Below are 48,202 nucleotides of genomic sequence, written 5' to 3'. Positions count from 1 at the left end.
TGTGGGAGAGTATGTCGTCGCCTTTCTTTTGAAAAACCCTATCCGGATCGGATAGGGTTTTTCTGTTTATATTGGTTTTGGAAAAGATGCCGGCCGGCCGAGGGCAATAGCCGCTCATAGGCCTTATGCCGCGTTAGCGATGGAAGCGGCATCCTTTTGCGGGACACCTAAAAGCCTCTTTCACCATTATCCTTCCCCCGCAAAAGATACAGCGGACAGCGCGGCCCGCAGGGAAACGCCATAAGCATTTGAATTATAAAGGCCATAAGCGTTAAATTATAGTCAATTGCTGGCGCTTATAGTTGGCTATTGGAAAACAGTTTTTTTAATGGTATCAGAAAAGCACTATGATTTGTGTGACGAACTGAACTTATTTTTTTCGTCTCTAATTATTGTATCAAAGTTTGGCCTTAATGAATAATGGAGAGTTCATTTATAAATCTTGAAGTAAATAGTAAGGATGTATGGAATAAAAGAAAAGGGCAAAAATGTTAATCAATAACATTTTTGCCCTTTTTCATTGGGTGCTTTTAGATTTGTTTTACTATTAAAAGTTCAGAGTCATTCTCTTTGATTCTTTTCGATAGTAAATAAAAATCAAAAAGATTAAATTTTGCTTTCGTCAGCAACAGCATCTTGCCATTTATCCCAAACTTTTACTCCTGCATCATATCCGTCATAACCAAAATTTTGACTTAATTGACCTTTGATATTAGGTTCTATTGCAAGTTTGTAGGGAATTGGCCAATAATTATTTCGCTTATCCATAGAATAAAATTTTACTCCTGGTTTAATAGCAATACCTGCTGGATATTTATTGTAAAGAGTATAATGAACAATACGCTGCCACCAGTAGCTTCCACCAGTTGCATCTTTTCCTGATTGTTTATCCCAAGTGTCTTTATTGTAAGTATTTCCCCATTCATCTGCTTTTCCACTTAGAGCCAGACAGTGCGAAATACGTTTTAACTCTACATTTCTCCATTCTTCCATATAAAGTTCTCTTCCTCTTTCAGCGCAAATATCACCAATAGTTACTGTTGTGTACATTTGAGAAGCTTTAGCTCTTGTTCTCACTACATTTACATCTTGAGCAGCTCCAGAAACATTGCCTTGATAAAAACGTGCTTCGGCGCGCAATAAATACGTTTCGGCTAAGCGATAAATATACATATGAGCACTTGCACCTGCAGTAGCTCCCTGGAAATCATTTGCTGCTGGATTTGCTTCGGCTACAACATCGTGATAGAAGATTTTGTAATGAGGGAAATCATACCAATCACGAATTGAATCTTGTGCTAATAATTTACCTGTAGCATCCTTCATTCTGAAGTTTTGCCCAGCCCATGTTGCACTTCCGCCAGCCCCAGGAGCATATTTAAGGTCTTCCATATTTACCCAGTTACCAACTGTACTATTATGTCTAAGATCTACTTTGTCTTCAACACCATTAACAACCCACATTGGATGCTGTGAATAATACGAGCCACTGATGGTACCAATACCGCGTCCGATTGCTCTTTGGTAATCATATTTTACATTATAGTTTGTTTTATCATTCGATGGAAAACGAGGCGCTGCTGTTTTACCATCTGGAGTAATTAAGTTGGCATCATTCCAGTTTGGCCCAAAAATTCTCATTGAAGAAAATGCTAAAAATGATTGTGCTCCTCCATTTGGAGCTATTAAAATAGCTTCAGTGTTTGCAGCAATTACTTTATTCTCCGGTCTGTGCAAGTCCCAGATTACATTTCTTGTAATAGGCCATGCAGTAGGATTTCCTCCTGGATCAAAAAATCCTAAATTGCCTTGTACCAAAGTATAACCAGATTGATTAATCAAAATATTAGCTTGTGCTTCAGCATCAGCAAATCTTCCAGATGCCAAATAGCATTTAATTAATAACTGACGGCAAGCACCTTTGCTAATCATTCCAACATATCCAATTTTTGCCTGTTCTGGAACCCATTCCACAGCTTTTTCCATATCTGCCGTAATCATTTCGATAATAGCTTCTTTTTTAGTAGAATAATAGCTCTGTTTTGGAACTTCTAAAATTTTAGTAATCAAAGGAATGTCTCCAAATTGGTATACTAAGTTAAGATAACGGTATGCTCTATGAAAATAAGCTTGCCCGATATATTTACGTTTAACATCTTCTGTTAAAGTTGTCACTTTGTCAATATAGGTTAATACAGTATTTGCATTTTTAATACCCGTATAAGCTTCAGTCCAAAGGAACCCAAGATAAATATGTTCTCCACCTGCATCTCTTCTATAATCTCCTGTAGGAACAATAGTATTAGCATAATCAGCAATATTACTTCCTGTATCTGTTTTTCCATATTGTGCCATGTCAGAGAAAAGATACTCTGTACCAATTGGCACACTAACACCAGAATAGCCAAAGTGAATATAGTTATTGCGCAATTGTTTATCGCACAATGCTAAAGTTGCCTGTAACCCCGCTTCTGTAGAAAATGTAGTTTCTGGTTCGTAGAATGAAAGCGGATCTGCTTCGAGAAAATCTTTTGAACAAGAACTAGAAAGCGCTGCCAATAATACAAAAGGCACTAGTCTTGAAATGCTATTTTTTATATATTTTTTCATTGTTGAATAATTTTAAAGTTGGAAATTAAAACCTAAATTAAACTGTCTCGTAGCTAATCCTCCTGTTTCTGGATCTCCATAATATTTCCATTCTTTAGATGCAGCCCAAGTTGCTACGTTTTGAACTGAAGCATATATTTTTATACTTTTAATATGCACTTTGTCCATAAGATCTCTTGGAAGAGTATAGGCTAAAGAAATATTGTCTAGACGAATAAAACTACGGTCGTATAGTCTTCCTGGTGCAGCTGGAGTTCCAGCAGGTCCTTTGGCATCAAGACGTGCCCACTCATTTGTTGGGTTATCAAGTGTCCAATATGGATTTAAATATGGATTGAAGTTGAATTTATACAAACTTGAATCATTGAAAGTGTTCATGTAATTTGAATCAAGTGATTTGCCACCCATATTAGAATACATGCTGATACCCAAATCCCAATTTTTATAAATTTTAAAATCATTACGTAGCATCCATTGTACTGGAGGGTTTGAATTTCCTAAAAATTGTTTGTCTTTTTCATTATAAACTGCTTTTTTATATGGCTGTCCATCTGCATCAACCGCATCTACATCATCTGCTGTATAGCTGTTTGCTACTTTTGGATCTCCAGGACGCTGTCCGTACTTTTGAGCTTCTTTCCATTCATCTTTCTGCCAGATTCCAGTTACTCTGTAATCCCAAATTAGAGTGATTGGCTTACCTATAAACCATCCATTAGCAGAATCATCTCCCTCTTTTTTCCCGATGACATTGCCGTTAGCATCTTTAGTATCTACCATGTTACCATACAATGACACAATTTTATTCTCGTTATAAGAAATTCCAAATGTAGTACGCCACTCAAAGTTTGGCTTTTTCATGTTAAGAGTGTTAAGGCTCAACTCAACACCGCGGTTTTGTACCTCTCCAAGATTAGTAGCAATCGATGAAAAACCGGTAAAGCCTGGTAAAGATTGGTTCATAATCATATCACGAGTAGATGACCTGTACACGTCTAAAGTAGCAGTAATACGATCCTGTAAGAAGCCTATGTCAAGACCAATATTTGTTGCGGCTGTTTTTTCCCATTCAAGATGTGGATTCGCCATACGATCAAGAGATAAATACTTAATTTCTAGCGCTTTTCCTGAAGCATCTAGATATCCCATTGTTCCCGTATTTACCAAGTTTGCCAATGATATGTATGGATTCTCAAGCGCTCTGTTTCCATTCTTTCCCCAAGATATACGCAATTTACCAGTACTCATTGCATCCCAGTTAAACCATTTTTCATTTTTAAAACTCCATGAAACTCCAAAAGATGGGAAAACTGCATAAGGTTTTGCAGCACCAAATGCCGAATACCCATCACGACGTATGGTAGCTGTAAGCATATAACGGTTATCAAACGAATAGAAAAGTCTAGCCATCAAAGCATCTGCTGTTTCATGTGTGTCATTTGATCTAATAGCACTATTGGCCATTGTTGCCGTATTCACGTAGTGAAATCCTAAAGCATCTGAAGGCTGAATATTATATGCATCTGTCTCATCTGACCAATAACGTCGTTCTTCAGCTTCCTGAACAAAAGTGGCGATAAAGTGATGTTTTTCAGCAATTGTATAATCCCATGTTATGGTATTATTCAGGTTATAATCAAATCTTGTCGCATTGTTTCTGTTTACCCCATTGGTAGCTGCAGGAAAGTTTGGATTTTGTGTTGATTTGAAATAACGGTCATGAAAAAATTGATAACGAGGAGCAATATTAAATGAATATGTAATACCTAATGGTAAAGTTACCTTTGCATTAAAAATGGTATTCAAGGTTACGTATCCTGTCTCTTTATCAATAAATTGGCGCTCGTAGTAATAGTTATAATTTTGTCCAGAAACATTTTTCCCCATTGGCTGTCTCTCGTATTTGCCATTTGCATCTATAAAGGTCCCAAACGGACTGGTTCTCATCATATTATTGAATCCAGAACGAGTGTCCAGAGAAGGCGTAACATCTCCATCTGATCGATCTTGGAAATTTACGTTTAATCCAAGGTCAAGCCAATCTGTAACTTTGGCATCCACTTTCATGTTAGAACGAGCAGATTTATAGTCATTTCCAACAATCGCTCCCTCCGAAGTTAAGTAGCCAAAAGACATATAATAATTTACTCTATCGCTTGCTCCAGAAATGCTCAAATTGTTATCATGATTAATTCCTGTTCTAAAAGAACTATCTCTCCAATCGTGTGTTTTGTCTGCTAAGAAATTTGCCATCAATGAAGGATCAAAATTTAATCCTAAACGATTTCCCCATACTTCTTTGCTGCTTTTTCCATTTGTTTGAGAAGCCGGCTGATACGCTAACCATTGTGCTTCTGTAATGCCCCATTTGGCTAAATCATTTGGATTTGAAAAATACCCAGGTCTGCCATTTGCAACTGTTCCGGCTATAAAAGCCTCATATTGTCCTGTAGCAGGATTAACGCCGTAGGTTTGAGCAGTTTCCCAATCTTCGCGGTATTTTAAGTAACCTTCTGGAGAATATACGGTACGATAAGCGCTCTTGTTACTAATGGTTGTATTCGTAGTAAAATTAACCATAGGTTTACCTGTTTTACCTTTTTTGGTTGAAATAAGAATAACCCCTGCTGCCGCTCTCGATCCGTAAACAGATGATGCCGAAGCATCTTTTAGAATGTCTAGCTGTGCAATATCGTCAGGATTAATTTCTGATAATTCACCATAAAACTGCATTCCGTCAAGAATAATTAATGGAGCGTTGTGAGGACCACTTTTATCATCCTTATTCGTACTGGCTGTATATATAGAAGTCTGCCCGCGAATTTGTATTTTTCCGCCTCCTTTTGCCGAAGGATCATAAGCTACTCGCACACCTGGAGTTCCTCTTAAGATATCCTGAACGGTCTGTGGATTTTGGTTGACTAATCTATCAGGAGAAACCTGAGTAATTGCTCCAGTTAAATCCTTTTTCTTCATTTTACCGTATCCTACAACCACAACTTCTTCTAGTGAAGCTGTTGCTCTTTGCATTTTTATATTTACGGTAGTTTTTCCTTTTACGGAAACTTCAATATTCGTATAACCCATGAAAGAGAATACTAATACGGCATTTTCATTTTCTACTTTTAAAGAAAATTTCCCGTCAAAATCTGTTAAGACAGCATTTTTACTTCCTTTTTCTAAAATAGTCACACCTGGTAGCGGCATACCAGTTTCATCATTGACCTGTCCAGTAATGTTTTTTTGTTGTTGTACATTTTGCGTTTTCGCCACGCCTTTGGAACTAAGAGCATATCCATGGATTTGGGATAAAGAAAACAAGACACAGAATAGTATCAATTTTGTTTTCGAACTAAATCCAGATACACCGTTAGAACCCATTTTAATCCTGTTAAAATTTGTCATTTCGGTTGGTAATTTGGTTAATTGAATAGTTAGTTTTGGAAATTACCTATAACATGGTTTTATATGGAGGTCTTCAGTAATTTCGTGTGCAAAATTGACTAATAATGATTTTTGGAAGGAGAAATAAAATACATTTTTAGGTGTAATAATGTCCTGAAAATATATTTTAGTGGCTTTTTAAGAAGTAAAAAATATTTTATGTAAAAAAAGTATGAAAAAAATAAGAATAAATTGTTTTGATAAAAATAGCTCCTAATAATATTTTTTGATTGACAGTAAATTAATCACATAAAGAATAAAAGAAAAAGTTTTAAATGCTTAAAAGACATTGGTGTCAATTTGAAGAAATGACAATAATATTTTTTATTATTACTTTGTAATTAAATAACACTATATAATTTAACAGTAATGGAAGATAAAAGAAACATAAAATTGTTTTTAAGACAAGCAGAATTGAATGATGCTAAATTGATTGACGAATTATCTAGTCAATTAGGTTATAAATCTGCAATTGAGAAAACAGAGCATCGTCTTAGCCAAATTTTAAAGAATGATGATAATTGTGTTTTAGTAATTCTCGATAATGAAAATATTATTGGTTGGATTCATGGTTTTTACTCTCTTAGAGTTGAGTCTGATCCTTTTGTAGAAATTGGAGGACTTATAGTAGATGAAAAATATCGTAGAAACGGAATTGGCGAAATTTTGGTTAAAAAACTAATAGAATGGGCTCATTTGAAAAGAAGCCATAAAATACGAGTAAGATGCAATGCTCTTCGCAGAGAAGCCCATTTATTTTATGATAAAATTGGTTTTGTAGAAACGAAAGAGCAAAAAATATTTGATATGGAATTAGATTGATTGTAATAATTTTTCATATCTAAGTTTTGTAACGCAAGATTAAACGTCAATTTCTGCTAATTTGTAAACCCAATAAAAGAGTGTTAAATTTCTGTTATTTGTAAATTTGGAACAGAAAAGTCAAGATTTGTGCTACTCAATTGTGTTTCAACTCCACTAATTTTGCGTGTATAAGGAACAATTCTCTAATAATTGAAATCTTCTCGATGAAGTTAGCTTACATTTTATTCTTACAAATTTGCCTCTTAACTATTTCCAATAGTTATAGCAATTGTATTGTAAAGAAAATATACAATGATACAGCAACTGAATCAGTAAAAATAGTAACTCCAAATAAGATTATTGTAAATAAAGCACTTTCAGATTCTGATGAGCTAAAATTTGTTGTACTGGAGAATACTTCTGAAACGGAAAAATGCAGCAGTTCTTTGCCTGCTTCTCCGTTTAATTTAAATTTCAAGAATTTAAAGGATGACTGTTTTGTTTATATAGAAAATATAAAATTGAACAGTCAGGGATTATGGGAACGAAACATAATTCCTTTTAGAAACATGTCACGAAATATCCTATTTCACAGCCTGAAAATCCACATTTAACTTTTTCTTACTAGCTGCCTAATTAAAATTTAGCGCGTTATATTCATGGTAAAGCACAGATTTTTATCATGAGAGGAAAAACGTGCCTATATTTTAACACAAGAATGAAAAGACACTTAATCCCACAAGTAGTCATTACATTTTGCAGCAAATAAGACAGGCGCAGATCCTCCTAAAAAAAGATACCACTAGATTTGTCCAAGTAGAATCCTATTTGGAGTGGCAGTTATTGCCATGACTTTAATCCATTTTTATCCATCTAAAGAAATCATTATTGATCTAAAAAAAAGAGATCAGTTATGCGGATCTCTATATTCATAACCCAAAATATTTTATTATGCATTTAACACCAAGAGAAGTTGAGAAGCTAATGCTACATGCAGCTGGCGAATTAGCTCAAAAAAGAAAAGCCCGTGGCTTAAAATTAAATTATCCTGAAACTATTGCTCTTATCAGCAGTGAATTGATGGAACGTGCACGAGATGGAAAGACCGTAGCCGAATTAATGCAATATGGCGCGACACTGCTTCGTAAAGAAGATGTGATGGAAGGAGTCGCGGAAATGATTCATGATATACAGATTGAAGCTACATTTCCAGATGGAACCAAATTAGTAACAGTGCACAATCCTGTGCGATAACCCTAAAAAAAAACAGCAATGATTCCAGGAGAGATTATACTAAAAGACAGTCCTATTATTTGTAATGATAGCCGTGAAACGTTAAAAATAAAAGTTACAAATACTGGAGACAGACCGATCCAAGTAGGTTCACATTTTCATTTTTTTGAAGTGAACAGAATGATGTCTTTTGACAGAGAAAAAGCATTCGGAATGCGATTAAATATTATTGCCAGTACAGCAGTAAGATTTGAGCCAGGAGAAGAGAAAGAAGTTGAATTAACTCAATTTGGCGGAAACCAGCGACTTTTTGGACACAACAACTTAGTAGACGGAGACTTATCTCCACATAACAAAGCTGTTGCATTAGAACGTTTAAAAGAAGGCGAATTTAAAAATGTGAAATCATGAGTTTAGAAGTAACTAGAAAAAATTATACAAGTATTTTTGGTCCAACTGTAGGTGATCAAATACGTTTAGGAGATACAAATCTTATTATCGAAATTGAAAAAGATTTCTCTTCTTATGGAGATGAAGCAAAATTTGGAGGAGGAAAAACCGTGAGAGACGGAATGTGCCAATCTTCGACTGCTTTACGTGATGAAGGTGTTCTTGATTTTGTAATTACTGGTGCTACAGTTATTGACCACTGGGGAATTGTAAAAGGAGATATTGGTATTAAAGATGGGAAAATTGTTGGCGTTGGTAGAGCTGGAAATCCAGATACTATGGACAATATTACTCCTGGTATGATTATCGGAGCTTCAACAGAAGTTCATGGTGGACATGGTTATATCGTTACTGCCGGAGGAATTGATACGCACATTCACTTTATCAGCCCTACTCAAATCGAAACCGCTTTGTATAGTGGTATTACAACCATGATAGGCGGTGGAACTGGCCCTGCTGACGGAACAAATGCAACAACTGTAACACCTGGAAAACACAACATTAAAAGAATGTTGCAAGCTGCAGAAGCATTTCCTGTAAATGTTGGTTTCTTCGGAAAAGGAAATGTGGCGACAGAAGCTCCAATTGAAGAACAAATTGAAGCTGGAGCATTAGGAGTAAAAATCCACGAAGATTGGGGAGCAACTCCTGCTGTGATCGATGCTTCTCTAAAGGCAGCAGACAAATATGATGTGCAAGTAGCAATTCACACCGATACGCTTAACGAAGCTGGGTTTCTTGAAGATACCATGAATGCTATCGCAGGACGTGTTATTCATACATTCCATACCGAGGGAGCAGGTGGAGGACACGCACCAGATATTATTAAGGCCGCAATGTATCCAAATGTATTGCCAGCATCTACAAATCCAACAAGACCTTACACAACAAATACGATTGATGAACACTTAGATATGCTAATGGTTTGTCATCACTTAAGCCCAAAAATTCCTGAAGATGTGGCTTTTGCTGATTCACGTATTCGACCAGAAACTATTGCGGCAGAAGATGTGCTTCAAGATATGGGAGTATTCAGTATCATGAGTTCAGATTCGCAGGCTATGGGACGTGTAGGAGAGGTAATTACGCGTACTTGGCAAACGGCAGATAAAATGAAAATACAAAAAGGGTATTTGGCTGAAGATGAAGCAAACAAAAACGATAACTATCGTGCAAAAAGATATGTTTCTAAATACACAATCAACCCTGCAATTGCCCATGGAATTTCTAATTACGTTGGATCTATAGAAGCAGGTAAAATTGCTGACTTGGTAATTTGGAAACCTGCATTATTTGGAGTTAAGCCAGAAATTATCGTAAAAGGAGGTTTTATTGCCGCAAGCAAAATGGGGGATGCTAATGCTTCTATTCCAACACCACAACCTATTATTATGCGTAATATGTTTGGAGCTTATGGTAAAGCATTAACTAAAACAGTTTTCACCTTTGTTTCTCAAGCTGGTATCGATAATAATATTGCCGAAGAATATGGTTTGGAAAAGAAGTTACTAGCAGTTTCAAATTGCCGAAACATTGGCAAGGCTGATATGATTCACAATAATGCAACTCCAGAGATTATGGTAAATGCTGAAAACTATACCGTGACAATCAATGGAGAAAAAATCACTTGCGAACCAGTGGATAAACTTCCGTTAGCACAACTATACTATTTGTTTTAATCAATAAAAATTCTACTTCTTACTGTGACAATTTATTTTGTCGCAGTAAGATTAGAAACAAAAATCAAAAGAATTTTATGAAAAATTGGAAAATAAATTTGGGTTTAATTCTTCTCTTAGTATGTGCCAGTCTTACAACGGTTCATGCACAGAAGGGATCTTTAATGCTTTATGGTTCTTTAACTTATAAAGACAATAATAATACAGGAAGTAGTTTTGGTGCAAACCCAATTGGAGTAGGATATTTTTTTAATGATCACGTTGTTGCAGGGATGAATTTTGCTTTTGATCAAGAGAAAAACGCAGCAGGAAATCTTACCGACTCTAAACATGAAATTGGTCCTTTTTATAGTGATTCTTGGAATATTGGAGATCACTTTGCCATCATTGCTCAGGCTGACGCACATTATGTATGGGGAAATACACTTATGAATACTCCAGGTTCTTATAGCTATAATGGTTATCTAGGAAGAATCTATCCAATTGTTGCCGTATTTCTTGGTCATGGCTGGGCGCTAAAAGCCAAATTCTGTGAATTATCATATGAAAACACAACAGGAAATGACGCAAATAAAACCAGTAATCGAACATTTGTTGCAGGAATAAATGGCTCAACATTAGGGCTTGGCGTTTCAAAGAATATCTCTTTTAAAAGAATGAAATAATGATTATACAACAGATAATAGGTAATTTAAAAACACATTCAATAGAAGGCCTTGAGATTGATCTGCTGGAAATTGAATGGTTTGAAACTACTAAGAGAATTCAGCGCAAGCGAACAAATTCAGGGATTGAAATTGCGATTAAGTTTATTCAGGAAGGACAGCGATTGAATCAAGATGATATTCTTTATCAAGATGATAAAAAAGCAATTGTTGTAAACATTAAACCTTGCGAAGCGATTGTAATGACACCTTCGTCTTTATTAGAAATGGGGACAATTTGCTATGAAATTGGAAATAAACATCTTCCATTATTTATTCAGAATGATCAGATTATGATGCCTTTTGAGATGCCAATGTTTAGATGGTTGGAAGCGAGTGGTTATGCACCAGAAAAACAAGAGATAAAGCTCTTGCATCTGCTAAAATCAAATGTAGCGCCTCATGGTCACGGAAATTCATCTCTTTTTACAAAAATCCTAAACATGGCTTCTTCAAATGACTAATATAGAAAACACCTATTTAGGAAGTCTTCTGCATTTAGCAGATCCGACTTTGCCAATTGGAGGATACACACACTCCAACGGATTGGAGACTTATGTTCAAGATGAAGAGGTAAATTCTGTGGCTTCGGCAAAAGAGTTTGTATCAAACATGTTAATGTATAACATTAAATACAATGATGCATCTTTCTTGAAATTAGCTTATGTAGCGGCTGCAAATAATGATTTGGAAACGATCATAAAACTAGATCAAGAATGCAGCGCTTTAAAGAGTCCGCGTGAAATACGTGAGGCAAGTCAGAAGTTGGGAATTCGATTAATTAAGATTTTCAGAAGACAGAAAGCTTTTGACCTTATTGATGGTTATGAACGTGCAATAGCAAATAAAGAAGCGACTGCCCACTATTGCATCGCTTTTGGATTGTATGCTCAGTTATTGGAAATTCCGCTTGACGAAGCTTTATTCGCATTCTATTACAATGCCGCTATCGGAATGATTACCAATTCGGTAAAGCTTGTACCTCTGGGACAATTAGATGGACAAGATGTTTTATTCGAATTACAACCGCTGATTAAAAAATTAGCAAAAGAAACACTAACAATCGACAGAGAACTTGTTGGTCTTTGCAGCATTGCGTTTGATATTCGCTGCATGCAGCACGAAAGACTTTATTCAAGATTGTACATGTCGTAACAAAGAGAAAAGAATAAAGAGAAAAGACTTAAAAAATAAAGAAATAAAGAAAATGGAAACTAGAAAATATGTAAAAGTAGGAGTGGCAGGACCTGTAGGATCAGGAAAAACTGCATTGTTAGAACGTTTAAGCCGAAAAATGCTAAACGATTATAATTTAGGCGTAATCACCAATGACATCTATACTAAAGAAGATGCCGAATTTATGGTAAAAAATAGTCTTTTACCAAAAGAAAAAATCATTGGAGTAGAAACGGGAGGTTGTCCTCACACAGCAATTCGTGAAGATGCAAGTATGAATTTGGAAGCGGTAGATGAATTGGTTTCTCGTTTTCCGGACATCGAATTAATTCTAATTGAAAGCGGTGGAGATAACCTTTCCGCAACCTTTTCACCAGACTTGGCCGATGTTACGATTTTCGTAATTGATGTGGCAGAAGGAGAAAAAATTCCTCGTAAAGGTGGACCTGGTATTACAAGATCTGATTTGCTTTTGATCAATAAAATTGACTTAGCGCCTTATGTTGGGGCAAGTTTAGAAGTGATGGAGAACGATGCACGTAGAATGAGAAAAGGCGCGCCGTTTGTATTCTCAAACCTTAGATCTACAGAAGGAATTGATGAAGTTATTGGCTGGATCAAGAAATATGCATTGCTAGAAGATATTGAAGAACCAAATTTAGTTCGTTAATCAAATGGTAAGTACCCTAAAAATAGAAGTAGAAGAAAGGGATGGGGAATCATTTTTAAGAGATGCATACGTGACACAGCCCTTCAGGGTTATGCCTGTTGGGCAGTATAAATCTGATGGAGCTTCGTATTTGATGATCATGAGTTCATCTCCTGGAATTTTAAGCGGTGACGTTTACGATATACAGGTGAATGTAAAAGAAAATGCTCGTTTGCAGTTGCAGTCACAATCTTATCAGCGATTGTTTAATATGGATGGGAGTGCTTCACAGATCATGAATGTCAAAATGGAAAAAGGAACTTCTTTCTCGTATGTTCCTCATCCTGTCGTGCCTCATGAAGATTCAACATTTAAAAGTCATAATAAAATTCAACTTGAAGATGATTGTGACTTGACAATAAGCGAAATTATTACCTGTGGACGTAAGCATCACGGAGAAACTTTTAAGTATGCTCATTTTCAAAACCTTTTAGAAGTTTTTCATCACGATAGACTGGTTTTAAAAGACAATGTTCTATTAAGACCAGATATTATGCCTTTATCGGCTATGGGTTTATTGGAAGGCTTTACACATCAAGGAACTTTTGTTTATCTAAACACAAGGAATGAAGATGTGAAGGAGAATATCGAATTCTTTTTTAAAGAATTGGAAGGATTGGAAAATGTAGCATTTGGAATCAGTGAATTAGAATCAAATGGTTTTGCCATTAGAATTCTAGGACATGGAGGAGAGCAAATGTTTGATTTCTTTAGAAAAGTGCAGGATGTGCTTTGGGAAGAAAAAGCAGTAATACAAATTTAAGCAGATTATGGATTCAAATTTAATAGCATTATCAATTACAGCGATCAGTATCAGCTTTTTTCATACGGCTTCGGGACCGGATCATTATTTGCCATTTATTGTTTTATCCAGATCTCGAAAGTGGAGTATGTCTAAGACCATTATGCTTACAATAGTTTGCGGTTTCGGACATATTCTGAGCTCGGTAGTTTTAGGATTTATTGGGGTTTTCTTAGGATGGCAAATCAATAAAATAACATTTTTCCAAGATTTTAGGGGCAATGTTGCAAGCTGGGCATTGTTGTTATTTGGTGCAATTTACCTTGTTTATGGGCTTTGGGCTGCTTACAAAAACAAAGCGCACAAACACTTTGACGTAATGGGAGAAGATGTATTTGTGTTTTCGCATAAACATGGAGAAGTCGTTATGCCAACAAATCGAGTAAAAGTAACGCCTTTGGTTTTGTTTGCCATTTTCGTAATGGGCCCAAGCGAACCGCTAATTCCTTTACTGTTCTATTCAGGATTGAATCGTTCTGTTGGCGAAATTTCCACAATTATTAGTGTTTTCACATTAAGCACAGTTTTAACTATGCTTGGTATGGTGCTTTTAGGAGTATATGGGTATTCTTTTTTCAAAACAGAAAAGCTCGAACGTTATACGCCAGCAATTAGCGGAGCAGTAGTTTTAGCATGTGGTGTCGGGATGGTCTTTTTAGGCTGGTAATTCAATTAATTTTTATTTCTAGAAGTATACACAAATGAAAAAAATAAAATCAATAGTAGAAACAGTGCTTAAGGGCATTGGACAAATCATGCTTCAAGAAAGTGCTTGGACAGGATTATTATTTTTAATTGCGATATCTTATGATTCGATCCTGATGGGAGTTGCAGCTTTGCTGAGTTCTATAATCGGTACCGCGACAGCAAAAATATGCAATTTTAGTGATGAAAATATAAAGGCAGGTTTATACGGATTTAATGCAACGCTAGTAGGAGTAGGATTAGTTTTCTTCTTTGAAACAAGTCCGTTAATATGGTTTTTACTTGTTTTAGGATCTGTACTAAGCACATTGCTAATGGAATTTTCGATTCGTAAAAAGATTCCCTTTTTCACCTTTCCTTTTATTGTCATCACGGTAATTGCTGTTTTGAGTATTCAGCACTTTGGATTAGCAGTTGCAAGAATACCTGCAGCTAATGTAGAGATGAAGGAACTTGAAGATTTTGCTGTAGCTGCGCATGCTTATAGTGAAGTAATTTTTCAGGGAACTATCGCTGCAGGTTTACTGTTTTTTATTGGGGTTTTTCTCAATAATCCTACAGCAGCTTTATACGGATTCCTAGCGGCAGTAATTGCAGCAGCAATTGCGCATTTTGATCAAGATTCTGTAAAATTAATAGAAGATGGAATGTTTAGTTTCAATGCTGTTTTATGCGGAATTGCATGCAGCGGAACAAAACCAAGAGATGGATTATATGTATTGCTATCAGTAATCATAGCAACGTACTTTGATATTTTTATGATGCATAACGGATGGATTACACTTACGTTTCCATTTGTATTATCGATGTGGGTAATTGTTTTCCTAAAAAAAATAGTAGGCCGTTTTGAAAATAAAATGGCAATTGTAGAAGAAAATTAATAATAATGAGAAACAAACTTTTTACAGCAATTGTAATAGTATTGTTAGCGGTGCAGAATGGATTTGCTCAAGAAGCAAATAAGCCAGATGCAAAAAAAATAGAAGTAAACAAATCAGAAGCAGATACAATGCATCTGAGCAAAATAGTAATTAGTAATATCGACTTCAGGAAGCATATAATGAAAGTCGATTTAAAAATGTCACCCGTAAATTCTGCACAGGATCTATTGCGAAAAGTTCCTGGACTTTTTATCGCTCAGCATGCTGGAGGAGGTAAAGCAGAACAAATATTTTTGCGAGGTTTTGATAATGATCATGGAACAGATATTAGCGTTATGGCTGACGGAATGCCTGTAAACATAGTATCACATGCGCATGGTCAGGGATATGCTGATCTGCATTTTCTGATTCCAGAAACAATCAAAGATATCGATTTTGGTAAAGGATCTTATTATGCCGATAAAGGAGATTTTAATACCTCGGGATATGTCAATTTTAGCACTTTTGACAGATTGGATAATAATCTTTTTAAGATTGAAGGCGGTTCTTTTAATACCATGCGAGCGGTTACAATGCTTAATCTTTTAGATAAAAACAATAAGGATAAGAGTTTCTATGTAGCAGGCGAATTCAATTATACCGATGGACCGTTTGATGTCAAACAGGATTTTACACGCATTAATTTTTTAGCGAAGTACAGCCAGTGGATTGATGAAAAACAATATATCTCTATTTTAGGATCTACCTTTTCTTCAAACTGGAATGCTTCGGGACAAATTCCGGAAAGAGCAGTAGAAGAAGGAATTATAAGCAGATGGGGATCTATAGATCCAACTGAGGGGGGAAGGACTTCGAGAACTAATTTGGCATTAAATTATAGATACTTAGCTAGTGAAAATGAAGAGTTTTCCAGCAATTTATTCTATTCTAAATATGATTTCAATCTGTTTTCAAACTTTACATTTTTTCTAAATGATCCTGTTTACGGAGACGAGATTCAGCAAACTGACAATCGTTCTATTTATGGTCTTGAAAATAAGTATGTGCGAAGATTTGCATTTGAAAATAGCAACATGACTTGGACATCGGGAGCAGGATTCCGTTTTGATGATATCAAGGACTTACAATTAAATCATGTCTATCAGCGCGATTTATTGTTAGATAGATTATCTGATGGATCTGCTACAGAAGTCAATGTTCACGGTTATACCTCAATCGATTATAGAATAGGGAAATGGCTTATTAATCCATCAGCGAGGCTAGACTATTTAACCTTTAGTCTTCATGATCGTCTTGCTAGTTTACCTGCGGCGAAAGAAGCTTCGGCGGCTAGAGTAAGTCCAAAATTGAATATTTCGTATACACAGAACCAAAATGTGCAATGGTATATTAAGTCTGGTTTTGGGTTTCATTCTAATGACGTAAGAGTTGTAGTAGCACAAGATGGAAAAGATATTCTTCCTTATTCTTTTGGAAGTGATTTAGGTTTTATTCTGCGCCCAACAGCCAATATGATTATTCAGCCGGCTATCTGGCACATGTATTTGCAGCAAGAATTTGTATATGTTGGAGACGAGGCTGTGGTAGAACCATCAGGAAAAACACGCCGTTTGGGTTTTGATTTGAGTTTGAGATACCAACCCATTTCTTGGCTTTATTTAGACGGAGACCTAAATTATGCTCATGCCCGTTTTATTGATGAACCAAAAGGAGAAGATTATATTCCATTAGTTCCAACTTTTACGAGCACTGGTGGCGTGGCGGTAAAACTTCCTTCGGGTTTCTCAGCAAATCTTAGATACCGCTATATGGATTCAAGACCTGCTATCGAGGATAATTCAGTAAGAACACGTGGCTATTTCGTTAATGATCTTGTCTTGGCTTATGGAAAAAGGAAGTGGGAAGTAAACATGCAGTTTCAAAACATCTTTAATACCAAATGGAATGAAGCGCAATTTGAAACAGAAACCAGACTTAGAGACGAGACTAGTTCAGTATCAGAATTATGTTTTACTCCTGGTACCCCTTTCGCTGTAAAAGCAGGAATTAGCTACAAATTTTAAACTTTAGAAAATATGAAAAACGTGTCTGCAAAAAGCAAATTGCTATTGGCAGTGGTCATTTTTGTGGTCACATTTAGTAAATCATACGCACAATTAAGTCCACCAGGTTTAGGAGAAGGAAAAAACGCAGCTTGGTTTGCCTTTGGAGTTAGACAGTCTTTAGATTCACTTAAACAGAAAGAATCGACAACTTATGTTGGCTATGGATTAAAGAGCAGTCCAGATGAAAACAATCCGTTTTCTAAAATGGCTATTCTGGTAATCAATGAAGAAATTTCAAATCGCTATAAAAAGAATTGGGAATACTCTTATGCGTTAAGCTACAGACGATCTAACAATTACGACTCTGAGGCACCTTATGCGGAATTGAATCCTGCAATTGAGCAGGAATTTAGATTATACGGACGCTATTCTTATATCACAGAAGGGAACGGATTGAAATGGAAAAATACGATAAGACAAGAGTTTAGGAAATTTTTTAATCCAGATTTCAGTAATGCCGAAGAGAATTTTCAGTTGCGTACTCGCCTCAAAACACAGCTAAGCCTAGATTTAGGTAGCAGTAAAACGCATCATATTATAGGCGGAGCAGAGGCGCTTTTTGCCATAAGCAAAGAAAATGAACCCGAGAAGGAATGGTCAAAATTTGATTATAAAGAAAGCAGGTTCACACTTTACTACTCACTTACACCACATGAAATTCCATTTATTTTCGATGTAGGCTATATGTATAACCTCATTGGTAAAGGATCTGATATTTCAGACGTGAATTATTTGGCCTTAGATATAATTTGGAAAAATCCTTTTGGGGCATGATAAACTAATAGAAAGATTTAGTGCTTAACACATTTTGTAAAATTATTTTAAACACATAGAAACATAGTTTTTGTAAACTCAAAAAAAAGGCGTTTCACTAATTTCAATACACATAGAGCTATGTGTTAAAATTAAATCTTACTCAATATCACTCAACTCATTAGTCCACAAAAAAAAAGTAATAATTAAAACAGAAAAACAAATAAATTATGAGCGAAATTAAAAAGAACTCGAGAAATACTGAAAATGCGCCAAAAAGCCCATTTTCAACGCAAACCGTAGCGTTTTCTCATTACAACAATTTTTCGGCGCAATTGCCTATTGATCCTAAAACGGGAGAAATTGTTAGTGGCGATATTAAAGAGCAGGCAAAACAATGTTTGACAAATATTCAAGCAATTGTAGAAAGCATTGGTCATGTTATGGATGATACAGTAAAACTAACTGTTTTCTTAAAGAGTATTTCTGATTTAGAAGCAGTAGATGAAGTGTACAAAAGATTCTTCAAAAACAATCTTCCAACTCGCACAACTGTTGCTGTAGAAGCTCTTCCACTAGAAGGAGCTTTAATTCAAATCGATGCACTTATTTCAAACGGCGAGGGAACAACTCCGCAAAAAGCTTTAGATCTTATTAAAGTGACCAGAAATACAGAAAACGCACCAAAGAGCATACATGCACATAATGTTGCATTTTCTCACTACAGTAATATTTCTGCACAATTGCCTATCGATCCGCAATCTGGTAAAATTGTTGCAGGTGGCGTAAAAGAACAAACTGAACAGTGTTTAGAAAATATTAAAGCTATTTTAGAAAGCATTGGACACGTTATGAATGATGTGGTTAAAACTACCGTTTTTCTTAAAGACATTTCTGAGGCTGAAGCTGTAAACGAAGTTTTAGCAAAATTCTTCCCAAACTATGTTCCAGCTAGAACAATTGTTAGTGCTTCTGCTTTGCCAATGGATGCTTTGGTGCAGATTGATACTGCAGTCTCACATGGTGACGGAACTCCTCCGCAACTTCCAGAAGATGCACGTTTTTTAGTTATTGAAGCAAATAACACAGAAAACGCACCAAAAGTTCCGTATTCGCATACAGTTGCTTATTCACATTACAATCATATTTCAGGTCAATTGCCTTTGGTTTCAGAAAACAATCAAATAGTTGGAAGCGGAATTAAAGAGCAAGCGGCACAATGCTTAAATAATATCAAAGCAATTGTAGAAAGCATCGACCATAAAATGGATGACATTGTTAAAATAAACATTCAATTAAAAAATATTGAAGACCTTGATGCTGTCAACGAAATTTATACTTCATTTTTCAGCGGAGATTTGCCTGCAAGAACGGTAATTGGAGTTTCGGCAATTCCTGTGGATGCTTTGATCCAAGTTGACGCTGTTGTTTCTAACAGCGAAGGTACGCCAGCTTAATTTATCAGCTAAAATTTATATTTTTTAAGTAGAGTCTTTTTTAGACAAAAAACGCTTATAACAGGATTTTTAAACATCCTGTTTAAGCGTTTTCTTTTTTTATGAATGAGTTGTAAATCTTAATGCTTTAAAAACTGTGTTCGATAGTCAGAAGGTGATTCTCCTGTCACTTTTTTAAACATACGTGAAAAATAAGAAGGCGATTGAAAATGCAGCTCAAATGCGATTTCTGCTATTTCTTTCGAATTATCTTGTAAAAGAATTTGGCTGTGTTGAATCGTAATTTCGTTTATCCATTGTTTTGGGGCCTTTCCAGTAGTCTCTTTAACGCATTTGTTTAAATAATTGTCTGATATTTTTAATAGATTGGAGTAATAATCTATGTTTTTATGTTGAATATGGTTTTTCTGAACCAATTCCCTAAACTGAAAAGAGATAAAACTTGCACGGCTAAGTGATTTATTGTCTGTGTTTTCTGTTCGTATAATTTTTAATAATGCAGATTGAAGAAGAGATGTAGTGATTGCATTAATATGTTCGGTTTGGTTCAATTCTTCTTCCAGTAATTCAAATAAACGGATAAGCCAATTAATTTGGTTAGGATTTAAAATAGAGAAAGGGGAAGTGTAAAAAAAGTTTAGATCACTTGTAGTCAACGCAATTTCAGTGATGACCTCGTTTTCATAAATAACAAAAAATCCTTCAACATCATCTGATAATTCTAAGGTTGCCGTAAAATTCCCTTGTTTAATACTAAGCGCTTGGTTCGCATTAATTTCAAAAACGGAAGTTTCTAGCTGTTGTTTTACAAATCCTTTTGTAACAAAAATTAGAAAGTTGAAAGTGGTTTGATATGGATTAACTGGTATTACAATTTTCCTTAAATAGTTTTCAATTCGGTACAATTGTACATTGGAATTATTAAAGAGATTGTGAGTGCTTATATCGGGAAGAAAGAACTTCTTGTACTCATAATTACTAATTAGCTTAGGGCTATTTTTCATAGAAACCTCATTTTATAATATAGCTCCGGATGTAAAATGTAGAGATTGCGATACGGAATTAAAAATTAGATTTTAAAACTGTTTTTTGCAGTTAAAATCAAGCCACTAAGATAAGCTTTTTTTTCGGTTTTTAATCTTATATTATTTGAATTTATATCATATAATCCTTGTATTCACGGTCTTTTTCTTGCTTTTTTAAGTTAGCCTTGGAATAGTTTTTTGCAATCTTTTACCATCCATGGTTGTAAACTTTCAATAAGGCGTAAAAATGAGATAATCTAAGTTCATATTGCCGTTCTCAACAATATGCAATGTTACAAGCTGTTTGCCTTTTTTTAGCGTTATGTTTCCAATATTTCCCGAAAAGTTCCAATGGTGCCATTGTCTCCATGCTACAGGATCTTTATCGTCGTGAGTTGAAGTAATTTTGATATTTCCTGTGGCATCTTTTCCATTTACATCAAAAGATAGTACGCCGTCTCCATTTGCGGTATATTGAAGACCTATTTTATATCTCCCGGTTTTCTTTACCTCAACAGTGTAGTTAATCCATTCTTTAGGCTGAGTCCAACCAACATAAAGTTGTTTTAGTTTCACGGGAACTTTACTATATGGAGTATCGTCGATACTGTCCGATTTAGTATATGAAATATCAACACCTTCATTAATTCTAAATTCGTTAAGAGGATTTCCATTTACAGGATTAAGTTTTCCGCTTCCATTATTGACACTATCCAAATCAAAGTAAGCGACTCCCTGTCCGCCTAGGTCATAGAATTCACATTCTATTTTTCCTGGAATTTCCTGCACTTTATATGCGTTAGATTCTTTGGAAGGCTGGCCATTAGAAGAAAGAAGATAGCATCCTGCCAAGAGAGATGTAGAAAAACTAAGTGCTAATAATGTTTTTTTCATAGTTTTTATAATTAGAAAAAGAGACTTGTAAGATAATGATATTGAGTAAGACAAAAAAACTGAGTTGCTTTTTATTTTATTGGCAGTAAGTATTTCTTCATCATTGCTTCCATTGAGCTCTTCAGTAGTTATGTTCACGGATACGCTTTTGCCAATGATACTTCACAATCACCATAAATAAGCAACCGATTGCTGTAATATGATTACTTAAGTGGCTTTATTGTGCAATTTTTGCATTATAATTCATTGTTGTCTGTTTTTTATTGTTTTTTAGGACATTATGATACTATAAAACTGATTTTTAGATAAATTTTTATAATAATGCTTTTTGTTTTTTCTTTAATTTTCTATGAATGTTTATTTGTTTTTTAATACATTACGCAACTTTTTATTGATTTATCATTAAATAATTTAAGTATAAAATAAGTATTATGTTTTTTTATTCTATAATTTTTGAATATTAAACAAAAAAATAATTACACAACCGATTGTTTTTTTGAAAAAAGATATATATTTGTTCAAAAACTTACTATTTATTTCTGAATAATAAGTTCAGATCTCTAACTAAACCATAAACCATATTTTAATTATTTAAATCAATTATTATGACTAACTTTTTTGTTGCAAGTCGATCAAAGCTTCTCAAATGCTTTGGTTTTTTGATCTTAATGTCTGTCTTTTCGATTCACTCGAATGCACAGACAACAGTCACAGGAACAGTCTCAGATGATAAAGGACCTATTCCAGGTGCCAATGTAAATGTAAAAGGGACAAAGACTGGTGTCAGTACAGGTTTTGACGGTACTTATTCTATTGCAGTACCTTCTAACGGAGTGCTGGTCTTTAGTTTTTTAGGTTTCACAATTCGTGAAGTCGGTGTTAATGGACAGAAAACTATTAACGTAAAATTGCAGGAGGATTCCAATAATCTAAAAGAAGTAGTTGTTATTGGGTATGGAGCCCAGCGCAAGGAAGCAGTTACAGGATCGGTAGCCTCAATCAAAGGAAGTGAAATACGTGAGGTTCCTTCTGCTAATATTACTCAGTCTATGCAGGGACGTCTTCCTGGTGTTCAAATTACACAGACCTCTACAAAACCAGGAGCTGCTATGCAGATCCGTATTCGAGGTACACGTTCATTAACAGCAGGCAATGATCCTTTAGTGGTGCTTGATGGTATTCCGTTTTCAGGAACTCTGGCAGATATAAGTCCTGAAGATATCAAAAGTGTAGACATATTAAAAGATGCATCTGCTACTGCTATTTATGGTTCTAGAGGAGCAAATGGGGTTATTTTGGTAACTAGCAACAGAGGAACGAAAGGACAAAGAACTTCTATTGCCTATAATACTTACACAGGATATAAAACCGCTGTTAAGTATCCTATGATGGAAGGACCTAAATATGTTGAATTTCGAAAATTGGCAGGTAAAAATCTTGTAAACGGAATAGATGAAGCTGATGATGTGAACACAGACTGGCAAGATTTATTTTATAGAACAGGAATTGTAACGAATCATGATATTGCAGTTACAGGAGGAACAGAAAACGGCAATTATAATGTTGGAGTTAACTATTATAAAGACCAAGCTGTAATACCAGGATCAGAATATAACAGATACTCTATTCGTGCGGCTTTAGATCAAGAAATTGGCATTTTCAAAATTGGTTTTTCTTCTAATAATAATTACAGTATAACAGATGGTGCTAGTTTGGGAATGTATGGAGTTTTAAGTATGTCGCCAATTGCAAATCCTTATAATGAAGACGGTTCGCTAAAAAGAACCGTAAAAATGCCTCAAGACGAAAACTGGGTTTATACTAAAGAAAGTATGAGAAATCTAGGAGATAAGTGGGCCGATACAAACAAAGCTTTCGGTTCTTATAATTCTATTTACGGCGAACTAAAAATACCAGCTGTTGAAGGTTTAAAAGCTCGTGTGAATCTAGGAGGGAACTACAGAACCAGCAATTCAGGCACTTATACAGGAATAGGAGTTTTTAATGCTAATCCGGACAATCCAAATGTAGCATCTATTGGAAACTCACAATCTACAAGCTGGACAGTTGAAACATTGCTGACCTATGATCGTACATTTTCTGAAAAACATAAAATAAATGCATTGGCGATGTATTCGTCAGCACAAGATACGTACAACAGTTCTTTAATTTCAAGAAGAAATATAGCAGGAGATAGTTTTCAGTATTTTAATTTAGGTCAAACTTCTACAGGTGATAATGATGATATTACTATAAATAATGGCAATCAGACTTATACTCAAAGTGGTCTTATTTCGTATATGGCTCGTGCAATGTATTCTTACGCAGATCGCTATATGATTAGCGCAACAGTACGTTCTGATGCTTCTTCTCGTCTAGCGCCTTCTAATCAGTGGCACACTTATCCAGCATTTTCAGCGGGTTGGAATATTAGTAAAGAGTCTTTCATGAAGAATGTAAAGTGGGTAAATGCTTTAAAACTTAGAGGAGGATATGGTCAGACTTCAAATCAGTCCGTGGCACCTTATGCAACTTTAGGTTATTTAAGTACAAGACCTTATAATTTTGGAGCAAGTAATGCCACTGGTTATTACGTTTCCACTCTTCCTAATCCTAATTTGGGATGGGAGTATTCTATCACGTCAAATTTCGGATTAGATTTTTCTCTTTTTAATAACAGGCTTTCAGGAACAGCTGAGTACTATACAACAGATACAAAAGATCTTTTGTTGAGCGTTAATCTTCCTGTAACTTCTGGAGTTAGTTCGTATGTAGGTAATGTTGGATCAACTCAGAATAAAGGTTGGGAGTTAAGTCTTAATGGTGTAATTCTAGACAACTATAATGGATGGACTTGGGATGCAGGTGTTAACATCTATAGCAATAAAAACAAATTGGTATCTCTTGCTTCGGGCATGACAGAAGATCAGAATAACTGGTGGTTTGTTGGAAAACCGCTTAATGTAATTTACGATTATAAAAAAATAGGACTCTGGCAGACCGATGCTGAGGCAAAACAATATGAAGGACCTGCAGGTCAAGCTGGAATGGTAAGAGTTGCTTATACTGGAGATTATAATGCTGATGGAACACCTAAGAGATTGATTGGAGCAGAAGACAGACAGGTGTTAAATGCAGATCCAGATTTTCAAGGTGGTTTTAATACAAGAGTGGCCTATAAAAATTTTGATATAAGCGTTGTAGGTCTTTTCCAGAGCGGAGGTATTTTAAACAGTACACTTTACGGTTCTAACGGTTATTTAAATATCAATGACGGAAGACGCGGACAAATTGATGTAGATTACTGGACGCCTGAGAATACCGATGCTCAGTTTCCAAAACCAGGAGGTCCTACAGAAAGTAATAATCCTAAATACGGTTCTACTTTAGGGTATTTTGACGGATCATTTGTTAAGTTAAAAACTATTACCCTTGGTTACAGTCTCAATAAGCAATGGATTAAAAGCGCTGGAATGGAAAAGCTGAAACTTTACTGTACTATTCAGAATCCGTGGGTAATTTATTCACCTTATCATAAAGTATCTGGATTAGATCCTGAAACTAATTCTTATGCAAACGACGCTTCAAATATGGCTGTTGCCTATTCAGGAAACTTAAGCCGTTTGTTAACTGTAGGTTATAACACGCCTCAGTCACGCAATCTGATTTTGGGACTTAGTATAATTTTTTAAACAGAAAACAGCAATGAAACATATTCAAGTAAAAAAATATATTATAACAGCATTTGCTTCAATTTTTCTGGCAGGATGTTCAGATAATATATTAGAAGAAAATCCTAGAGCTATTTTTACCCCAGATTATTTTTCTACTCCAGAAGGAGTAATGGGAGGAATAACATCAATGTACGGCCATTTGAGATATATGTATGGTAGCGGTTATTTTTTAAATACCGGACAGATTGCAACCGATGAATCTACATGGGGACAAAACTCAGATGGGAATGTTAAAAATCTTGACTTCTCTGGAGTAGGAGTAATTAATGCCCAAACAAGTAATACTGGTATAGTCTGGGGGAATACTTTTCCTAATATCAATACGGCAAGTGGTGTAATTGAAAACGCTTCCAAAATTGGAACCATTTCTCCGGCTCTGATTGCTGAAGCAAGATTTTTTAGAGCTTTTGACTACTTCTTATTAGTCCAGACTTTTGGAGGTGTGCCATTAGATTTGGGAGCAGGAGAATTGAGATTTAATTCTTCTACAGTAAGAACTTCTGTGCGAAATACGGTTCCAGAAGTTTATAGCAAAGCGATATTTCCTGATTTAAGACAAGCGGTTGAAGACTTGCCAGTAACAGGACGTGTGACTGGAGGTCTTACTAAAACTGCTGCACGTTTTTATCTTGCCAAAGCATACCTGACATTTGCATGGTGGCTAGAAAATCCGAATAATATCCCTACTTATCCTTTAGCCGATCGCAAAGATTTAGATGGACATGATGCAGCTTGGTATTATCAGCAAGCTTATAACGTTGCAGTAGAAGCGATAAATAATCCTGGACCTTTCGGATTAGTGTCTTCTTTTTACGAAGTAAGTGTTGGTAAAAATGACCGCAATAAAGAAATGCTGCTGTATGCAGATCATACAGAGACCAGTTCTCTTTATAACGGAGGTGACATCGGCTATAGTGGCGGAGGTTTTAGCACAGATTATTTTGCAGGATGGTTTGGTCAGTTTAATTATACTGGTGTAAGAAGTTCTTCAAGCAGCACCGGTTGGGCTGCGGTAAGTTCTGTGCAACGTGAAGCAGAACAGCATTTAGGAAGACCATGGACGATGCTTGCGCCTCCTATTGAAGTGTTTAAAAAGACATTTGCCGATAAAACAAATGATTCTAGATATGACGGAACTTTCACCACAGTATATCGTGGAAACTGGGCGAAAGCAGGAATTACTTCGCCAGTATTGTATAATGCCAATTATCTTCCTATTTCAAACGGAGATCCAGTTCTTACCTTTTTAAATAATGATACCCCAGGTATTGATTATTCTAATTCTGTATTTAACAGTTCAATTGGAGCAGGTGTGCTTCCTGGAAGAGCAGATTTTGTAATTGAGCCAAGCGTAATCTCTAGAATATGTTATCCAGGAAATTGGAAATTAGGCCCATATCGTACAGATAATGGAACAGGTTTAGGATCTCCTAATGGAAGCAGTACGCGTCCGTTTCCAATAGCTAAATTCTCGGAGTTGTATTTTATAGCTGCAGAAGCCGCTGTTAAAGGTGCTGCAGTGCAAGGAGGAAAAACAGCAAGAGATTTGATTAATGTTATTCGCGCTCGTGCAGGAAAATGGACTTTTGATAATAATGGCAATAAAGTTAAAACACAGGACAACAGTGCTGCGATGACGGCTGCTACTCCTTTAATTATTGATATTGATTATATTCTTGCAGAACGTTCTCGTGAATATTTTGGAGAAGGCTATAGATGGTATGATCTCGTACGCACGCAAAAATGGACCCAATACGGAAATTCATTTTCAATTGCGGGAGCTACTAATCCAAACGATTGGAAAGATCATAGCGTTAAGGTGTTTACAAGAACAATTGCTCCTGAGAATTACCTTCGTCCAATACCAACAAGCCAGCTCGACGGGATGCAGATGACGCCTGAAGAAAAAGCAGCCTATCAGAATCCTGGCTATTAATATTTTTTATAATAGGTTAGTTTAAGTTAGTTGAAAATAGATATTTTGAAATTGAAATGTCTATTAAGTAAAAGCATTAACGGCAGTTTGCCGTAAAAGAAGCCGAGAAGGAGTATTGTAAATAGATCTCATTGGCTTTGTGAAAATGCTTTTTAAGCAGGAGCAAAAGTTTATCTTTTGCTCCTTTTTATTTTATGTGAATTTAAAGCAGTTGAATTAGTTCCGCCATGATAAAAGTTTAAATATTAAAAAGTCAAAGAAACTCTCTTTGTAATCATTTTCGTTGCTCCTTATTCTTTCAAATTACTAATTATGCAATTCAATTTAAAATTGTTGTACATTTATGTAAGGTTTCATCTATGTTTTTTATGAGTCACTTATTCTGCATAATAGTATAATATGAACGGATTAATAGCGCCCAATAGATTGTATAGTTTTTTTAAAGCAAGAAAAGGAATCTCTTTCTTACGGGAGAATGATAAAATTATCAGACAGTTTATATTTACCATTTTCTTTATTGGAATTGGAATCTGGTTTATTAAACATGAAAACTCGGAATTAAAAGAAGTAAAAAATGTGCTGGCTGATGCTCAAAGTTTCTGGATTTTATTCGGAATAGCTCTAGCTGTTTTTTATATAATACTTCAGGCCCTAATGTACTTTGCTTCCTTTAAAGCGGTTCAAAGCAAAATATCATTTAAACAAGCGCTAATTTTATTTCTTAAACGAAATTTTATCAGTGTTTTTCTTCCTGCTGGTGGAATTTCTTCTTTGGCATTTTTTACAAAATCTATCAAAAAGAGCGGAGTCAAACCTATTCATATCCATTTTGCCTCATTAATCTATGGTTTTGTTGGAATACTATCAGTAATAATTGTAGCAATACCAGCTTTAATTTACTCTCTCTTTCAAGGAACTTTAGGAGCTGGTATATGGTATGCTTTTGCAGCAGTAGTGGGATTAAGTATTCTTGTTTTTTTTATTTATACTTCAATTATAAATAAAGGAACTATCTATCGTTTTGTAGTGAAGATTTCACCTTCGTCAGAGATATTTATTGAAGATTTCAGAAACAATAAAATAAACAAGAATCAATTTCTGCAAGTTGTTTTTTACTCCCTAATTATTGAATTTGTTGGTATAGCGCATTTGTATGTAGCCATGATTGCATTGGGTTTTACACCCTCGCTGGCTGCTGCCGCAGTAGGCTATATTATTTCAGTTATATTTTTGATTGTTTCTCCTTTTCTTCGTGGACTTGGCGCCATTGAGATTTCAATGAGTTTTATATTGATACAATTTGGTTTTGAGAACGTTAATGCTATTGCCATTACTTTTTTGTATCGTTTTTTTGAATTTTGGGTTCCCCTGCTCGCTGGTGCGGCGCTTTTCTTATTTAGTGCTAATAATATATTGATGAGAATTATACCTTCTTTTCTGCTTTTTATTTTAGGTTTAATAAATATAGTTTCAGTATTAACGCCTGCTATTTCAGAACGTTTGCATGCATTAGAAAATTTTATTCCCATTTCGGCTATTAAAGCATCGAATTACTTTGTCATTACTGCTGGTTTGTTTATGCTTGTAAATGCTACTTTCATGCTTAAAGGATTACGAACAGCTTGGTGGTTTGCCGTTTTCTTGACAAGTATTTCTGCTATTGGACATCTTACTAAGGCAATTGATTATGAAGAGGCCGTAATTGCTTTAATTGTATTGTTGACTTTAATTTTTACCAGAAAAGAATATTATATTAAAAGTGATTCACACTTCCAGAGTATAGGCTTCAAAACCGTTTTAATTAGTATTATCGCTGTTTTGGTATACAGTATTCTAGGATTTTATTTTTTGGATAAAAAACATTTTAATATTGATTTTAATTGGTTTGAATCGATTAAGTACGGACTTCAGAATTATTTCTTAATAGGAAGTTCAGATTTAGTTCCTTTAGATCGTTTTGCAAGACGCTTTTTGCTTTCTATAAAGATATGCGGATTTTTATCATTGGGATTTTTAATTTTTGCCCTAATTAGGCCTTATACAATAAAAAAGAAAGCTGTAGAAAATGATTTTATAATGGCAGATGAAATCATGAAACAATATGGAAATTCAGCTCTCGATTATTTTAAAACATACAATGACAAAGTTATTTTCATAGCTGCCAGTAAAAAAGCTTTTTTAGCATATCGCGTAACAGATAATTTTGCTGTGGTTTTGGAGAGTCCAGTTGCGGAATCGGAAAATGAAATAAAAAAATGCATCCTAGAGTTCGATGATTATTGTTATGAGAACGGATTAAAAAGCATTTATTATCGTGTTTCAGAAGAAAGTGTAGTCCTGTTTCATTCACTAAACAAAAAGACTTTGTTTATAGGACAGGAAGGAGTTGTAGATTTAAGCACATTTAGTTTAGAAGGAGGCGCCAAAAAATCACTTCGTAATGCGGTTAGCAAAGTACAAGAAAAAGGATTTATTGCAACGATACATACTGCACCGATTAAGGATGGATTATTACAGAAAATAAAAGCAGTTAGTGATGAATGGCTTGCTGATACAGGAAGGAGTGAAATAATTTTTTCGCAAGGAAGATTTGATTGGGAAGAGCTAAAACAGCAGACTATTATTACTGTAGAAAATACAGAAGAGAAAATAGTAGCATTTCTAAATGTAATTCCGGATTACGCGAAAGATGAAGGTACTTACGATTTGATCCGAAAAACCACTGATGCGCCGAATGGTATTATGGATTTTATTCTTTTGGAGCTTTTTAAGTATTTAAAATCTCAAGGTTGCACAAAAGTAAATTTAGGATTGGCCGCAATGAGCGGATTAGAAGAAGCAGAAACATTTCCTGAAAAATCTATGAAATTTGCCTATGAACGAATTAAGTTCTTTTCACATTATAAAGGACTGCGTGATTTTAAAGAAAAATTTTCACCAGTTTGGTATAATAAATATCTGGTGTATTCTCATGATTATGATTTAGTGCAAGTGCCAATAATCTTAAATAAAGTAGTTAAACCTTAATTGAAAGCGATGGAAGTTACGAATGCGAAGAATTTAAATGAGATCAAAATCGTGGCTTTGTTGTGCATTTTAGTATGCATACTAGATTTTATTGTATTATTTGTTTTAGGCGATTATTATCCAGGTTACAGTCAGTTAAAAAATACAATAAGTTCTTTAGGAGCTTCAGCAAGTCCTGTGTCTGAAATAATTTCAGTATGGTGGATATTTATTGGAATTGTTTTTATTTTTTTCGGATTTCATCTTAAAAGCGCATTTAACCGTCAAACAAAAAATGTCAGTATCGCTTCTTGGCTGATTATTTTGTATGGATTAGGTGAAGGAATTGGTTCAGGTGCATTTAAAGCAGATAGAATAGAAGGGAGAATGACAAGCTCATTTATACTGCATAATATTGCTGGAGGCATCGGAGTTTTGGCAGCATTGCTTTTACCGCTATTTATGAGCAAAGTAATCTCAAAAACCGAAAGCCGTTTTTTTTATCTGTTCTCGTACATAGTGTTTGTTGTTGGGCTTATTACAACGCTTTTGTTTACAATTCGATTTTCTTCAAATGAAAATGATTTCATAGTCCTTTACAAAGGCTTGTGGCAGAGACTTTTTCTTTTAAATCTTTATATCTACTTTATTGCAGTTTCGATTATAATGTTTAATAAAAAAAGTATCGTTTAACACATTGGCTAGCATTATATAAAAAGAAAGATGTTTCTATAAATTCAAAATAATTGCGCACAACAGTTAGTTTAATTTCATAATGTAAAAAAGTAATTAAATGAAGAAAATTGTAATTATCATTCTGCACCTTTTTATTTTTAATTTCAATGCATTTGCTTTAGTAGCCGATACTATAAAAGTAGGAGCCTTTGGAAAAGTAATTATTTACAAACCTAAAGTTACGCCTATTGCAGTAGTTTTATTTGTTTCTGGCGATGGAGGTTGGAACAGTGGTGTTGTAGATATGGCAAAAAGTATTGTCGATCAAGGAGCCTTGGTGGCAGGTGTTGATATTCAGCATTACTTTAAAGCAATCAAAAAAGAAAAAACAAAATGCTACTATCCGGCAGGAGATTTTGAAGAGTTGAGTATGATTCTGCAGAAGAAGTTAAAGATGAATCAATATCTAAAACCAATTTTGGTCGGATATTCTTCTGGAGCGACTCTGGTTTATGGAATGCTGGCTCAGGCTCCAGCAAATACTTTTAATGGTGCAATTGCTTTAGGTTTTTGCCCTGATATTGAAACAGACAGAACACTGTGCGATGGTTCTGGTTTGACGTCACATGTTTTAAAAGAAGGAAAGGCTTATTATCTTGAAAAAACGGAAAAATTGTCAGCGCCCTTTATAGTTTTGCAGGGAACTACAGATCAAGTTTGTAATTATGCAGATACCAAAAAGTATATGGATGGACTGAAACAGGGAAAGTTAGTATCATTGCCAAAAGTAGGCCATGGATTTTCTGTTACAAAAAATTGGTTGCCGCAATTTATAGAAGCTTATAAGCAGATATTAAACACACCAAGTTATGCGAAACAAAAATTGGAGCAGAATTCTTTATTAAAAGAACAGCATTTTGAAATGCCACTAACAGTGATTCCTGCTAAAATTAAAGATGAATCATTGCCAATCGCATTTTTGATTTCTGGTGATGGAGGATGGACAAGCTTTGATCAATCGTTTGGAGAAACTCTGGCAGATAAAGGAGTTGCCGTAATAGGATTAGATGCACAGAAATATTTTTGGAATTCAAAAACTCCTGTAGAAACCGCAAGCGCAATATCAAAAACTGTTGAATATTATTTGCAGCAATGGAACAAAAAGACATTCATACTTGTAGGTTATTCATTTGGAGCATCTGTTGTGCCATTTACGGTTGCAAATATATCTGAAGCTTTAAAAGTAAAACTAATGGGAGTTTATGCTCTATCTCCTGATATAAAAGCTGATTTCGAAATTCATATTGCTGATATGTTAAGCATGGAAAGTTCCAGCGATAATTATGATGTTATTTCCGAAATGAAGAAAATTAAAATCTACAACCCAGTTTGTTTCTTTGGAAGTGAAGAAGATGCTGAAATTCGCAATCATTTCTCAGAAGCGGGGATTAAAATTATCGAAATTCCAGGTTCTCACCATTACGATAATGATTTTTCCAAAATAACTGAAAGTATACTTTATTCGGTAAGAAAGCTTTAGTTGCTAATTAATCTTTATATTTTTTATTAGATAATGGGAAAACTATTGCGATTTTTTAAGAACGCGGTTTAGACAAATTTCTATCGTACATCACAATGGTTCCTGCTACGGCGACATTCAAACTCTTTTCTGATTTGAATTTCACCAAATGGTGGCACTTTTCCATAACTTTTTTTGATAAGCCGTGATCTTCTGCACCCAAAATATAAACACATCGTCTCGGATGTTCAAAAGTTTCTAAGTCGGAAGCATTTTCCGATAATTCAACTCCAACTAATCTTGCCCCTTTAGGTAAGTTTTCGAAAAATGCCTCGAAAGTATCGTAATGAAAATAAGGAATTGCTTTTACTGCATCGTGTGTATCACAAGCTTGTTTAGCATATCGATTTCCTATGGTAAATATAAAAGTAGCTCCTAAGTTTTGTGCCGATCTCCACAAAACACCTAAGTTTTCTGGCGTTTTACCATTTTGTATTCCAATACCAAAGTATTCATTTATAAAATTATCATTCATAAGCGCAAAAGTACAAACTGTATGGAGATAAATCAATTTTTTGTTTTGATAGAAGAATAGAAAGATAACGAAGCAAAAGAGTTAAGAAATTTGGATTATCTAAACTCTTTTAAAAATCTAGTTTCGCTCGATCTAAAGTGTAATGAGATTTAGGCCGCGCCTTTATGGTATTTCTTTTTATATTCTATAGGTGCAATTCCTGTAATTTTTTTAAATGCATCACGAAAAGCTTTTATGTCAGAATAACCCACTTCGTACATCACTTCATTGACCGTTTTTCGGTCTGATTCAAAGGCTTTTTTGGCCGCTTCTATTTTTACCCTTTGCTGATATTCGCTCGGAGTATTTCCTGTGGCTCTTATAAATCTTCTGTCAAAATTTCTTCTGCTTACGTTAAACCTGTTAGAAAGATCACTCATAGACAGTTTTTCGCTCAGATTTTGCTCTATAAAAGATTGCGCATGCAGTACCATTTCATCTTCATGCTTTTTTTGACCTGAGAAAATAATAAATTGCGATTGTGTACTTCGATTCATTTCGATCTGAAATACTTTTGCGCAATAAATTGCTGTAGCTCTACCGTAATATTTTTCAATAAGATAAATCATCAGATTCAAAAAGGAATAAGCACCACCATTGGTATAAATTCCATTTTCGTCTGTAATTAGTTCATCAATTCTAAGATTTATTTTTGGAAACATCTTACTGAAATTTTCCTTAACAGACCAGTGTGTAGAACAGCTTTTTCCGTCAAGAAGCCCCGATGCGGCAAGCATGAAAGCTCCTGTACAAATAGTCGCGATTTCGGCACCTTTTCTATATTGTTTTTGTAGCCACAGCACTAATTCTTCATTATGTTCAAGAGCGAGATTATAATTGTGGTTTAATGACGGAATGATGATCAAATCGGTTTTAGTAACCTGCGAAATATTTAGATGAGGTTTCACAGTAAAAATTCCCTGATTGAATTCTACTTTCTCAGAAATTCCAGCAAGCTGAATATGGAACAATTCTTTTTTGCCATTTACTCTATTAAAAGCATTTGCTTTTGTAAAGATTTCGTACGCGCCAGAAATACTCGAAAGATTATTGTCTCCTTCAGGAACTATAATGATAAGTTGTTTCATGATATTTTTATATAAAGATACTAAAAGTCATTGTCCAAATACACCTCTAAGAATGTCTAGTTTTCATATTATAAAGTTCAGTATTTGCTTTTAATTTTACTTTAAGTATTATCTAATCAATATAATAAAACAGTATTATGGCAAAAATGACAGTAATTTACAAAACTCCAAAAGACACTGCTTTTTTTGAAAAGCACTATTATGAAGTGCATATTCCGTTGGCAAAAAAACTTCCTGGAATTATAAAATATGAAGTAAGCAATGGATCTGTCTTATCGCTTACAGGACATTCAGATGTGTATCTTGTGGCTAATTTATATTTTGAATCTATAGAAGTCATGATGGAATCTTTTAAATCAGATATCGGACAGCAATGCGCTGTCGATCGCAGAATTCTAGCCAATGACGATGAGGTACAGATTTATGTGTATGATGTAAAAAATACCTAATTTTTCATTGTTTCATTTTAACGGTTCAAGGTTCATTTTACTATTTCTGGTTTCAGATTATAATCTGAAACCATTTCCAGAGGCTCAGGCAGGAGGATTAAAGTTTTTCATTTTAATTTTAAGTATTATTTATTTCAAAGCAGTTTTTCTATATGCAGAGAAATGAATTGAAATATATACAGTTACTTATAATTGAGTATGTGTATATGAACTTATAAGGTAAAACAAAGTATTAATCTAAATACAATCCAACCTATGGCCGCTATTCCTGACGAATTGTATAATGTTAAGTTTGCAGCATACTTTGATTCAATGAAAGAATTGTATATACTCGACCAAAAATTTAAAGTAATGTGCGACGCTTATTGCGTAAGTACGGCTAAAACAGAGTTATATAAGGATAGGAGCGAAAAAAATTTCAGACGCCGAATGAAGTTTGAGAATCTGTCAAGAGAATTAGAGGAAGAAATACTTTTTTATATTATGCGAAACAGATAATTCTGCCTGAAATTATTTTGTAATTAACCCTCATGTTTAGAAAGCGCTATTTGAGATACGGCTTTCCATTGTTCCATTTTTTCTGCTTTAGTTAAACCCGCGTTTAGTCCGCTTGTGGAAGGGAGCGTTGTATAAGTTATTCCTTCTTGCGGTATAGTATGCTTGTGAAAGTATTTTGCGGCAGCTTTGCTTTCAAAAAAGACATGTTTTATATTTGGAAACTGTTTGTGTAGGCTCTCAAAATCGTTAAGAGTTTCTTCTGTTATTTTAGCGTCGCTGCTTCCTTCTCTTTTACAGCTTTTAAGAACATTCCAAAGTCCAATATTGTATTTTTTGACCAGCGCTTTTCGATCTTCATAAGAAGTGCTGAATTCTTCATCAAAAATAGCAAACAGAATTTTCCAGAAAAGGTTTCCTCGATTGGCATAGTATTCTTGTTTGGCAATAGATTGCTCACCCGCCATTGTACCCATAATTAGAATTACTGTAGAATTATCTATTAATGGTTGAAGGGCTTTTTTATACATGTTTTTGGCTTCTTTCTTCTTTGTTCTTCGTAAAATTACCAATAAAGATTTGAAATCAAAATCAATAAATATCTTTGCTTATATTCGATTTGTTTTAAAAGAAAAAACTTTTAGATATTTACATTTTAAAAGAAACTGAGGAGACGCGAAGTCAGTCCGGAAAGCTTTCGGAATTGCGTAGCGTTAATGAGGAGAACACTTTGCGGAGCAGGGGGAACGCTGAAAACAACGAAAAAATTTCAATAAGTGTACCCGATGTTAAATTTGATGTAAGTCCAAATTCAAAATCAATGAATAAACATTATAAGGACACTACTGTAGTTAGAAAAGATTCTGCAAGAGTAAGCAACGCAGCAAAAAAATATGCAACAAATTGATATTGAAAAGTTTAATAAAAAGTATGGAACAAATTTTTAAAATAAGTAGATGTGTTTTTATTTTATTTATTATTATTTCGTGTAATAACAAAAAAGATCAAAACTTAAACGAGGATATAAAAAAGAATTCAAATAAAAGTAAAATTTTGTATTGTAGCTTTCCTGACACAGTAAAGATAAATACAGTAATGGATGGTAAAATTCAATATGATGTAAGAAATGCTGACTCTAGTATAACAAGTAGCAGATTTTTGGTGCTTCTGTTATCAACAAGCATTAACAAAGAGCTTGCAGAGTACGATGAAATTAACAATAATCGCTTATTGTCATATGTTGACTCATTAAATACAGGAAAGTTTGATTTTAAAGCTGTTTTTGAAAAGAAAGGTAAGCAAATTTTAAATATAGTTATAAGAGACAATAAATTTTTGAAATCACAAAAAAATACACCACCAGACAAAATGATTTTAAGAACGAGTGATTGCTTGTTTTCGAAAGAAGTTTATGTGGTAGATTAAGGTAGTGTTTCAATGCTTTTATCCTCTCCGAAGTGTTCACCTGAAAAGTTGCGCAAATGTCTCTGACTTTGCGCAATTTTTTTATCTTGCTTTTCTATAATTTGTATTAGATTTGGTTGTAAAGTCGGAGACTTTTAGAAAGTTTTAGTACATAAGAAAAGTACACTTGCGCAAAGTCGGAGACATTTGCGTAGAGGCAACTAAATAGGCAAACCCGCTCTCCGAAGAGTTCAACTGAAAAGCTGCGCAAATGTCTCTGACTTTGCGCAATTTTTTTTCCTTAGAAATTGTAAACGTGACAAAAGTCTCCCGACTTTTTTCTTTTGCATAATGATAAATAATAAGTTTAATCTTATATTTTTGTCCAAAAAGAAAAAAATGAAAGAAGGCTATGTAATAAGAGATCAAAAACTGCCGCATTTTATCACGCCAACAATTGTAGACTGGATCGATGTTTTTACACGACAGAGTTATAGGGATGTTATAATTGAATGCTTAGATTACTGTATTAAAAATAAAGGAATGATTTTGTATGGTTATGTCATAATGAGCAATCACATTCATATGATTGTGCAGTCGGAAGATGGAAAGCTTTCGGATTTAGTAAGAGATTTTAAAAAGTTTACAGCAAAAACTATCCTAGACAAAATACAAAATAGTCCAGAAAGCAGAAGAGAATGGATGCTGGAAAGATTTAAACTTGCTGCAGAAAAACATACCAGAAATAAACTTTATCAATTTTGGCAGTATGGAAATCACGCGGAAGAAATTTACAGCAATAAATTTATGTGGTCTAAACTGGATTATATACATTTAAATCCTGTAAGAGCAGGCTATGTGAATCGAGCATCAGAATATGTTTATTCTAGCGCAAGCAATTATATTAATGATAAAGGATTGCTAAGTATTGAAAAAGCAGATAATCCAATTGTCGATGTTTTAAATTTAAAGTCTATTTTTCGAGATAATCTTTATTAGTAATTTTATAATAAAGTCAGAGACTTTTAGAAATGAACGGTTTAATGAACTGTTGTATAAAAAAGCGCAAAGTCGGAGACATTTGCGCAGCGTTAATAAGGAGAACACTTTGCAGAGCAGGGACAGGGGGGATAATTACTAAAAAAATACATATTTATGATAGAGCAACTTCTAAAAAAAACCAACGATAAAAAGTTTTATAATGATTGCGATTTAAAAGTTGAATCGTATAAATTTCAGACTTCAGATAGCTCTTTAGAAATGATAGTGTCAATTAATCAGAATAGTTATGATATTCCTATTGAATATGAAGAATGGAAAATAACTTGTTTAGAAACTAAAAAATTCAACGGCTTTTTTTGGAGTTTAACTTTACCTTACGTAAAAATGAAAATCTTGGATGATCACCCATTGTTACTAATTTTTAATGAAAACGAAATCGAATGTGAAATACAAGGTAAACCTGAAAACGTCAACGAATTTATTGGTGAAATAAGTAATGTTTTGGAAAAAGAAACTGGAAATTGGATTACTGTAAATGAATATTTTTGGAATAATGAGGAATTCTACCAAAAATATTCAAAACGAACAATCATACTGCCTCAGTCTTTAGGAAACTCTATAATGCGAGTTTGTGAAAAGCATAATATGGATTTTCAAATAAAAAATGAACTTATTAGGAAAAAGATAAATTATGAAGATAAACCAAATGCTAAAATTCTAATATTTGGTAATGAAGATGTTAGTCCAAACGACTTTAGTCTTAAGCAACCCTATGTAATTGCAGAAGAATTTATCGCAGAAAGAATTAAATAATGCAAGTAGGTATAGCTGAATAGCTAATTTTTCAATAAAAAAGAGACTTTAAAAAAGCCTCTTTTTTATTGAACTAATATTCTAATAAATCTTATTTACCAATTAATTTCTCAAGCCTAGCGATCATTTCATCCTTCTCTTTTAGCATACGTTCAAACAAAGCAATTTTCTCTTCATGAAGTTTTTTGATTTCCTCAATTGGATTGTTATTAAAAACTTCAATTCGGTTATTGAACATTGCATTATCTGAGAAATTACATGAAATTAAATTAACGGCTTGTTCCTCATCAAAATTTTGAAAAGCTTCAACAGGAATTTTTAATATAGCTGAGATTTGTTTAAGCAGACTATCTTCAATTGTATCTTTTTGCTCCAGCATAGAAATCTTCTTCTGGCTCCAGTCTTCTCCAAGATCATAAGCCAATGCTTCTTGCTTAATGTTAAGCATTTCTCTGAAGCGTTTTATGTTTCTTCCCTGATGAATTTTCTGTTCCATATTGCGTTTTATTTTTCTATTGGCTCAAAGATAAAGCCATTTTGATGAATTTCAAAGATAGAAAAATATCCAATAAAATATTTTTTTTGTCAGATATTATAGCTGCTTTTTAAATCAAAGAACAAGCACTTTTATTTTCTTTAACCAAAGGCTTAAGCCCAAGATTTTGAAACATCTGCATATCTTCTGAAAGACCTGGATTTGGTGTTACCAATAAAGTTTCGCGTTCTCCTGTAAAAATAGAATTGGCACCAGCCATAAAACACCAAGCTTGTTCTTCTTCGGTCATTTCGATACGTCCGGCGCTCAAACGAACAATAGAAGCGGGCATCACAATACGCGCTGTAGCTATCATTCGAACCATATCCCAAATAGGCACTTTCGGATTGTTTTCTAGTGGGGTTCCTTTTACTCTGGCCAAGGCATTTACAGGAACAGATTCAGGATGAACAGGCATTGTTGCCAAAGTTAACAGCATAGAAACTCTATCGCCATTAGATTCTCCCAGGCCAATAATTCCGCCCGAACAAACCGTAATTCCTGCTTTTCTCACGTTATTAATAGTATCCAAACGTTGGTCAAACTTACGCGTGCTGATTATTTCATCGTAATAACTTTCAGAAGTATCCAAATTATGGTTATAAGCATACAGACCCGCTTCTTGAAGACGTACAGCTTGCTCTTCGGTAAGCATTCCTAAAGTACAGCAAACTTCCAAACCAAGATCGTTTACACCTTTTACCATTTCGATAACACGATCAAAATCTTTGTTGTCACGCACTTCACGCCAAGCAGCCGCCATACAAAAGCGGGAAGAACCGCCGTCTTTTGCTTTTTGTGCATGTTCTAATACTTTTTCTGTTGGAAGTAGTGCTTGAACTTTAATATCTGTATGATAACGTGCTGCTTGTCCGCAATACGAACAATCTTCTGGACAACCGCCTGTTTTTACAGAAAGCAACGTACAAACCTGTATTTCTGAAGGTTTATGAAACTCTCGATGTACGGTTGCAGCCTGATAAACCAATTCTAATAAAGGCTGATCGTAGATAGCTTGAATTTCTTCTTTTTTCCAGTCGTGTCTTATTTGCGTGTTCATTTATTTTGATATGCTTTAATGATTTTTGGTCAAATGTATTGTTTTGCTGTATCATCAAAATGTACCACTTTTTATATTTTGAGTAGTCCGGTTACTAATTCTAGATTTAACGTCTTTAAGATTGAGCCAATTTATTTTTTCTTAAAAGAATCGGCATAATGGTCTACTTATACCTAAAAAATTTTGAGGTTACGAGGTTTTTTTTCTAATATAGTATTCTAATTGCAAACCGAATGAATAAAATATTAGTTACTGGCGGAAATGGACATCTAGGAAAATATATTGTTGATATATTATTAGAAAAAGGTTTCAAAACAGCTGTATTAACAACTCAAGCAAATAATTGTGTTCAAAATAACTTAGAGTTTTTTACAGGAGATTTGTTTAAAAATTTTGGTTTGAAAGAAGCAGCAGCTGGAGCAGAAATCGTTATTCACTGTGCAAGTAATCCTAGAGACTTTCAGCAAACTGATATAGAAGGCACCAAAAATTTACTGCAAGCAGTAGATAGAAACTCAATCAAACACTTCATTTATATTTCTATTGTCGGAATTAATAAAAGCGATTATCCTTATTACCAAGGAAAATTGGAAGTTGAAAATAGTATCGCAAATAGTGGTATTCCTTTTACAATTCTAAGAACTACACAATTTCATGATTTTGTGTTTACTATGATAAAGGCATTAGAAAGTCAAAGTGCAGAATCTAATGTAATGACAATTCCATCTGGGCTGAGGTTCCAATCTGTGGCGGTACAAGAAGTCGCTGCACTATTAGCTTCTATTGCATTAGAGTCTCCAAATGGTTTAATACAAGATTTTGGAGGCCCAAATGTGCTTCATTTAGAAGAAATGATTCAAACTTACCTCGAAGTAATTCAGAGCAATAAAAATCTGGCTTTAATACAGCCAGAAGATATTCGCCATAGATTATTTACTACAGGAATAAATCTGTGTCCAGAAAATAATAGTGGCAAACAGACTTGGAAAGAATATCTGACTACTATTATAAACTAAAATTAGGTTTATAGAGATATGTAAGATAGCCCTATACCATTATTTTGGAATTTTGTAGTTATACTGGTAGATTTTTCTCAAAAGCAGAACCAAAAGAGAAAAACGAATCGGTGCTTCCAACGCCTTCAATTTGATGCACTTGTTCGTATAAAATTTTACGAAGCTCTTCATTGTTTGCAGCAACTATTTTTATAAACAAAGCATATTTTCCCGATACCCAATGACACTCAATCACTTCGGGAATTGCTTTTAGCTTTTCGGCGATTGAGTAGGAAAAGTGAGCCTCTTTAGTAACAATTCCTGTATAGGTAATAGTCTCAAAACCAAGTTCTTTCGGGTTTAATTTTACAGAAAAGCTATTAATTACTCCTGCGTCTTGGAGTTTTTTAACCCTTAAATGTACCAGCGAATTAGAAATATTTAATTCTTTAGCCAGATCAGAAAATGGTATTCTTGCATTCTCGCTAAGTTTTTGTATGATTTCTCGATCTAAATAGTCAGTATTTTCATTCTTCTTGACCTTTGCCATAAGTAGTTTTTAATTGATGATTCTATTATTTTGACAATTCTTCTGTTAAAAATGGTTTTTAAAGTGTCAAAATTACAAAAAATAACATAACAAATGTCTAATTATAAATAATCGTGTTATTATACTGTTATTATAACAGTTATATGTATAGATTTGTGTCATAATAACACTATTTTAACATAACTACAAAATGAATAAAGATCAACTACTTACAAAGCTATGGGAGCAATATGTTGAAATTACTCCGTCAGCATTAAAAATTCATGAACTTCTGGAAGACAAAGGAGAAGAAATTAAAAACGATCATATCGCAATTCGTACTTTCAATGATAAGCGTGTGAATATCGAAGTATTAGAGAAACCATTTCTAAATGTGGGTTATGAGGCAAAAGGGGAGTATCATTTTGACACTAAAAAACTCTTTGCTAAACATTATGAGCACGCAACTGATAAAGACGCACCAAGAATTTTTATTTCTGAACTGGAATTGGAAAAATGTTCTGCAGAATTACAGGCTACAGTAGAGAATTTATTAAACAACTGCGATCAAAGCGTTTTTAATAATCCAGAATTGGTTTTAAGTGGATCTGTTTGGAATGGAAATTCACAAGCGGTTTATAAATCATTATTGGAAGAGTCTGAATATGCAGCTTGGATGTATGTTTATGGTTTTAGAGCCAATCACTTTACAATCAATACCAATGCTTTAAAAGGATTTAAAACCTTAGAAGAATTGAATAATTTCTTAGAATCTAGCGGATGGGAATTGAATGCATCTGGAGGAAAAATTAAAGGAACTCCAGAACAGCTATTGGAACAATCAAGCACTTTAGCAGATTTGTACGATATTGATTTTGAGGAAGGAACATTAAAAGTGCCATCATGTTATTATGAATTTGCATTGCGTTATCCGATGTCAAACGGAGAATTATATCAAGGATTTGTGGCATCATCAGCAGATAAGATATTTGAAAGTACTGATGTAAAGCTTCAAAAAACGCTCTAACATTCATTTAATAGAAAAAGCACAATTAAAAAGTTCATAATGGCAATCGAAGAATTAGAAATTACAATAAAAGAAGCTTTAAAAGAATTAAATATAAAGGACATTAACGAAGGAACTTCAACAGGATTGAATAATTTTTCTAATGGAGAAATCTTAGAAAGCTATTCGCCTGTAGATGGAAAATTGATTGCAAAAATAAAGACATCTACTCCCGTAGATTATGAAAAAGCAATGGAAGCAGCAACAGCTGCTTTTAAACAATTTAGATTAATGCCAGCGCCTCAGCGTGGAGAAATAGTGCGACAATTTGGAGAAAAATTGCGCAAAAATAAAGAAGCTTTAGGCAAACTGGTTTCTTATGAAATGGGTAAATCCTTGCAGGAAGGTTATGGCGAAGTACAGGAAATGATAGATATCTGTGATTTTGCGGTTGGACTTTCGCGTCAGCTTCACGGATTAACGATGCATTCAGAAAGACCAGGACATAGAATGTATGAGCAGTACCATTCTCTAGGAGTTGTGGGAATCATTTCGGCATTTAACTTTCCAGTGGCTGTTTGGGCTTGGAATACAGCTTTGGCTTGGGTTTGCGGCGATGTTTGCGTTTGGAAACCATCTGAAAAAACACCACTATGCGCAGTTGCCTGTCAAAATATTATAGCAGAAGTTATAAAAGAAAATAATTTGCCTGAAGGAATTTCGTGTTTAATTACGGGAGATTATAAAATAGGCGAATTGTTAACCAATGATAAACGTATTCCGTTAATCTCGGCTACAGGTTCTACTCGAATGGGTAAAATTGTGGCGCAGGTAGTCGCAGGACGTTTTGGAAAATCATTATTGGAATTAGGTGGCAACAATGCCATTATTGTCACGCCAGATGCAGATATTAAGATGACCGTTATTGGTGCCGTTTTTGGTGCTGTTGGTACAGCAGGACAAAGATGCACTTCTACCAGACGTTTGATTATTCATGAAAGCATTTATGAAAAAGTTAAAGAAGCTCTGATTTCTGCTTATGGACAATTGCGTATCGGAAATCCTTTAGACGAAAAAAATCATGTTGGTCCTCTTATCGACAAGCAAGCAGTTGAATTGTACAATGATGCTTTGAAAAAAGTGGTAGAGCAAGGAGGTAAAATTCTGGTTGAAGGTGGAGTGCTTTCTGGTGATGGATATGAAAGCGGCTGTTACGTAAAACCTGCAATTGCGGAGGCTGATAATTCTTTTGAAATTGTACAGCACGAAACTTTTGCTCCTGTTTTATACTTATTAAAATATTCGGGCACTGTTGAAGCGGCAATTGAGATACAAAATGGTGTAATGCAAGGATTGTCTTCTGCAATTATGACCAATAATTTAAGAGAAGCCGAATTATTTCTATCGGTAACAGGTTCTGATTGCGGTATTGCAAATGTAAATATCGGAACATCTGGAGCTGAAATTGGTGGGGCCTTTGGCGGTGAGAAAGAAACTGGTGGTGGCCGTGAATCTGGATCTGATGCCTGGAAAATTTACATGAGAAGGCAAACCAATACAATCAACTATACTACAAGTCTGCCGTTGGCTCAAGGAATAAAATTTGACTTGTAGAACCTATTTAGGTTAGCTAAAGCTTAGCAAAAAACATCAATTAGAATACTGCATTTTGTTTGGTAATGTTTTAAAGCATTGTCAAACAAGATGTATATACATGCAATACAAAAACTAAATATTAAAAATTAAAAAAAAAGAAACCTAAAAATTTACTAACTAAAACCATTACCAAGATGAACAGAAAACTAATTAGGGTAATTTATTTTATTCCTCTGCTGTTATGCTTGTGGCTGCCAAACATCAGTTTTGCACAAGCACAAAAAACAATTTCAGGAAAAGTGACGGATGACAAAAATAATACGCTGCCTGGGGTAAGTATTTCGATCAAAGATTCTAAATACAATGCTGGGACAGATATTGATGGAAATTATACCTTAGTGTATCCATCGACGTTGGAGAATCCAATTATTGTTTTTTCTTATGTAGGATTTATATCCATAAGTGAGAGTATAAACAATCGTTCAGAACTTAATGTATCTATGCAGGAAGAAACCAATAAATTGAATGAAGTAGTTATTATTGGTTATGGAACTCAAAAGAAAAGTAATGTTACGGGAGCTATTTCTACAGTTAAGAAAGAAAGCCTAGAAACTCGTGCGACAACAAGTCCATCAGAAGCTCTTCAAGGATTAGTTGCCGGAGTAAATGTGCAAAAAAGCGGTGGTGTTGCAGGTGCTTCAGTAAGCGTGAAAATTCGTGGTGTAAATACCTTTGGAGCAACAGAACCACTTTATATCATTGACGGTTTTCAGGGATCTATTAATACGATAAACCCAACCAATATAGAATCTATGGAGGTTCTTAAAGATGGTGCCGCAGCTGCAATTTACGGATCTGTTGCTGCAAATGGTGTAATTATCGTAACCACTAAAAATGGACAAAAAGAAGGTGTAAAAGTAGATTTCAGTTCTTTCTTAAGCATTACAAATCCATCAAAAACATTAGATATGTTAGATGCTGATGGTTATCGTACTGTTAATAAAAGAATGTATGATGAATACAATAAATATGCAACTTCACCAAAACCACTTCCGGCTTATATTACAGCACCATCAGATGTAAATACAGATTGGCAGGACGAAGTTTTCCGTTCTGGTTTTACACAAAACTATGGCTTAGGAATTCAGGGAAGACAAGGAGATTTTAAATTTGCACTTTATGGTAATTTTGTGAAGCAAAAAGGTATTGTAATAGATAACGAATTTGGTCAGCAAACTGGTAGTGCTAGAGTTAGTTTTAAAAAATCAATTTTTGATATCGATGCAAAAATGGCGTATATGGGAACGCAAAATGCATTGCCTAGTTTTCAGCTAAAAGAAGTATATACGATGGCTCCTTTGGTTCCTGTTTATGATGAAAATGAGGAATACGGTTATGGACTAGCAAATAAAAATGGTTTACCAGCGGGAACAAACCCGGTTGCAGAAGAGCATTTTAAGAAAAACAATGACATCGGACAGGACATAACAGCAAATATTGCAGCAACAGCAAATATTACACCTTGGTTAAAATACAAACTGGCTTATTCTTACCGTGTAAAGAATAATCAGCAAATGTTTCATTTTCCTCCATACATTGCCAACCCGAAAGAGGTGCATCTTTATCCTGTGCAAAGAGAATTGAGAACTACTTGGAATGAGCAAATATTAGATAATATTATCACCATTGATAAAACTTTCGGAAAACATGTTTTTGGTTTAATGCTTGGAAATACGTTTAACAGTCAGGCTTCAAACTGGAATGATGTTAGTGTTGAAGGAAAAACAACTGATTATACTGTAGAAAACGGACAATTGGTTTCTATCGATCGTCCTTCAGGATTCCTTGATCCTGGTTTTGAAACCATTGGCGCAGGAAGAGGAGGAACCTATTCTGCTGATGGTTCAAAATTTCAATACAACAGAGTCTCTTTCTTTAGCAGATTAAATTATTCATACAATGATCGTTACTTACTTCAGGTGACAGTTAGAAAAGATGGTTCTTCTAAATTTGGAGAAGACAGCCGTTGGGGAACTTTCCCTTCTATTGCTTTAGGATGGAAAATCGAGCAAGAAGATTTCTTCCCAAAAGATATGATTCTTTCTACTTTAAAATTGCGTGCAAGCTGGGGACAATTGGGTAACGAAGCTGCTTTAGGATATTATTCTGCAAATACATTGATCAAAACAGGAAATTTTTTAGGCAACGGTTATGTTCAGGGTATTGGAAGCAATCCTTGGCCAGGAAGTATTGCGACAGCATTAGAAAATAGAAATCTGCAATGGGAAACTACAGATTCTAAAAATATCGGTTTAGATTATACGCTTTTAAAAGGAAAAATTAGCGGTTCGATGAACTACTACCATAATGTAACAGACAATTTGCTGATTACAAAAAAACTGGCTCCATCAGCAGGAATTGATGATCCAGTTCTTAACGTAGGTAAAATTAGCAACAGCGGATTTGAATTTGAAGTAAATTACCGCGATCAGGTTAATGAGTTTAAATACAACGCAGGGTTGAATCTTACGACGCTTAAAAATAGAGTGGAAGAATTAGCTAATGACGGACAGACTATTTATGGAGAAGGATTAAAATACGGAGACGAGCACTTTCCAACTCAGGCACGTGTAGGAAGCCCAATCAGTGGATTCTATTTATACAAAACAGATGGTATTTTCCAATCAGCTGAAGAAGTAGCAGCTCACAATAAAAATGGTGTTTTATTACAGCCAAATGCACAGCCTGGAGATATTCGCTTTAAAGATTTGAACGGAGACGGCGTTATAGATGAAAAAGATAAAGCTTATGCAGGAACAGGATTACCAAAACTGGAAGTAAACCTTAGTTTAGGAGCTAGTTATAAAGGATTTGACTTCTCTGCTTTGATAGGAAGTGGCTGGGGCAATAAATTATACAACGGAAACAGATATTTTTATGAGTCTATGAATGCTGGAACTAACATGTTAGCTTCTACATTAAACTCATGGACACCAGAAAACCACAGTAATATTCCGCGTGCCGTATTGCAGGATCCAAACGGAAACAGCCGTGAATCAGACCGTTTTCTTGAAAGCGGTGATTTTATCAGAATGCGTCAGTTGCAATTTGGATATACTATTCCAAACAAAATGTTAGGCAAAGCAAAAATCGACAAACTTAGATTTTACATCAGCGCAGAAAACTTGTTTACAATCACCAATTATTCGGGAATTGACCCAGAATTTTCACGTGACAAAGTAATTGACACAGGTGTAGACCGTTTTGTTTTTCCATTTACAAGATCATTTGTTTCTGGAGTTCAGTATATATTTTAATTCTACTTAATACGACATTATCATGAAAAAGATATTTTTAATATTATCCGCTATAGGTTTATTCACTTTTACAAGCTGTGATGACTATTTGGATCAACAATCTCCAGATGAACTTACATCAGATAATTTCTGGAGAAATAAAGCTGATGCCGAATCGGCTTTGGCGTCAACTTATTCACAATTAGAATGCGCTGTTGACGAATGGGCTTTCGCCGAAGTAAAATGGCCAGTCGAAGCATATCGTGAAGACATAAATGAATTAGGAAGCGATGCCTTGAACTACCAAAACTGGGTTGAACTTTCTACTTTTACATACACAAACGGAAACAGCCAATTTACTAGCTATTGGAGAATTAACTATAGAGGAATTAGTAATGCCAATCAGGTTATTGATAAATTACCACAAGTTCCTGCAGCAAAAATAAGCGATGAAGACCGCAAGCAAATTGAGGCAGAAGCTCGTTTTTTACGTGCATATTACCACATGAAGCTGATTTTAAACTGGGATCAGATCTATATCAGAAATAAATATGTTACAAAAGAAAGTGATTTAAACATTCCGTTGTCAAGCCGTGCAGAAGCTTGGGATTTTATTACGAGCGAATTTAAAGCTGTAGCAGCTGTTTTACCCGCAAAACAATCTGCAGATAAAACAGGACGTGCAACAAGTGGCGCAGCAAATAGTTATTTAGGATTTGCATATTTGACAAGATCTTATGAAGAAACAGCCCAAAAACAAGCTTTCCTAAATGAAGCGCTTACGGCATTTAGCAAAGTGCAAGGTTATGAGTTAGTTAAAGATTACGTTTCTATGTTTGACGGAACAATGAAGAATACTAAAGAATCGATTTTTGAACTTCAGTTTTCAGAAACTACAGCAAACGGAGCATTCTACCGCAATGCACTTCACTACTGGATGGCAGCGGCTGAGCTTGGCGGATGGGACGAAATTCTACCAAGTCCAATGCTTGTAAATGAATTCAAAAAAGAAGGAAAAATTGCGACAACAGGAAACTATGATTCACGTTTTTATAGCAC

40 protein-coding genes (1 of these 40 cut by a window edge) are annotated in these 48,202 nt (G+C 34.6%); 30 read left to right on the top strand and 10 right to left on the bottom strand.

Annotation, left to right across the window (positions count from 1 at the left end):
• Window positions 1-606: 606 nt before the first annotated feature.
• A complete protein-coding gene (locus AC5ZCW_RS18885; RefSeq protein ID WP_496121249.1) occupies window positions 607-2,610 on the bottom strand; it encodes a RagB/SusD family nutrient uptake outer membrane protein in 2,004 nt (667 codons plus the stop codon).
• Between the two features lie 12 nt (window positions 2,611-2,622).
• The gene (locus AC5ZCW_RS18880; RefSeq protein ID WP_496121248.1) at window positions 2,623-6,015 is read right to left on the bottom strand and encodes a SusC/RagA family TonB-linked outer membrane protein; all 3,393 of its coding nucleotides are present in this window, start codon (window positions 6,013-6,015) and stop codon (window positions 2,623-2,625) included.
• A 408-nt stretch (window positions 6,016-6,423) separates the two neighbouring features.
• Here AC5ZCW_RS18880 and AC5ZCW_RS18875 point away from each other — a divergent pair, with 408 nt between their 5' ends.
• From AC5ZCW_RS18875 to AC5ZCW_RS18805, 15 genes are all read left to right on the top strand, one after another.
• A complete protein-coding gene (locus AC5ZCW_RS18875; RefSeq protein ID WP_496121247.1) occupies window positions 6,424-6,876 on the top strand; it encodes a GNAT family N-acetyltransferase in 453 nt (150 codons plus the stop codon).
• A gap of 206 nt (window positions 6,877-7,082) precedes the next feature.
• Window positions 7,083-7,472 (top strand): hypothetical protein, encoded by a 390-nt coding sequence (locus AC5ZCW_RS18870; RefSeq protein WP_496121246.1) that lies wholly within the window; start codon window positions 7,083-7,085, stop codon window positions 7,470-7,472.
• A gap of 337 nt (window positions 7,473-7,809) precedes the next feature.
• Window positions 7,810-8,112, top strand: coding sequence for an urease subunit gamma (gene ureA / locus AC5ZCW_RS18865; protein WP_111376010.1), 303 nt, complete (start codon window positions 7,810-7,812; stop codon window positions 8,110-8,112).
• Between the two features lie 18 nt (window positions 8,113-8,130).
• On the top strand, window positions 8,131-8,502 hold the full coding sequence (gene ureB, locus AC5ZCW_RS18860) for an urease subunit beta (RefSeq protein WP_496121245.1): 372 nt from the start codon (window positions 8,131-8,133) through the stop codon (window positions 8,500-8,502).
• On the top strand, window positions 8,499-10,220 hold the full coding sequence (ureC, locus tag AC5ZCW_RS18855) for an urease subunit alpha (protein ID WP_496121243.1): 1,722 nt from the start codon (window positions 8,499-8,501) through the stop codon (window positions 10,218-10,220). The genes ureB and ureC overlap by 4 nt, the downstream gene beginning before the upstream one ends.
• Before the next feature lie 77 nt (window positions 10,221-10,297).
• Window positions 10,298-10,885: a hypothetical protein gene (locus AC5ZCW_RS18850; protein ID WP_496121242.1), complete on the top strand. Its 588-nt coding sequence runs from the start codon at window positions 10,298-10,300 to the stop codon at window positions 10,883-10,885.
• Window positions 10,885-11,388 carry an urease accessory protein UreE gene (gene ureE / locus AC5ZCW_RS18845; RefSeq protein WP_496121240.1) on the top strand — a complete coding sequence of 168 codons (504 nt, stop codon included), beginning with the start codon at window positions 10,885-10,887 and terminating at the stop codon, window positions 11,386-11,388. The genes AC5ZCW_RS18850 and ureE overlap by 1 nt, the downstream gene beginning before the upstream one ends.
• A gap of 1 nt (window position 11,389) precedes the next feature.
• Window positions 11,390-12,079 (top strand): urease accessory protein UreF, encoded by a 690-nt coding sequence (locus AC5ZCW_RS18840; protein ID WP_496121251.1) that lies wholly within the window; start codon window positions 11,390-11,392, stop codon window positions 12,077-12,079.
• A 52-nt stretch (window positions 12,080-12,131) separates the two neighbouring features.
• The gene (gene ureG, locus AC5ZCW_RS18835; RefSeq protein WP_144213159.1) at window positions 12,132-12,770 is read left to right on the top strand and encodes an urease accessory protein UreG; all 639 of its coding nucleotides are present in this window, start codon (window positions 12,132-12,134) and stop codon (window positions 12,768-12,770) included.
• Window positions 12,771-12,774: 4 nt separating this feature from the next.
• Window positions 12,775-13,572 (top strand): urease accessory protein UreD, encoded by a 798-nt coding sequence (locus tag AC5ZCW_RS18830; protein ID WP_496121239.1) that lies wholly within the window; start codon window positions 12,775-12,777, stop codon window positions 13,570-13,572.
• Between the two features lie 7 nt (window positions 13,573-13,579).
• Window positions 13,580-14,278 carry a hypothetical protein gene (locus AC5ZCW_RS18825; protein WP_496121238.1) on the top strand — a complete coding sequence of 233 codons (699 nt, stop codon included), beginning with the start codon at window positions 13,580-13,582 and terminating at the stop codon, window positions 14,276-14,278.
• A 34-nt stretch (window positions 14,279-14,312) separates the two neighbouring features.
• Window positions 14,313-15,197: an urea transporter gene (locus AC5ZCW_RS18820; RefSeq protein WP_496121237.1), complete on the top strand. Its 885-nt coding sequence runs from the start codon at window positions 14,313-14,315 to the stop codon at window positions 15,195-15,197.
• Between the two features lie 5 nt (window positions 15,198-15,202).
• Window positions 15,203-17,260: a TonB-dependent receptor gene (locus AC5ZCW_RS18815; RefSeq protein WP_496121235.1), complete on the top strand. Its 2,058-nt coding sequence runs from the start codon at window positions 15,203-15,205 to the stop codon at window positions 17,258-17,260.
• 12 nt (window positions 17,261-17,272) lie between these two features.
• Entirely contained in the window at window positions 17,273-18,076 is an 804-nt protein-coding gene (locus AC5ZCW_RS18810) for a DUF2490 domain-containing protein (protein WP_343544730.1), read from the top strand.
• Window positions 18,077-18,285: 209 nt separating this feature from the next.
• Window positions 18,286-19,512, top strand: a complete 1,227-nt coding sequence (locus AC5ZCW_RS18805) for a RidA family protein (protein ID WP_343544729.1) — start codon at window positions 18,286-18,288, stop codon at window positions 19,510-19,512.
• Between the two features lie 119 nt (window positions 19,513-19,631).
• Here the strand turns inward: AC5ZCW_RS18805 and AC5ZCW_RS18800 are convergent, their stop codons facing one another.
• Both AC5ZCW_RS18800 and AC5ZCW_RS18795 read right to left on the bottom strand, forming a co-directional pair.
• Window positions 19,632-20,516: a helix-turn-helix domain-containing protein gene (locus AC5ZCW_RS18800; protein WP_343544728.1), complete on the bottom strand. Its 885-nt coding sequence runs from the start codon at window positions 20,514-20,516 to the stop codon at window positions 19,632-19,634.
• Window positions 20,517-20,768: 252 nt separating this feature from the next.
• Window positions 20,769-21,431, bottom strand: coding sequence for a delta endotoxin C-terminal domain-containing protein (locus tag AC5ZCW_RS18795; protein ID WP_343544727.1), 663 nt, complete (start codon window positions 21,429-21,431; stop codon window positions 20,769-20,771).
• Between the two features lie 605 nt (window positions 21,432-22,036).
• On the opposite strand from AC5ZCW_RS18795, the gene AC5ZCW_RS18790 reads away from it, so the two are divergent.
• From AC5ZCW_RS18790 to AC5ZCW_RS18770, 5 genes are all read left to right on the top strand, one after another.
• Window positions 22,037-25,123 (top strand): SusC/RagA family TonB-linked outer membrane protein, encoded by a 3,087-nt coding sequence (locus tag AC5ZCW_RS18790; protein WP_496121232.1) that lies wholly within the window; start codon window positions 22,037-22,039, stop codon window positions 25,121-25,123.
• A 13-nt stretch (window positions 25,124-25,136) separates the two neighbouring features.
• Window positions 25,137-27,101: a RagB/SusD family nutrient uptake outer membrane protein gene (locus AC5ZCW_RS18785; protein WP_496121230.1), complete on the top strand. Its 1,965-nt coding sequence runs from the start codon at window positions 25,137-25,139 to the stop codon at window positions 27,099-27,101.
• A gap of 399 nt (window positions 27,102-27,500) precedes the next feature.
• The gene (mprF, locus tag AC5ZCW_RS18780) at window positions 27,501-30,128 is read left to right on the top strand and encodes a bifunctional lysylphosphatidylglycerol flippase/synthetase MprF (protein ID WP_496121229.1); all 2,628 of its coding nucleotides are present in this window, start codon (window positions 27,501-27,503) and stop codon (window positions 30,126-30,128) included.
• 9 nt (window positions 30,129-30,137) lie between these two features.
• On the top strand, window positions 30,138-30,800 hold the full coding sequence (locus tag AC5ZCW_RS18775; RefSeq protein WP_343544723.1) for a DUF998 domain-containing protein: 663 nt from the start codon (window positions 30,138-30,140) through the stop codon (window positions 30,798-30,800).
• A gap of 100 nt (window positions 30,801-30,900) precedes the next feature.
• Window positions 30,901-32,322, top strand: coding sequence for an AcvB/VirJ family lysyl-phosphatidylglycerol hydrolase (locus AC5ZCW_RS18770; RefSeq protein ID WP_496121228.1), 1,422 nt, complete (start codon window positions 30,901-30,903; stop codon window positions 32,320-32,322).
• A gap of 55 nt (window positions 32,323-32,377) precedes the next feature.
• Here the strand turns inward: AC5ZCW_RS18770 and AC5ZCW_RS18765 are convergent, their stop codons facing one another.
• Window positions 32,378-32,836, bottom strand: coding sequence for an RNA methyltransferase (locus AC5ZCW_RS18765; protein ID WP_281632853.1), 459 nt, complete (start codon window positions 32,834-32,836; stop codon window positions 32,378-32,380).
• A gap of 149 nt (window positions 32,837-32,985) precedes the next feature.
• Complete coding sequence (locus AC5ZCW_RS18760) at window positions 32,986-33,963, bottom strand: GlxA family transcriptional regulator (RefSeq protein WP_496121227.1); 978 nt, start codon at window positions 33,961-33,963, stop codon at window positions 32,986-32,988.
• A gap of 137 nt (window positions 33,964-34,100) precedes the next feature.
• Between AC5ZCW_RS18760 and AC5ZCW_RS18755 the strand changes: the two genes are divergently transcribed.
• Complete coding sequence (locus tag AC5ZCW_RS18755; protein WP_281632851.1) at window positions 34,101-34,412, top strand: EthD family reductase; 312 nt, start codon at window positions 34,101-34,103, stop codon at window positions 34,410-34,412.
• A 255-nt stretch (window positions 34,413-34,667) separates the two neighbouring features.
• Window positions 34,668-34,910 (top strand): hypothetical protein, encoded by a 243-nt coding sequence (locus tag AC5ZCW_RS18750; protein ID WP_343544719.1) that lies wholly within the window; start codon window positions 34,668-34,670, stop codon window positions 34,908-34,910.
• Between the two features lie 23 nt (window positions 34,911-34,933).
• Here the strand turns inward: AC5ZCW_RS18750 and AC5ZCW_RS18745 are convergent, their stop codons facing one another.
• A complete protein-coding gene (locus AC5ZCW_RS18745) occupies window positions 34,934-35,437 on the bottom strand; it encodes a DNA-deoxyinosine glycosylase (RefSeq protein ID WP_496121225.1) in 504 nt (167 codons plus the stop codon).
• Between the two features lie 400 nt (window positions 35,438-35,837).
• On the opposite strand from AC5ZCW_RS18745, the gene AC5ZCW_RS18740 reads away from it, so the two are divergent.
• The 3 genes from AC5ZCW_RS18740 (at window position 35,838) to AC5ZCW_RS18730 (ending at window position 38,126) form a co-directional block, all read left to right on the top strand.
• On the top strand, window positions 35,838-36,332 hold the full coding sequence (locus tag AC5ZCW_RS18740; RefSeq protein WP_496121224.1) for a hypothetical protein: 495 nt from the start codon (window positions 35,838-35,840) through the stop codon (window positions 36,330-36,332).
• 378 nt (window positions 36,333-36,710) lie between these two features.
• Window positions 36,711-37,310: an REP-associated tyrosine transposase gene (locus AC5ZCW_RS18735; RefSeq protein ID WP_496121223.1), complete on the top strand. Its 600-nt coding sequence runs from the start codon at window positions 36,711-36,713 to the stop codon at window positions 37,308-37,310.
• Between the two features lie 156 nt (window positions 37,311-37,466).
• Complete coding sequence (locus AC5ZCW_RS18730) at window positions 37,467-38,126, top strand: hypothetical protein (protein ID WP_496121222.1); 660 nt, start codon at window positions 37,467-37,469, stop codon at window positions 38,124-38,126.
• A 91-nt stretch (window positions 38,127-38,217) separates the two neighbouring features.
• Here the strand turns inward: AC5ZCW_RS18730 and AC5ZCW_RS18725 are convergent, their stop codons facing one another.
• The gene (locus AC5ZCW_RS18725) at window positions 38,218-38,622 is read right to left on the bottom strand and encodes a helix-turn-helix transcriptional regulator (RefSeq protein WP_496121221.1); all 405 of its coding nucleotides are present in this window, start codon (window positions 38,620-38,622) and stop codon (window positions 38,218-38,220) included.
• Between the two features lie 109 nt (window positions 38,623-38,731).
• Entirely contained in the window at window positions 38,732-39,721 is a 990-nt protein-coding gene (gene bioB, locus AC5ZCW_RS18720; protein WP_496121219.1) for a biotin synthase BioB, read from the bottom strand.
• Window positions 39,722-39,954: 233 nt separating this feature from the next.
• Here bioB and AC5ZCW_RS18715 point away from each other — a divergent pair, with 233 nt between their 5' ends.
• Window positions 39,955-40,737 carry an SDR family oxidoreductase gene (locus tag AC5ZCW_RS18715; RefSeq protein WP_496121218.1) on the top strand — a complete coding sequence of 261 codons (783 nt, stop codon included), beginning with the start codon at window positions 39,955-39,957 and terminating at the stop codon, window positions 40,735-40,737.
• A gap of 58 nt (window positions 40,738-40,795) precedes the next feature.
• Here AC5ZCW_RS18715 and AC5ZCW_RS18710 read toward each other — a convergent pair whose 3' ends face one another.
• The gene (locus AC5ZCW_RS18710) at window positions 40,796-41,266 is read right to left on the bottom strand and encodes an Lrp/AsnC family transcriptional regulator (protein ID WP_496121217.1); all 471 of its coding nucleotides are present in this window, start codon (window positions 41,264-41,266) and stop codon (window positions 40,796-40,798) included.
• Between the two features lie 190 nt (window positions 41,267-41,456).
• Here AC5ZCW_RS18710 and AC5ZCW_RS18705 point away from each other — a divergent pair, with 190 nt between their 5' ends.
• The 4 genes from AC5ZCW_RS18705 to AC5ZCW_RS18690 form a co-directional block, all read left to right on the top strand.
• Complete coding sequence (locus AC5ZCW_RS18705; protein WP_496121216.1) at window positions 41,457-42,272, top strand: DUF1338 domain-containing protein; 816 nt, start codon at window positions 41,457-41,459, stop codon at window positions 42,270-42,272.
• Window positions 42,273-42,311: 39 nt separating this feature from the next.
• Window positions 42,312-43,865, top strand: coding sequence for an L-piperidine-6-carboxylate dehydrogenase (gene amaB / locus AC5ZCW_RS18700; protein ID WP_496121214.1), 1,554 nt, complete (start codon window positions 42,312-42,314; stop codon window positions 43,863-43,865).
• A 176-nt stretch (window positions 43,866-44,041) separates the two neighbouring features.
• A complete protein-coding gene (locus AC5ZCW_RS18695; RefSeq protein ID WP_496121213.1) occupies window positions 44,042-47,164 on the top strand; it encodes a SusC/RagA family TonB-linked outer membrane protein in 3,123 nt (1,040 codons plus the stop codon).
• Window positions 47,165-47,186: 22 nt separating this feature from the next.
• Window positions 47,187-48,202 carry the 5' portion of a RagB/SusD family nutrient uptake outer membrane protein gene (locus tag AC5ZCW_RS18690; protein ID WP_496121212.1) on the top strand. Its footprint extends 484 nt past the window's final position, so the window shows 1,016 of its 1,500 coding nt (coding positions 1-1,016); the start codon lies at window positions 47,187-47,189; its stop codon lies off the right edge, out of view.

It is taken from the genome of Flavobacterium sp. PLA-DH12, from assembly GCF_059511845.1.
Note: the sequence above shows the minus strand (reverse complement) of the source record. Positions and strands in the feature narration are given on the sequence as shown.

What these genes read in the sequence shown, in the direction of transcription:
- AC5ZCW_RS18820 (WP_496121237.1), top strand. Translation starts at nt 14,313, where the DNA reads ATGAAAAAAATAAAATCAATAGTAGAAACAGTGCTTAAGGGCATTGGA.
- AC5ZCW_RS18760 (WP_496121227.1), bottom strand. Translation starts at nt 33,963, where the DNA reads ATGAAACAACTTATCATTATAGTTCCTGAAGGAGACAATAATCTTTCG.
- AC5ZCW_RS18745 (WP_496121225.1), bottom strand. Translation starts at nt 35,437, where the DNA reads ATGTATAAAAAAGCCCTTCAACCATTAATAGATAATTCTACAGTAATT.
- AC5ZCW_RS18815 (WP_496121235.1), top strand. Translation starts at nt 15,203, where the DNA reads ATGAGAAACAAACTTTTTACAGCAATTGTAATAGTATTGTTAGCGGTG.
- AC5ZCW_RS18725 (WP_496121221.1), bottom strand. Translation starts at nt 38,622, where the DNA reads ATGGAACAGAAAATTCATCAGGGAAGAAACATAAAACGCTTCAGAGAA.
- AC5ZCW_RS18755 (WP_281632851.1), top strand. Translation starts at nt 34,101, where the DNA reads ATGGCAAAAATGACAGTAATTTACAAAACTCCAAAAGACACTGCTTTT.
- AC5ZCW_RS18705 (WP_496121216.1), top strand. Translation starts at nt 41,457, where the DNA reads ATGAATAAAGATCAACTACTTACAAAGCTATGGGAGCAATATGTTGAA.
- AC5ZCW_RS18695 (WP_496121213.1), top strand. Translation starts at nt 44,042, where the DNA reads ATGAACAGAAAACTAATTAGGGTAATTTATTTTATTCCTCTGCTGTTA.
- AC5ZCW_RS18765 (WP_281632853.1), bottom strand. Translation starts at nt 32,836, where the DNA reads ATGAATGATAATTTTATAAATGAATACTTTGGTATTGGAATACAAAAT.
- amaB (WP_496121214.1), top strand. Translation starts at nt 42,312, where the DNA reads ATGGCAATCGAAGAATTAGAAATTACAATAAAAGAAGCTTTAAAAGAA.
- AC5ZCW_RS18850 (WP_496121242.1), top strand. Translation starts at nt 10,298, where the DNA reads ATGAAAAATTGGAAAATAAATTTGGGTTTAATTCTTCTCTTAGTATGT.
- AC5ZCW_RS18880 (WP_496121248.1), bottom strand. Translation starts at nt 6,015, where the DNA reads ATGACAAATTTTAACAGGATTAAAATGGGTTCTAACGGTGTATCTGGA.
- ureG (WP_144213159.1), top strand. Translation starts at nt 12,132, where the DNA reads ATGGAAACTAGAAAATATGTAAAAGTAGGAGTGGCAGGACCTGTAGGA.
- AC5ZCW_RS18730 (WP_496121222.1), top strand. Translation starts at nt 37,467, where the DNA reads ATGATAGAGCAACTTCTAAAAAAAACCAACGATAAAAAGTTTTATAAT.
- AC5ZCW_RS18785 (WP_496121230.1), top strand. Translation starts at nt 25,137, where the DNA reads ATGAAACATATTCAAGTAAAAAAATATATTATAACAGCATTTGCTTCA.
- ureB (WP_496121245.1), top strand. Translation starts at nt 8,131, where the DNA reads ATGATTCCAGGAGAGATTATACTAAAAGACAGTCCTATTATTTGTAAT.
- AC5ZCW_RS18830 (WP_496121239.1), top strand. Translation starts at nt 12,775, where the DNA reads ATGGTAAGTACCCTAAAAATAGAAGTAGAAGAAAGGGATGGGGAATCA.
- AC5ZCW_RS18805 (WP_343544729.1), top strand. Translation starts at nt 18,286, where the DNA reads ATGAGCGAAATTAAAAAGAACTCGAGAAATACTGAAAATGCGCCAAAA.
- AC5ZCW_RS18710 (WP_496121217.1), bottom strand. Translation starts at nt 41,266, where the DNA reads ATGGCAAAGGTCAAGAAGAATGAAAATACTGACTATTTAGATCGAGAA.
- AC5ZCW_RS18825 (WP_496121238.1), top strand. Translation starts at nt 13,580, where the DNA reads ATGGATTCAAATTTAATAGCATTATCAATTACAGCGATCAGTATCAGC.
- ureE (WP_496121240.1), top strand. Translation starts at nt 10,885, where the DNA reads ATGATTATACAACAGATAATAGGTAATTTAAAAACACATTCAATAGAA.
- AC5ZCW_RS18875 (WP_496121247.1), top strand. Translation starts at nt 6,424, where the DNA reads ATGGAAGATAAAAGAAACATAAAATTGTTTTTAAGACAAGCAGAATTG.
- AC5ZCW_RS18775 (WP_343544723.1), top strand. Translation starts at nt 30,138, where the DNA reads ATGGAAGTTACGAATGCGAAGAATTTAAATGAGATCAAAATCGTGGCT.
- ureC (WP_496121243.1), top strand. Translation starts at nt 8,499, where the DNA reads ATGAGTTTAGAAGTAACTAGAAAAAATTATACAAGTATTTTTGGTCCA.
- AC5ZCW_RS18790 (WP_496121232.1), top strand. Translation starts at nt 22,037, where the DNA reads ATGACTAACTTTTTTGTTGCAAGTCGATCAAAGCTTCTCAAATGCTTT.
- AC5ZCW_RS18715 (WP_496121218.1), top strand. Translation starts at nt 39,955, where the DNA reads ATGAATAAAATATTAGTTACTGGCGGAAATGGACATCTAGGAAAATAT.
- AC5ZCW_RS18770 (WP_496121228.1), top strand. Translation starts at nt 30,901, where the DNA reads ATGAAGAAAATTGTAATTATCATTCTGCACCTTTTTATTTTTAATTTC.
- ureA (WP_111376010.1), top strand. Translation starts at nt 7,810, where the DNA reads ATGCATTTAACACCAAGAGAAGTTGAGAAGCTAATGCTACATGCAGCT.
- AC5ZCW_RS18795 (WP_343544727.1), bottom strand. Translation starts at nt 21,431, where the DNA reads ATGAAAAAAACATTATTAGCACTTAGTTTTTCTACATCTCTCTTGGCA.
- AC5ZCW_RS18810 (WP_343544730.1), top strand. Translation starts at nt 17,273, where the DNA reads ATGAAAAACGTGTCTGCAAAAAGCAAATTGCTATTGGCAGTGGTCATT.
- bioB (WP_496121219.1), bottom strand. Translation starts at nt 39,721, where the DNA reads ATGAACACGCAAATAAGACACGACTGGAAAAAAGAAGAAATTCAAGCT.
- AC5ZCW_RS18800 (WP_343544728.1), bottom strand. Translation starts at nt 20,516, where the DNA reads ATGAAAAATAGCCCTAAGCTAATTAGTAATTATGAGTACAAGAAGTTC.
- AC5ZCW_RS18885 (WP_496121249.1), bottom strand. Translation starts at nt 2,610, where the DNA reads ATGAAAAAATATATAAAAAATAGCATTTCAAGACTAGTGCCTTTTGTA.
- mprF (WP_496121229.1), top strand. Translation starts at nt 27,501, where the DNA reads ATGAACGGATTAATAGCGCCCAATAGATTGTATAGTTTTTTTAAAGCA.
- AC5ZCW_RS18740 (WP_496121224.1), top strand. Translation starts at nt 35,838, where the DNA reads ATGGAACAAATTTTTAAAATAAGTAGATGTGTTTTTATTTTATTTATT.
- AC5ZCW_RS18750 (WP_343544719.1), top strand. Translation starts at nt 34,668, where the DNA reads ATGGCCGCTATTCCTGACGAATTGTATAATGTTAAGTTTGCAGCATAC.
- AC5ZCW_RS18735 (WP_496121223.1), top strand. Translation starts at nt 36,711, where the DNA reads ATGAAAGAAGGCTATGTAATAAGAGATCAAAAACTGCCGCATTTTATC.
- AC5ZCW_RS18870 (WP_496121246.1), top strand. Translation starts at nt 7,083, where the DNA reads ATGAAGTTAGCTTACATTTTATTCTTACAAATTTGCCTCTTAACTATT.